This window comes from Stenotrophomonas sp. NPDC077420, assembly GCF_044543385.1.
In the GTDB taxonomy this organism is placed as follows: Bacteria; Pseudomonadota; Gammaproteobacteria; order Xanthomonadales; family Xanthomonadaceae; genus Stenotrophomonas.
The window spans coordinates 55,958-112,415 of the sequence record NZ_JBITVZ010000014.1 but is presented as its reverse complement, the minus strand read 5'-3'; the positions used below and the strand labels follow the sequence as shown (position 1 = coordinate 112,415).

At 67.9% G+C, this 56,458-nt stretch carries 51 protein-coding genes (1 of these 51 only partly in view); 26 read left to right on the top strand and 25 right to left on the bottom strand.

Annotated elements, in window-relative coordinates; translation table 11 throughout:
• From ACIGII_RS14385 to ACIGII_RS14365, 5 genes are all read left to right on the top strand, one after another.
• Positions 1 to 1,317, top strand: partial view of an MFS transporter gene (locus ACIGII_RS14385; protein ID WP_399639093.1) — the 3' portion only. The gene continues 171 nt to the left of window position 1, outside the view; 1,317 of the gene's 1,488 nt are visible here — the last part of the coding sequence; its start codon lies off the left edge, out of view; it ends in the stop codon at positions 1,315 to 1,317.
• On the top strand, positions 1,317 to 3,038 hold the full coding sequence (locus tag ACIGII_RS14380) for an alpha-amylase family glycosyl hydrolase (protein ID WP_399639091.1): 1,722 nt from the start codon (positions 1,317 to 1,319) through the stop codon (positions 3,036 to 3,038). The genes ACIGII_RS14385 and ACIGII_RS14380 overlap by 1 nt, the downstream gene beginning before the upstream one ends.
• 73 nt (positions 3,039 to 3,111) lie before the next feature.
• Complete coding sequence (locus ACIGII_RS14375; protein ID WP_399639089.1) at positions 3,112 to 3,492, top strand: SseB family protein; 381 nt, start codon at positions 3,112 to 3,114, stop codon at positions 3,490 to 3,492.
• Between the two features lie 144 nt (positions 3,493 to 3,636).
• On the top strand, positions 3,637 to 5,136 hold the full coding sequence (locus tag ACIGII_RS14370; protein WP_399639088.1) for an ATPase domain-containing protein: 1,500 nt from the start codon (positions 3,637 to 3,639) through the stop codon (positions 5,134 to 5,136).
• Positions 5,126 to 7,186 carry an ATP-binding protein gene (locus ACIGII_RS14365; RefSeq protein ID WP_399639086.1) on the top strand — a complete coding sequence of 687 codons (2,061 nt, stop codon included), beginning with the start codon at positions 5,126 to 5,128 and terminating at the stop codon, positions 7,184 to 7,186. Before ACIGII_RS14370 ends, ACIGII_RS14365 begins: the two co-directional genes overlap by 11 nt.
• Positions 7,187 to 7,231: 45 nt before the next feature.
• Here the strand turns inward: ACIGII_RS14365 and ACIGII_RS14360 are convergent, their stop codons facing one another.
• Positions 7,232 to 8,284 carry a LacI family DNA-binding transcriptional regulator gene (locus tag ACIGII_RS14360; protein ID WP_399639084.1) on the bottom strand — a complete coding sequence of 351 codons (1,053 nt, stop codon included), beginning with the start codon at positions 8,282 to 8,284 and terminating at the stop codon, positions 7,232 to 7,234.
• Positions 8,285 to 8,574: 290 nt separating this feature from the next.
• Between ACIGII_RS14360 and ACIGII_RS14355 the strand changes: the two genes are divergently transcribed.
• The 8 genes from ACIGII_RS14355 to ACIGII_RS14320 all read left to right on the top strand — a co-directional run bounded on the left by ACIGII_RS14355 (position 8,575) and on the right by ACIGII_RS14320 (position 15,430).
• Complete coding sequence (locus ACIGII_RS14355; RefSeq protein WP_399639083.1) at positions 8,575 to 9,138, top strand: single-stranded DNA-binding protein; 564 nt, start codon at positions 8,575 to 8,577, stop codon at positions 9,136 to 9,138.
• 233 nt (positions 9,139 to 9,371) lie between these two features.
• Positions 9,372 to 9,608: a hypothetical protein gene (locus tag ACIGII_RS14350; protein WP_399639082.1), complete on the top strand. Its 237-nt coding sequence runs from the start codon at positions 9,372 to 9,374 to the stop codon at positions 9,606 to 9,608.
• Positions 9,609 to 10,263: 655 nt separating this feature from the next.
• Positions 10,264 to 10,893 carry a nucleotidyltransferase domain-containing protein gene (locus tag ACIGII_RS14345; protein ID WP_399639081.1) on the top strand — a complete coding sequence of 210 codons (630 nt, stop codon included), beginning with the start codon at positions 10,264 to 10,266 and terminating at the stop codon, positions 10,891 to 10,893.
• Positions 10,841 to 11,287, top strand: a complete 447-nt coding sequence (locus ACIGII_RS14340; protein ID WP_399639080.1) for a DNA-binding protein — start codon at positions 10,841 to 10,843, stop codon at positions 11,285 to 11,287. Before ACIGII_RS14345 ends, ACIGII_RS14340 begins: the two co-directional genes overlap by 53 nt.
• Positions 11,288 to 11,486: 199 nt before the next feature.
• Positions 11,487 to 12,383 (top strand): hydroxypyruvate isomerase family protein, encoded by an 897-nt coding sequence (locus ACIGII_RS14335; RefSeq protein WP_399639078.1) that lies wholly within the window; start codon positions 11,487 to 11,489, stop codon positions 12,381 to 12,383.
• Between the two features lie 31 nt (positions 12,384 to 12,414).
• Positions 12,415 to 14,100: a GMC oxidoreductase gene (locus ACIGII_RS14330; protein WP_399639076.1), complete on the top strand. Its 1,686-nt coding sequence runs from the start codon at positions 12,415 to 12,417 to the stop codon at positions 14,098 to 14,100.
• Positions 14,100 to 14,675: a gluconate 2-dehydrogenase subunit 3 family protein gene (locus ACIGII_RS14325; protein WP_399639074.1), complete on the top strand. Its 576-nt coding sequence runs from the start codon at positions 14,100 to 14,102 to the stop codon at positions 14,673 to 14,675. The genes ACIGII_RS14330 and ACIGII_RS14325 overlap by 1 nt, the downstream gene beginning before the upstream one ends.
• Before the next feature lie 11 nt (positions 14,676 to 14,686).
• The gene (locus ACIGII_RS14320; RefSeq protein ID WP_399639072.1) at positions 14,687 to 15,430 is read left to right on the top strand and encodes a DUF1080 domain-containing protein; all 744 of its coding nucleotides are present in this window, start codon (positions 14,687 to 14,689) and stop codon (positions 15,428 to 15,430) included.
• Between the two features lie 32 nt (positions 15,431 to 15,462).
• Here ACIGII_RS14320 and ACIGII_RS14315 read toward each other — a convergent pair whose 3' ends face one another.
• Genes ACIGII_RS14315 through ACIGII_RS14295 form a run of 5 tightly spaced genes read right to left on the bottom strand, consistent with a single transcriptional unit; the run spans position 15,463 to position 20,105 of the window.
• Entirely contained in the window at positions 15,463 to 15,771 is a 309-nt protein-coding gene (locus ACIGII_RS14315) for a c-type cytochrome (RefSeq protein ID WP_399639071.1), read from the bottom strand.
• Positions 15,772 to 15,774: 3 nt separating this feature from the next.
• On the bottom strand, positions 15,775 to 16,653 hold the full coding sequence (locus tag ACIGII_RS14310) for a sugar phosphate isomerase/epimerase family protein (protein ID WP_399639069.1): 879 nt from the start codon (positions 16,651 to 16,653) through the stop codon (positions 15,775 to 15,777).
• 19 nt (positions 16,654 to 16,672) lie between these two features.
• A complete protein-coding gene (locus ACIGII_RS14305) occupies positions 16,673 to 17,797 on the bottom strand; it encodes a Gfo/Idh/MocA family protein (protein WP_399639067.1) in 1,125 nt (374 codons plus the stop codon).
• 11 nt (positions 17,798 to 17,808) lie between these two features.
• Positions 17,809 to 19,026, bottom strand: a complete 1,218-nt coding sequence (locus ACIGII_RS14300; protein ID WP_399639065.1) for a nucleoside permease — start codon at positions 19,024 to 19,026, stop codon at positions 17,809 to 17,811.
• Positions 19,027 to 19,052: 26 nt separating this feature from the next.
• Complete coding sequence (locus ACIGII_RS14295) at positions 19,053 to 20,105, bottom strand: sugar phosphate isomerase/epimerase family protein (RefSeq protein WP_399639064.1); 1,053 nt, start codon at positions 20,103 to 20,105, stop codon at positions 19,053 to 19,055.
• A 94-nt stretch (positions 20,106 to 20,199) separates the two neighbouring features.
• Between ACIGII_RS14295 and ACIGII_RS14290 the strand changes: the two genes are divergently transcribed.
• Positions 20,200 to 21,216: a LacI family DNA-binding transcriptional regulator gene (locus ACIGII_RS14290; RefSeq protein ID WP_399639062.1), complete on the top strand. Its 1,017-nt coding sequence runs from the start codon at positions 20,200 to 20,202 to the stop codon at positions 21,214 to 21,216.
• A gap of 4 nt (positions 21,217 to 21,220) precedes the next feature.
• On the opposite strand, the gene ACIGII_RS14285 is transcribed toward ACIGII_RS14290, so the two are convergent.
• From ACIGII_RS14285 to ACIGII_RS14275, 3 genes are all read right to left on the bottom strand, one after another.
• A complete protein-coding gene (locus ACIGII_RS14285; protein ID WP_399639060.1) occupies positions 21,221 to 21,655 on the bottom strand; it encodes a hypothetical protein in 435 nt (144 codons plus the stop codon).
• 86 nt (positions 21,656 to 21,741) lie between these two features.
• The gene (locus ACIGII_RS14280) at positions 21,742 to 23,124 is read right to left on the bottom strand and encodes an aldehyde dehydrogenase family protein (RefSeq protein ID WP_399639058.1); all 1,383 of its coding nucleotides are present in this window, start codon (positions 23,122 to 23,124) and stop codon (positions 21,742 to 21,744) included.
• Positions 23,125 to 23,151: 27 nt separating this feature from the next.
• Entirely contained in the window at positions 23,152 to 24,807 is a 1,656-nt protein-coding gene (locus ACIGII_RS14275) for an acetolactate synthase large subunit (RefSeq protein ID WP_399639057.1), read from the bottom strand.
• A 220-nt stretch (positions 24,808 to 25,027) separates the two neighbouring features.
• Between ACIGII_RS14275 and ACIGII_RS14270 the strand changes: the two genes are divergently transcribed.
• Positions 25,028 to 26,137: an NAD(P)/FAD-dependent oxidoreductase gene (locus ACIGII_RS14270; protein WP_399639055.1), complete on the top strand. Its 1,110-nt coding sequence runs from the start codon at positions 25,028 to 25,030 to the stop codon at positions 26,135 to 26,137.
• 4 nt (positions 26,138 to 26,141) lie between these two features.
• Here ACIGII_RS14270 and ACIGII_RS14265 read toward each other — a convergent pair whose 3' ends face one another.
• The 3 genes from ACIGII_RS14265 to ACIGII_RS14255 all read right to left on the bottom strand — a co-directional run bounded on the left by ACIGII_RS14265 (position 26,142) and on the right by ACIGII_RS14255 (position 29,962).
• Positions 26,142 to 28,148 carry a hypothetical protein gene (locus ACIGII_RS14265; protein ID WP_399639054.1) on the bottom strand — a complete coding sequence of 669 codons (2,007 nt, stop codon included), beginning with the start codon at positions 28,146 to 28,148 and terminating at the stop codon, positions 26,142 to 26,144.
• Between the two features lie 76 nt (positions 28,149 to 28,224).
• Complete coding sequence (locus tag ACIGII_RS14260) at positions 28,225 to 29,340, bottom strand: MBL fold metallo-hydrolase (RefSeq protein ID WP_399639053.1); 1,116 nt, start codon at positions 29,338 to 29,340, stop codon at positions 28,225 to 28,227.
• A 52-nt stretch (positions 29,341 to 29,392) separates the two neighbouring features.
• Positions 29,393 to 29,962: a TetR/AcrR family transcriptional regulator gene (locus ACIGII_RS14255; protein WP_399639051.1), complete on the bottom strand. Its 570-nt coding sequence runs from the start codon at positions 29,960 to 29,962 to the stop codon at positions 29,393 to 29,395.
• A gap of 234 nt (positions 29,963 to 30,196) precedes the next feature.
• Between ACIGII_RS14255 and ACIGII_RS14250 the strand changes: the two genes are divergently transcribed.
• A complete protein-coding gene (locus ACIGII_RS14250) occupies positions 30,197 to 30,679 on the top strand; it encodes a DUF1801 domain-containing protein (protein ID WP_399639050.1) in 483 nt (160 codons plus the stop codon).
• Positions 30,680 to 30,799: 120 nt separating this feature from the next.
• Positions 30,800 to 31,927 carry a metallophosphoesterase gene (locus ACIGII_RS14245; protein WP_399639049.1) on the top strand — a complete coding sequence of 376 codons (1,128 nt, stop codon included), beginning with the start codon at positions 30,800 to 30,802 and terminating at the stop codon, positions 31,925 to 31,927.
• Positions 31,928 to 32,027: 100 nt separating this feature from the next.
• Here the strand turns inward: ACIGII_RS14245 and ACIGII_RS14240 are convergent, their stop codons facing one another.
• On the bottom strand, positions 32,028 to 32,231 hold the full coding sequence (locus ACIGII_RS14240; RefSeq protein ID WP_399639047.1) for a hypothetical protein: 204 nt from the start codon (positions 32,229 to 32,231) through the stop codon (positions 32,028 to 32,030).
• 53 nt (positions 32,232 to 32,284) lie between these two features.
• Between ACIGII_RS14240 and ACIGII_RS14235 the strand changes: the two genes are divergently transcribed.
• From ACIGII_RS14235 to ACIGII_RS14195, 9 genes are all read left to right on the top strand, one after another.
• The gene (locus ACIGII_RS14235; RefSeq protein ID WP_399639046.1) at positions 32,285 to 32,776 is read left to right on the top strand and encodes an RNA polymerase sigma factor; all 492 of its coding nucleotides are present in this window, start codon (positions 32,285 to 32,287) and stop codon (positions 32,774 to 32,776) included.
• Positions 32,773 to 33,831 carry a FecR family protein gene (locus ACIGII_RS14230; protein ID WP_399639044.1) on the top strand — a complete coding sequence of 353 codons (1,059 nt, stop codon included), beginning with the start codon at positions 32,773 to 32,775 and terminating at the stop codon, positions 33,829 to 33,831. Before ACIGII_RS14235 ends, ACIGII_RS14230 begins: the two co-directional genes overlap by 4 nt.
• Positions 33,832 to 33,902: 71 nt before the next feature.
• Positions 33,903 to 36,965 carry a TonB-dependent receptor gene (locus ACIGII_RS14225; protein ID WP_399639043.1) on the top strand — a complete coding sequence of 1,021 codons (3,063 nt, stop codon included), beginning with the start codon at positions 33,903 to 33,905 and terminating at the stop codon, positions 36,963 to 36,965.
• 80 nt (positions 36,966 to 37,045) lie between these two features.
• Positions 37,046 to 38,410 (top strand): hypothetical protein, encoded by a 1,365-nt coding sequence (locus tag ACIGII_RS14220; protein ID WP_399639042.1) that lies wholly within the window; start codon positions 37,046 to 37,048, stop codon positions 38,408 to 38,410.
• Positions 38,411 to 38,504: 94 nt separating this feature from the next.
• The gene (locus ACIGII_RS14215; RefSeq protein ID WP_399639040.1) at positions 38,505 to 38,939 is read left to right on the top strand and encodes a pyridoxamine 5'-phosphate oxidase family protein; all 435 of its coding nucleotides are present in this window, start codon (positions 38,505 to 38,507) and stop codon (positions 38,937 to 38,939) included.
• Between the two features lie 9 nt (positions 38,940 to 38,948).
• Positions 38,949 to 39,677: a DUF72 domain-containing protein gene (locus tag ACIGII_RS14210; protein WP_399639039.1), complete on the top strand. Its 729-nt coding sequence runs from the start codon at positions 38,949 to 38,951 to the stop codon at positions 39,675 to 39,677.
• The gene (locus ACIGII_RS14205) at positions 39,670 to 40,398 is read left to right on the top strand and encodes a DNA-formamidopyrimidine glycosylase family protein (protein ID WP_399639037.1); all 729 of its coding nucleotides are present in this window, start codon (positions 39,670 to 39,672) and stop codon (positions 40,396 to 40,398) included. The genes ACIGII_RS14210 and ACIGII_RS14205 overlap by 8 nt, the downstream gene beginning before the upstream one ends.
• A gap of 175 nt (positions 40,399 to 40,573) precedes the next feature.
• Positions 40,574 to 41,230 (top strand): class I SAM-dependent methyltransferase, encoded by a 657-nt coding sequence (locus tag ACIGII_RS14200; RefSeq protein ID WP_399639035.1) that lies wholly within the window; start codon positions 40,574 to 40,576, stop codon positions 41,228 to 41,230.
• Positions 41,231 to 41,287: 57 nt separating this feature from the next.
• The gene (locus ACIGII_RS14195) at positions 41,288 to 42,550 is read left to right on the top strand and encodes an MFS transporter (RefSeq protein ID WP_399639033.1); all 1,263 of its coding nucleotides are present in this window, start codon (positions 41,288 to 41,290) and stop codon (positions 42,548 to 42,550) included.
• A gap of 11 nt (positions 42,551 to 42,561) precedes the next feature.
• Here ACIGII_RS14195 and ACIGII_RS14190 read toward each other — a convergent pair whose 3' ends face one another.
• The 12 genes from ACIGII_RS14190 to ACIGII_RS14135 all read right to left on the bottom strand — a co-directional run bounded on the left by ACIGII_RS14190 (position 42,562) and on the right by ACIGII_RS14135 (position 56,145).
• Positions 42,562 to 43,281: a GntR family transcriptional regulator gene (locus ACIGII_RS14190; RefSeq protein WP_399639031.1), complete on the bottom strand. Its 720-nt coding sequence runs from the start codon at positions 43,279 to 43,281 to the stop codon at positions 42,562 to 42,564.
• 63 nt (positions 43,282 to 43,344) lie between these two features.
• Positions 43,345 to 44,700, bottom strand: a complete 1,356-nt coding sequence (locus ACIGII_RS14185) for an SLC13 family permease (RefSeq protein WP_399639029.1) — start codon at positions 44,698 to 44,700, stop codon at positions 43,345 to 43,347.
• 85 nt (positions 44,701 to 44,785) lie between these two features.
• The gene (gene mdcH / locus ACIGII_RS14180; protein WP_399639027.1) at positions 44,786 to 45,706 is read right to left on the bottom strand and encodes a malonate decarboxylase subunit epsilon; all 921 of its coding nucleotides are present in this window, start codon (positions 45,704 to 45,706) and stop codon (positions 44,786 to 44,788) included.
• Positions 45,703 to 46,557, bottom strand: coding sequence for a triphosphoribosyl-dephospho-CoA synthase MdcB (mdcB, locus tag ACIGII_RS14175; protein ID WP_399639026.1), 855 nt, complete (start codon positions 46,555 to 46,557; stop codon positions 45,703 to 45,705). Before mdcB ends, mdcH begins: the two co-directional genes overlap by 4 nt.
• Positions 46,554 to 47,192 carry a malonate decarboxylase holo-[acyl-carrier-protein] synthase gene (gene mdcG, locus ACIGII_RS14170; RefSeq protein ID WP_399639024.1) on the bottom strand — a complete coding sequence of 213 codons (639 nt, stop codon included), beginning with the start codon at positions 47,190 to 47,192 and terminating at the stop codon, positions 46,554 to 46,556. Before mdcG ends, mdcB begins: the two co-directional genes overlap by 4 nt.
• Positions 47,185 to 47,895 carry a biotin-independent malonate decarboxylase subunit gamma gene (mdcE, locus tag ACIGII_RS14165; protein WP_399639022.1) on the bottom strand — a complete coding sequence of 237 codons (711 nt, stop codon included), beginning with the start codon at positions 47,893 to 47,895 and terminating at the stop codon, positions 47,185 to 47,187. The genes mdcG and mdcE overlap by 8 nt, the downstream gene beginning before the upstream one ends.
• A complete protein-coding gene (locus ACIGII_RS14160; protein ID WP_399639021.1) occupies positions 47,892 to 48,800 on the bottom strand; it encodes a biotin-independent malonate decarboxylase subunit beta in 909 nt (302 codons plus the stop codon). Before ACIGII_RS14160 ends, mdcE begins: the two co-directional genes overlap by 4 nt.
• A complete protein-coding gene (gene mdcC / locus ACIGII_RS14155) occupies positions 48,797 to 49,117 on the bottom strand; it encodes a malonate decarboxylase acyl carrier protein (protein WP_399639019.1) in 321 nt (106 codons plus the stop codon). The genes ACIGII_RS14160 and mdcC overlap by 4 nt, the downstream gene beginning before the upstream one ends.
• A gap of 11 nt (positions 49,118 to 49,128) precedes the next feature.
• A complete protein-coding gene (gene mdcA, locus ACIGII_RS14150; protein ID WP_399639017.1) occupies positions 49,129 to 50,772 on the bottom strand; it encodes a malonate decarboxylase subunit alpha in 1,644 nt (547 codons plus the stop codon).
• 381 nt (positions 50,773 to 51,153) lie between these two features.
• On the bottom strand, positions 51,154 to 53,346 hold the full coding sequence (locus tag ACIGII_RS14145) for a TonB-dependent siderophore receptor (RefSeq protein WP_399639015.1): 2,193 nt from the start codon (positions 53,344 to 53,346) through the stop codon (positions 51,154 to 51,156).
• Between the two features lie 233 nt (positions 53,347 to 53,579).
• Positions 53,580 to 55,340, bottom strand: coding sequence for a malate dehydrogenase (quinone) (gene mqo, locus ACIGII_RS14140; RefSeq protein WP_399639013.1), 1,761 nt, complete (start codon positions 55,338 to 55,340; stop codon positions 53,580 to 53,582).
• Between the two features lie 217 nt (positions 55,341 to 55,557).
• Positions 55,558 to 56,145, bottom strand: a complete 588-nt coding sequence (locus ACIGII_RS14135; RefSeq protein ID WP_399639011.1) for a hypothetical protein — start codon at positions 56,143 to 56,145, stop codon at positions 55,558 to 55,560.
• Positions 56,146 to 56,458 lie beyond the last annotated feature (313 nt).

Genomic DNA, 56,458 nt, shown 5'->3' with positions numbered 1-56,458 from the left:
CTGACCGGGCTGCTGGTGCAGCCGATCATCGGCTACCTGTCCGACCGCACCTGGACCCGCTGGGGCCGCCGCCGCCCGTACTTCATGGTCGGTGCGGTGTTCACCACGCTGGCCCTGCTGGTGATGCCGAACTCGCCCACGCTGTGGATCGCGGCGGGCACGCTGTGGGTGCTGGATGCCTCGATCAACGTCTCGATGGAGCCGTTCCGCGCGTTCGTCGGCGACAAGCTGGCCCCGCGCCAGCGCCCGACCGGCTATGCCATGCAGAGCTTCTTCATCGGCGTGGGCGCCATCGTGGCCAGCTTCCTGCCGTTCATCCTGGCGCACTTCGGCGTGGCCAATACCGCTGCCGCCGGCGAAGTGCCGCCGACCGTGCGTTATGCGTTCTACTTCGGCGCAGTGGTGCTGCTGGCCTCGATCGCCTGGACGGTGTTCAGCACCCGCGAATACTCCCCAACCGAGCTGGCCAGCTTCGATGATGCCGAGCCGCCGGTCGTGCACCAGTCCGCGCCTGTCGCCGGGCCGCCGCCGATGCTGCAGATCGGCGGCTGGATCGCGCTCGGCCTGGCACTGGCTGCGGCGATTGCCTGGCGCAACGGCGACAAGATGCTCTACGTGCTGGCCGGGCTGTGCATCGCCTACGGCCTGCTGCTTGGCGTGGCGCGGCTGCTGCCGGGCCCGCACATGCTGGCCACCATCGTCGATGACCTGCGCAGCATGCCGCGCACCATGCGCCGCCTGGCGTGGGTGCAGTTCTTCTCGTGGTTCGCGCTCTTCGCGATGTGGATCTATACCACTGCTGCGGTGGCCGGTACCCATTTCGGTTCTACCGATCCGGCGTCGGCCGCCTACAACGAGGGCGCCAACTGGGTGGGCGTGCTGTTCGGCGCGTACAACGGCTTTGCCGCACTCGCCGCGCTGTTGATTCCGCTGATGGTGCGGCTGATGGGCCTGCGCCTGAGCCACCTGGTGAACCTGTGGCTGGGCGGCCTCGGGTTGATCTCGCTGATGCTGATCGACGACCCGAAGTGGCTGCTGCTGTCGATGGTCGGGGTCGGCTTTGCCTGGGCCTCGATCCTGTCGCTGCCGTATGCACTGCTGTCCGACAGCGTGCCGGCGGCCAAGATGGGCGTGTACATGGGCCTGTTCAATTTCTTCATCGTCATCCCGCAGCTGGTCGCGGCCAGCGCGCTGGGCTTCATGCTGCGCCTGTGGCTGGGCGGCAACCCGATGCACGTGCTGGCGCTGGGTGGCGTCAGCCTGTTGATCGCCGGGTTGTGCGTGCTGCGGGTGCCGTCCCACCAGGAGGTTGTCTGATGCTGTCCCGTTCGCGTTTGTCGCTGGGCCTTTCGTTCGCGCTGCTGGCCGGCACTGCCGTTGCCGCTCCGCGCCCCGAGTACGTGGGCACGCTGGAGCCGTTCGCCAGCGATGCGGTGTACTTCGTGGTCACCGACCGCTTCGTCAACGGTGACCCGTCCAACGACCACCGCGACCAGGGCGGCAGGCACCGCACCTTCGACATCCCGGTGCCGTGCCCGGACAAGGTCGACGGCAACATCGGCTATCTCGGCGGCGACTTCAAGGGCGTGCTCGACAATGCCGACTACATCCGCAACCTCGGTTTCGGTGCGGTGTGGATCACCCCGATCATCGACAACCCGGATGAGGCCTTCACCGGCAGCAAGCCGATCAGCTGCACCAGCACCCTGACCGACCGCGGCAAGACCGGGTACCACGGCTACTGGGGCATCAACTTCTACACGCTCGACGAGCACCTGCCGAGCGCCGACCTGGATTTCGCCGGGCTCACCCGTGGCCTGCACGACGCCAAGCTGAAGGTCGTGCTGGACATCGTCGGCAACCACGGTTCGCCGGCCTGGACCATGCCGGTGAAGCAGCCGCAGTTCGGCCAGATCTTCGACAAGGACGGCACGCTCATCGCCGACCACCAGAACCTGCCGCCGCAGCAGCTGGACCCGAAGCACAACCCGCTGCACGCGTTCTACAACACCATCGGCCCGGTCGACGCGGACAAGGGCTCGATCTTCGACGGCAACCTGGCCGAGCTGGGCGACTTCAACCAGGACAACCCGGCAGTGATGGACTACCTGGTGGGCGCCTACCTGCAGTGGACCGCACAGGGCGTGGATGCGCTGCGCATCGATACCATCGGCTGGCTGCCGCATCCGTGGTGGCATGAGTTCGTCAACCGGATCCGCGCCAGGCATCCGGACATGTTCATGTTCGGGGAGGCGTTCGACTATGACGCCAGCAAAATCGCCGAGCACACCTGGCCGACCAACGCCAACGTGAGCGTGCTGGACTTCCCGCTGCGTGGCGCGATGTCCAGCGTGTTCGGCAAGGAGCAGAAAGGCTTCGAAGCGCTGGCCGAGCCGCTGCACCTGGTGGGGGGGCCGTACGCCAACCCGTACGAGCTGATGAGCTTCTACGACAACCACGACATGGCGCGGCTGGATGCCACCGACAACGGCTTCATCGACGCGCACAACTGGCTGTTCACCGCGCGCGGCATTCCGGTGCTGTACTACGGCTCGGAAACCGGCTTCATGCGCAGCCGCGCCGAACACGCCGGCAACCGCGCCTACTTCGGGCAGGCGCGCGTGGACGCCGCCCCGCAGAGCCCGATCTTCGGGCCCCTGCAGCGGATCGCCAAGCTGCGCGAGGCCACCCCGGCCCTGCAGCGCGGACTGCAGGTCAACGAACGCCTGCAGGGCGATGAGGCGGTGTTCTTCCGCGTGCTGCAGCACGGTGACACCGCGCAGACCGCGCTGGTGCTGCTCAACAAGGGCGATACCGCGCGCCGCATCGAGGTCAGCCGCTACCTGCAGCCCGGTACCTGGCGCGATGCGCTGGGCGGCGGCCGCCAAGCCGTCACGCGCAGCCTGACGGCCGAGGTACCCGCGCACGGGGTGAAGGTGTACCTGCTGGACGCGCCGGTGAACCAGAAGGAACTGCAGGCCGAGCTGGCCAGGGCGGTGGCCGACCAGCAGGAAAGGACTCAGCGCCTCTCGAGGTAGGTACCCACCGTTGGTGGGTACGCCGTGGCCACCGACCAACGGTCGGTGGCTACCGACCGGGTAGAATCGCCCCATGACCGATCTCACCCCACTGACCCCGATCGAAGCCCTTCTGCAATCCGCCATGGACGGGAAGACCACGATCGGTGCCTTCATGAAGGCCTTCGTCGCCTCCGACGTGGTGCTGCTCACCGGCAGCCTGGTCACCGCCGACGGCAGCGGCTTCGACCCGCTGCTGTTCGACAAGCAGGGCACCCTGCACGTGGCGGTGTTCACCGACATGGCCCGCGTGGGTGTCCACAGCCAGCAGGCCCCGCACACGATCCGCATGAGGATGATCGAGGTGCTCAAGCGCGTGCCCGGTGGCTATGGCGTGGTGGTGAATCCGGGCACGTCGCTGGGCCTTGAGCTGTCCCCGGCTGGCATCGGTGAAATCCTCAAGGACTTCGCCTGACCTGGGTGTACTGCCGCCCAATGCAGACGTAATCGTGATGTGGATGAACGCGACTTCAGCGTGACATCGCGTAGAGATGCCGATCACACAATTCCTACACAGAACCGGTTGCTAGACTCGTCCCCGTCAAAACGGCGGACCTCTATGCAGACACAGTCTTCCCGCGTCACCACCGGTGTGCAGGGCCTGGACACCATCCTCAGCGGCGGCCTGCCGCAGGGACGGCTGTACCTGCTGGAGGGGCCCCCCGGCTCCGGCAAGACCACGCTGTCGCTGCAGTTCCTGCTGCAGGGACTGAAGCAGGGCGAGCGCTGCCTGTATGTCACGCTCTCGGAAACCGCCGAAGAGCTGCGCGAGGTGGCCGCGGCCCATGGCTGGTCGCTGGACGGCCTGCACCTGTTCGAACTGGGCTCGGCCGAGGACGCGCTGGGCAACGGCCGCCTGCAGTCGGTGCTGCACTCGTGGGAAGTGGAGCTGGATGAAACGGTCAACCTGATCCTGGGCGAAGTCGACCGCATCCGCCCCAACCGGGTGGTGTTCGATTCGCTGTCCGAGCTGCGCCTGCTGGCGCAGGACTCGCTGCGCTACCGCCGACAGATCCTCGCGCTCAAGCAGTACTTCGCCCCGCAGAGCGCCACCGTGATCCTGGTGGACGATCTGACCTCCGGTGCCGACGACCGCGATGGCCAGCTGCACAGCCTGTGCCACGGGGTCATCTCGCTGGAACGCCTCACCCTGGATTTCGGCCCGGCCCGCCGCCGCCTGCAGGTGCAGAAGCTGCGCGGCGTCAACTTCGTCGCCGGCTACCACGACATGGTGATCCGCGCGGGCGGCCTGGACGTGTTCCCACGCCTGATCGCCTCCGAACACCACGAGCAGTTCGGCGAGGACATGATCGGCAGCGGCGTGCCGGAAATCGACAACCTGCTCGGTGGTGGCCCGTTGCGCGGCACCAGCACGCTGTTGACCGGCCCGGCCGGCAGCGGCAAGACCAACGTGGCCCTGCAGTACGTGTGGGCGGCCTGCGAGCGCGGCGAAAAATGCTGCATCTTCGAGTTCGACGAGCGCGTGGGCACTCTGTTGACCCGGGCCAAGGCGCTGGACATCGATCTGGAGTCGCACATCGCGGCCGGGCGCCTTGAAATCATGCAGATCGATCCGGCCGAGATATCGCCCGGCGAGTTCTCCTGGAACGTGCAGCAGGCGGTGGAGGAGCGCGGCTGCAGCGTGCTGGTGATCGACAGCCTGAACGGCTACGTGGCCGCGATGCCGCAGGAAAAGCAGCTGATGCTGCAGCTGCATGAAATGCTGTCCTACCTCAACCACAAGGGGGTCGCCACGTTCCTGGTGAACCCGCAGCATGGCCTGGTGGGCACCATGTCGACCGGCAACCTCAACGTGTCCTACATCGCCGATGCGGTGATCCTGTTCCGCTTCTTCGAAGCGCAGGGGCGCATCCGCAAGGCGATCTCGGTGATCAAGAACCGCGGCGGGGCGCATGAGGACACCATCCGCGAGCTCAAGATCAATGGCAAGGGCCTGGCCCTGAGCGGACCGCTGAAAGAGTTCAAGGGCATCCTCACCGGCACGCCGGAGTTCGTGGGCGACTCGGCATCGCTGCTGAGCCACCCCTATGCAGGATGACCGCAGCGGCGGCGTGGTCCATGTCGTGGCGCCGTTCGGCCGCGACGCGGCGAGCATGGCCGCGGTCCTCACCAGCGCAGGACTGAGTACCCGCATTGCGCCCGACCTGGCCGAACTGGCCGCCGCGCTGGACGACCAGGCAGGCGTGGTGCTGATCACCGAGGAAGCCATCGCCACCGGCACCGAGCTGCTGCTGGCCGCGTTGTCCGGGCAGGCGACCTGGTCGGACCTGCCGGTGATCCTGCTGCGCTCGCCGCGCGCGCATCGTCGTTCCCCGTTCGAAAGCCTGCTGCCGCGCACGGTGAACGTGGTGGAACTGGACCGCCCGCTGGGCAGCATCTCGCTGCTGAGTTCGGTGCAGGGCGCATTGCGTGCGAGAGAGAAGCAGTTCCTGGTGCGCGACCAGATGCGTGCCCTGGCCGACAGCCGCAGCGCGCTGGAGCGCAGCGAATCGGAGCTGCGGCTGATCGCCGACGCAATGCCGGTATTGATCGCCTTCGTCGATCGCAGCATGCACTACCGCTTCGCCAACAAGGCCTATGAAGCGTGGTTCGACCTGCCGGTGGGCGAGGTGATCGGTCGGCATATCCGCGACGTGGTGGGCACCCGGGTGTGGGAAGAGCGGTTGCCGATCATGCAGGACGTGCTGGCCGGGCAGGAGCATGTATTCGAGGTCAGCTGGCCGACCCGTGACGGGCGCCGGCGCGACTGCGAAGTGCGCTACTCCCCGCGCCGCAGTGCCGGCGGCGCGGTGGACGGTTTCCATGTGTTCGTCACCGACATCACCGTCGCAAGGCAGGCGCTGGAAGCCAGCCGCCAGCATGCGCAGGAACTGGAAACAGTGGTGGCCGAGCGCACCCTGGAGCTGCAGGCGCAGATGGCCGCGCGCGAAGCCAGCGAGGCCGCGCTGCGCCAGTCGCAGAAGATGGAAGCCATTGGCCAGCTCACCGGCGGCATCGCCCACGACTTCAACAACATGCTCACCGGCATCCTGTCGGCGCTGGACATCGTGCGCCTGCGCCTGGAGATGGGCCGCTTCGACGACCTTGAGCGCTTCCTTGATGCCGCCACGGCCTCCAGCCAGCGCGCGGCCGCGCTCACCCAGCGCCTGCTGGCGTTCTCGCGGCGGCAGTCGCTGGATGCGCGCGCGGTGGAGCTCAACGCGCTGGTGGGCTCCATGCAGCACCTGCTGCGCAGCACGCTAGGCGAAAGCGTACGCATCCGCACCGAGGTCGCCGAGCAGCCGCTGCACGCCGCGCTGGACACCAACCAGTTCGAAAGTGCGCTGCTCAATCTGGCCATCAACGCCCGCGACGCGATGCCCAACGGTGGCGAGCTGGCACTGCGCGCGTTTCCGGTGCACCTGGCCGACGGCGAACGCGCCGACGTGCCGGCCGGCCAGTACGCCGTGGTGGCGGTGTCCGATACCGGCAGCGGCATGCCGCCGGAAGTCGTGGAGCGCGCCTTCGAGCCGTTCTTCACCACCAAACCGATCGGCAAGGGCACCGGCCTGGGCATGTCGATGGTGTACGGCTTCATGCAGCAGTCCGGTGGCCATATCGCGATCGACTCCGAACCGGGGCAGGGCACCACGGTGTCGCTGTTCATTCCGCGGGTGGAGGCGGGGACCGAGCCCGAACCACTGCAGGCCCCGTCGCCGGTCGCACTGGGCGACGGCCAGTCCATCCTGGTGGTGGAAGACGACCCGCAGGTCCGCATGCTGGTGACGGTGGTGCTGGAAGACCTGGGCTATGCGGTGGAGGTCGTGGACGACGCAGATGGCGCGATTCCCATCCTCGCCTCGTCGCGCCGTATCGACCTGCTGGTGACCGACGTCGGCCTGCCGGGTCTCAACGGCCGCCAACTGGCCGAGATCGCGCGGCAATCGCGCCCGGGACTGCCGGTGCTGTTCATGACCGGCTATGCGGAAAAGGCCCAGGAACGCTCGGCGTTCCTGGAATCGGGCATGAGCATGATCGCCAAGCCGTTCCTGCTGGATGCCTTCAGCGACGCGGTCCGCGGCGCGATGGCCGAATCCGCGCCGCCCTGAAGCAGCCCGGTAGCGCCGGCCGTTGGCCGGCCCAGGCGACATCAATCAACGCGGGCTCTGCCCGGCTGCCGCGGCCTGCGACGACTCCCGCAGCACCAGCCTCACCGGAATGGTCTGGCTTTCCACCGCCTCACCCTGGATCAGCGCCAGCAGCCGTTCCACCAGCAGCTGGCCCGCCTGCTTGGTGTCCTGCTGCACCGTGGACAGGGTCGGCGAGACCGACGCCGCCAGCGGAATGTCATCGAACCCGGCCAATGCCACGTCCTGCGGAATGCGCAGGCTGTGTTCGCGCAGCGCACGCATCGCGCCGATGGCGATCAGGTCGCTGGCCGCGAAGACGGCATCGATGACCTGACCGTCAGCGAGCAGGGCCTGGCAGGCGTCATAGCCGGACTGCTCGGTGGTGATCGCGTCGAACTGCAGCGCCGGGTCCACCGGAACCCCGCGCCCGGCCATCGCCGCCACATAGCCACGGTACCGCTCTTCAAACTCCGGGTAATGACTGGACGCATGGCCCACGAAGGCGATCCGCCGGCAGCCCTGGTCCAGCAGGTGGGCGGTGATGTCGAAACCGCCCTGGAAGTTGTCGCAGCCGATCGAGACCCCGGGCTGGTCCGGCAGCGCCGCGCCCCAGCGCACGAAGTGCGTGCCTTGCTCCACCAGCCGCTGCAGCCGCTCGCGCGACTCATGGTAATCCCCATAGCCCAGCAGGATGATCCCGTCGGCCTTGTTGCTGTCTTCGTAATCGGCCTGCCAATCGGTAGACAACTGCTGGAACGACACCAGCAGGTCGTACCCGCGCAGCGCGCAGGCCCGGGTGATCGAGCCCAGCATGGCATGGAAGAACGGGTTGATCAGCGAATCGTCGTTGGTCGGGTCTTCGAAGAACAGCAGCGCCAGCGTGCCGGCGTTGCGCAGGCGCAGGCTGGAGGCGTTCTTGTCGACCTTGTAGTTCAGCTCGCGGGCGATCTTCAGGATCCGCTCGCGGGTTTCCGGGTTGACCATCGGGCTGCCGCGCAGCGCCCGCGACACCGTCGGCTGGGAAACCCCGGCCAGGTGGGCGATATCCAGGGAGGTGGCTTTGCCGCGGATGGTCATGGAGGGCAGGGCTGGGACGACGGGACAATGATGCCATGCCGGCCGGGACCGCCGCCCGGCGACGACGGCCAGGGCATCGGGTACGAGCCGCCAGAGCCAATCCCCACAAGGCTTTGGCGGAAATCCGAGCGCAATCCAAGGCATCCCCGACAGGGGCTGGCGGGGCGGGGATGATAGAATAGGCCGTTCTGTCATCCCACCCAGATCTCCCGCAGGGCAGCCCCCGTATCGGCACCGAACAGAGTGTGATATCTGTCGGGCCTGCCCTCGGACAACGGAAGAGCAACCCTATGGCGCGCGGCATCAATAAAGTCATCCTGGTCGGCAACCTCGGCAACGACCCGGACGTGAAGTACACCCAAGGCGGCATGGCGATCACCCGCATCAGCCTGGCCACCACCAGCGTCCGCAAGGACAAGGACGGCAACCAGCAGGAGCGCACCGAATGGCACCGCGTGGTGTTCTTCGGCAAGCTTGGCGAAATTGCCGGCGAATACCTGCGCAAGGGCAGCTCGGTCTACGTCGAAGGCAGCCTTCGCTACGACAAGTACACCGGCCAGGACGGCGTGGAGAAGTACTCCACCGACATCATCGCCGACGAAATGCAGATGCTGGGCGGCCGCGGTGAAGGCGGCGGCGGTGGCGGCGGTGGCGGTGGTGGTGGCAACTACGGCGGCGGCGAACGTCCGCAGCGCCAGCAGGCCCCGCGCCAGGAATACGGCGGTGGTGGTGGCGGCGGCGGTCAGCGCGGCGGTGGCGGCGGTGGCTACGGCCAGCAGCAGCGCCCGCAGCAGCAGCCGCAGCAGTCGGCTCCGCCGATGGACGACTTCGCGGACGACGATATTCCGTTCTAAGCGCAGGTTGTTTCCTGGACGACCAAAAGGCCCGCCGATAGCGGGCCTTTTGCTTTCCCCGCCACTACGTAGTGACACGCCACACGTGTCATGCGTCCCCTTAATGTCACGCATCCGCCAGCCGACACTACCAGCGGCGGGCAGCATGATTGACAAGGTTCCAGGATGGGACCAGGAGCAGGTACTCACGCAGAGTACGACAAGATCGACGCCGCCAAGGTGGACCAATCCTGATGAACATTCGACCTCTCCATTCCGAGCGCGACTATCACGAGGCCAAGCAGAAGCGTGCCGCCTGGTTCGATGCCCTGCCTGAGCCGGATACCGGGCAAGGTGATCTGTTTGAAGTCCTGCTGATCCTGGTCGCCAACTACGAAAGCACCCATTTCCGCCTCGAGGCCCCCGATCAGATTGAGGCCATCAAGTTCCGGATGGCTCGGGAAGGGCTGGATGTTTTGATCGGTCACTGAAGGCATGAGTTATCACTGGGCTTCGTGCATTTCGGGCCGGAAGTGATGACGTTCTTTCAGAAGCGATGGGCGCGGTCGTGCAGCCGACGAATGCCTGTTTGTTGAACCTGTTCGTCTCCGAACAACGCTCTATCGAGTAGTGCGAATCCTGCTTGAAAATGCGTATTCTCGTAATGTAATCATTGAAGAAACACCGTCGGTTGAACTCGATCAGCTCGGTCCCCTTGCGCCCACCGGGAGGTGTGATGTCGGTGATGACCACCCGTCCATCCGCACCGCATTCTCCTGTTTCCTGCGGTGGCAACACCACGACTGAAACGCTTGGCCCGCCTTTGCACCGGAACGTCTGCCTGCCTGTTCGCGCGCGCTGATAGCCGTCTTTGTCAGGTCCGGATGCGGACGTGGAGAAATCGGCTGTCGCTGCAATGATGGTCATGCTTCCTCCGCTCCCACACTTGTAGGCGGCACTTACCGGTGAGCTCGTCTGCCAGGCCTCCGAAGCGTGGGAAAAAGCGGCCGTTGTCAGGAGAGTCAGCGCCAACAGATAGGTTCCGAGAGTCATGCGCTTACTTTCCCACAGTCCAGCGGGCTCGAAGACGGCGTGAGAATGGTCCCACTTGCAATGTGTTGCCAAATGAGCAACATTTGTCGCCTGATGAGCAACACGTCGCCGCCGATGGACACCCTGTTCCCAGCCACCCGCCAACGGGTGCTGGCAACGCTGCTGCTGCAGCCGGATGCCAGTTTCCACCTCCGCGAGCTGGCCAGGATCACCGGCACCCACGCCGGCACCCTTGCACGCGAACTGGACAAGCTCACCGGATCCGGACTATTGCTGCGAAGCGAACAGGGTAATCAGGTCCACTACCGGGCAAATCGCGCGTGTGTGCTGTTCGATGACCTGGCTGCGATGTTCCGCAAGACCCATGGCGTGGTGCCTGTCCTGCGCAATGCCCTGGTGTCAGTGGCCGATCACGTCTCGTTGGCGTGGGTCTTCGGTTCGGTGGCGAAGGGCACCGAGGTCGACGGAAGCGACGTGGATCTGCTGGTTCTGGGCGATCTGGGGTTCGCTGACCTGGTGCGTGCCATCCACCCCGCGCAGGAAGTGTTGCGCCGGGAGATCAATCCTGTGCTGTACTCACTGAAAGAGTTCATGCGGCGCGTGCAGAACGGTGATGCGTTTGCCAGCGAACTATTGGCAACGCCCAAGCTGCTGGTAACAGGAGACAAGGATGACCTTGGAAAACTTACTGGCGATCCGGCAGCTACAAGCGCACGACGCTGAACCGATTTCGCTGCGCAAGCTGCTCGACGCCGCGCGGCGGAATCTGGCCGACGCGCGATTCGATCAAATCAGCTCCGACAATCGATTCGACGCGGGTTACAAGTGTGTCATGCAGTGCGCAATGATCGGCCTTTGGGCGAGCGGCTATCGCACATCCACGAGTCAGCCCGGTCATCACCAGACCGCGATTCAGTGCCTCACTCACACGATGGGAGTCCCCAAGGACGACATCATCGTGCTGGATGCGTTGCGCCGCCAGCGCAACCTCACTGACTACGAGGGTGATCCGGTGTCCGATGCAACGCTGAGGGCTTGCATTGATCACGCTGAAGAACTGCTGCTTTATACAGAGCACTGGCTGCGTGAGCGCCATCCGGAAGTGCTCACGCAGTAGCTTGCGGCTGCAGGATTCACTCGGCGGCATACGACACCGGCAGAGTGCCATCAGTTGCCCGCATTGGTTTCATTGTGCCTTGCAGCATCCATTTTCGTGCAGTGCGTCTTGCAAAAAAACGAACTACTCCTCTATGGTGCAATCGATTGCATTGCAGTGAATAGTTGCGTTTGATACCGGTTGGGAGGCCGGAAAGCGGATGCCCGACCATTCGATTGGATCGATCCAAGGCGCGCGCCTTACGCGGCGCGATGCGCTGCGCATTGCGGTCGCCGGAAGCATTGGCCTGGCAACCGCAGGCGTGACGCCCGCGATGGCCGACACCGCGCCGCTCAAGGGCAACCTGAAGCATTCGGTCGCCCGCTGGACCTTCCCCCAGTTGTCGGTGGCCCAGCTCTGCCAGACGGTAAAGGGCATCGGGTTCGCCGCCATCGACCTGGTGGGGCCGGAAGACTGGCCCACACTGAAGGCGCATGGTGTCTACAGCTCGATGTGCAACGGCGCGGAGCTGGGCCTGACCAAGGGCTTCGCCGGCCGCCAGTTCCACGACCCGCTGGTGGAGCGCTACACCCGGCACATCGACCTGGTCGCCGATGCCGGCTACCGAAACCTCATCTGTTTTTCCGGCAACCGCAACGGCATGGACCCGCAGGAAGGAATGGCCAACGCCGAAGCCGGGCTCAAGCGCATCCTCAGCCACGCCGAGAAGCGGGGCGTGGTGCTGGTGATGGAGCTGCTGAACTCCCGGGTCGATCATCCCGACTACCTTTGCGACCGCTCCGCATGGGGCGTGGAACTGTGCCAGCGGCTGGGCTCGGCCCACTTCGGCCTGCTCTACGACATCTACCACATGCAGATCATGGAGGGCGACATCATCGCCACCATCGGCCGGCATCACGCGCACTTCAAGCACTACCACACCGCCGGCGTGCCGGGCCGGCACGAGATCGGCGACCAGCAGGAACTGAACTATCCCGCCATCTGTCGCGCGATCCGCGACACCGGTTTCGATGGGTACCTGGCGCAGGAGTTCATGCCTGCTGCGCCGGATCCCGTCGGCTCGCTCCGCGAGGCAATCCGCCTCTGCGACGTCTGAAATTGATATCCACCCAGGTGAAGTAGAACCCATGGCAGACAATCATTACGACGCAATCGTCGTCGGCTCCGGCATCAGTGGCGGCTGGGCGGCGAAGGAACTGACCGAGAAAGGCCTCAAGGTCCTCATGCTGGAACGCGGACGCAACATCGAACACGTGAAGGACTACGTCAATGCGATGAAGGAACCGTGGGACTTCCCGCACCGCAACCGGCCCACCCAGGCGATGAAAGCTGCGTTCCCGGTGCTCATGCGCGACTACGCGCTGGCCGAGAACCTTGAAGGAATGTGGGCCGACGAACAGGATTCGCCCTACATCGAGACCAAGCGGTTCGACTGGTTCCGTGGCTATCACGTGGGCGGCCGCTCGTTGATGTGGGGGCGACAGAGCTATCGTCTGTCGGACCTGGATTTCCAGGCCAACCTCAAGGACGGCATCGCCACCGACTGGCCGATCCGGTACGCCGATATCGCACCGTGGTATGACCACGTGGAGAAGTTCGCCGGCATCGCCGGTACCCGCGAGGGGCTGGACGTATTGCCGGACGGCGAATTCCTGCCGCCGATACCGCTGAACATCGTCGAGAAGGACGTGGCCGCGCGGATCAAGAAGGCCTTTGGCGGCACGCGGCATATGATCCATTCGCGCACCGCTAATATCACCCAGCCCAAGCCCGAGCAGGGCCGCGTCAACTGCCAGTACCGCAACAAGTGCATCCTCGGCTGTCCGTTCGGCGCCTACTTCTCCACGCAGGCGGCGACGCTGCCGGCGGCGATGAAAACCGGCAACCTGACCCTGCGGCCGTTCTCCATCGTCAAGGAAGTGCTCTACGACAAGGACCGCAAGCGGGCGCGCGGCGTGGAGGTGATCGATGCCGAAACCGGCCAGACCTACACGTATACGGCCAAGGTGATCTTCCTCAATGCGTCCTCGTTCAACTCCACCTGGCTGCTGATGAACTCGGCCACCGACGTCTGGGAAGGCGGGCTGGGTTCGTCGTCCGGGGAGCTGGGGCACAACGTCATGGACCACCACTTCGGCGCCGGCGCCTCCGGCCGGGTCGAGGGCTACGACGACAAGTACTATTTCGGCCGCCGTCCCTGCGGCTTCTATATTCCCCGTTTCCGCAACGTCGGCGACGACCGGCGCGGCTACACGCGCGGGTTCGGCTACCAGGGCGGCGCCAGCCGCAACGGGTGGTCGCGCGAGATCGCCGAACTGAACATTGGTGCCGACCTGAAGGAAGCACTGACCGTGCCCGGCGACTGGCGCATCGGCATGACCGGCTTCGGCGAAATGCTGCCCCACCACGACAACACCATCCGCCTGGACAAGGAGCGCAGGGACAAATGGGGCTTGCCGGTGTTGGCCATGGACGTGTCCATGCGCGACAACGAGAAGGCCATGCGCAAGGACATGGCCGCCGATGCCGCCGAGATGCTGGAGGCCGCCGGGGTCAAGGACGTGGAGATGCACGACAACGACTATGCACCGGGCAAGGGCATCCACGAGATGGGAACCGCGCGCATGGGGCGTGACCGGAAGCATTCCGTGCTGAACCAGCACAACCAGGTCTGGGACGCGCCCAATGTCTATGTGACCGACGGCGCCTGCATGACCTCCAGCGCGTGCGTGAATCCCTCGCTGACCTACATGGCGCTCACCGCACGCGCGGCCGACCATGCGGTGCGCGAACTGAAAGCGGGGAACCTGTGATGGAACGTCGCGACCTGTTGAAGATGATCGTCGCCGCCACCGGCGCCGCCATGATCGGCCTGCCCGTGCTCGCACAGGCACAGGCACCGACCGCAGCGGCGAAGCACGCCTTCTCCGCTGGCGATGTGGCCACGCTGGATGAGATCGCCGAGACCATCCTGCCAAAGACCCGCACGGCGGGCGCGAAGGACGCCGCCACAGGGGCGTTCATGGCGACATTCGTCACCGACTGCTACACCGACCAGCAGCAGGCCACGTTCCGCGCTGGCCTGGCTGACATCGACAAACGCGCCGGCGGCCGCTTCGTGTCGCTCACGCCGCAGGCCCGCACCGCGTTGCTGCAGACGCTGGATGCGGAGGCCAGGAAACGCGCTGTCGAGGTGGGCGACACCGGCACCGCCGACGGCACGCGGGCGATGCCGCACTACTTCACGATGATCAAGCAGCTGGCCATCTTCGGTTTCTTCACCTCGAAGGTGGGCGCAACCGAGGTGCTGCAGTACGTCGCCGTGCCGGGTCGCTACGACGGCGACCTCGCCTATGTCCCGGGCACGCCCGCGTGGGGCACCAGCTGATGAGGACCCCCATGATCAGACCCTTGCTGACGGCGGCCTGCCTGCTGGCCACGGCGCCCGCCTTCGCGCAGGCCAGCGGCGACGCCGCCCGCGATCCGGCGCAGACCGAGGTGTGGACGCCCGTGCCCGCGCTCGTGGCCACGCCCGCGAATGCCGCGCCGTCAGATGCGATCGTGCTGTTCAGTGGCAAGGACGTCTCGGCGTGGGAGTCGGAGCAGGGCGGATCCGTGCCCTGGACCGTTGCCGACGGCGCCCTGACCGTGGTGCCCGGCAGCAAGGGCATCCGCACCCGGCAGCGGTTCTGCGACATCCAGTTGCATGTCGAGTGGCGCTCGCCCACCGAAACCCGCGGTTTCGATGGCCAGAACCGTGGCAACAGCGGCATCTTCCTGCAGGAGCTGTATGAGCTGCAGGTGCTGGACAGTTACCACAACCCGACCTACGCCAATGGCCAGGCCGGCTCGATGTACAAGCAGGCCATTCCGCTGGTGAACGCCTCGCGTGCGCCGGGCCAGTGGCAGGCGTACGACATCATCTGGAAGGCGCCGCGCTTTTCGCCGAGCGGCGGGCTGGTATCGCCGGCACGCATCACCGTGCTGCACAACGGCGTTCTCGTGCAGGAGGACACCGTGCTTTCGGGCAAGACCGAGTACATCGGCGCGCCTTCGTACGCGCCGCACGCGTGCGCCCCGATATATCTGCAGGAACACGACTCCAGGGTCAGCTACCGCAACATCTGGGTGCGGGAGCTGTAACGCCGGCCCGCACCGGGCCGGCGCCAGGGAACTTACTTCGCCAGGTAGCTGGCGAGGTTGTCGATGTCCTGTTCGGACAGCTGGGCGAAGGGCGGCATCAGGCCGCCCCCCTTTTTGATCTTTTCCTTGATCTGTGCCGGCTGCAGCCGCTTGGCGACGTCGGTGAGCGCGGGGAACGTCGGCGGAACACCGGCGCGGTTGGCGCCATGGCAGGCCGTGCAATGGGTGGCGTAGAGGGTCGCGCCGGCCTCGGGGTCGTCCTTGGCCCACGCAGCAGGCGCGAGCAGCGCGCTCGCGAGCAGGGCGGCCAGGGTCGGGATCCATCTGGAACGGGTATTCAAGCATTACTCCTTCGCTGGCTGGCGCGGTGCGCTGGCGGGCAGGCGGGCGGTGAGGTGGTGGCGCAGATAGTCCGCGCCGGTCTTGATGACGTTGGCCGGATCACGCGGCTGGTCGTGCTCGACGATGTACCACTGCACGCCGGCCGCCGCAGCGGCAGGCAGGATCGCGTTCCAGTCGAGCACGCCCTGGCCGACGGCGGCGAAGCCGCCCTCATCAAGGGCCTGGCCGTTGGGCGCGTTGTCCTTGGCGTGCACCGCGAACACGTGGCCACGGAATTTTCCCAGCATCAGCACCGGGTCATGGCCCGCACGGGCCACCCAGGCCAGGTCAAGCTCGGTCTGCAGGTCGGGGCCGGCTGCGGCGAACAGGAGTTCCAGGCCGGTCTTGCCGTCGAAGTCGACCAGCTCGAAATCATGGTTGTGGTAGGCCAGGTGCATGCCCTTGGCTTTCGTCGCCGCCGCGATCCGGCCCAGCTCCCGGCCCAGCGCGGTCCACCCTGCGGCATCGGTCGGTCGATCCTTCTCCGCCAGGTAGGGCACCACCAACGTCGTGTTGCCGATCGCGCGGTTGAAGGCCACCACCCCGTCCAGGTCGTTGCGCAGGTCGGCCAGCTGCACGTGGGAGGAGATGGCCTTGATGGCATAGCGGTCCAGCAGCTGCTTGAGTTCGGCGGCGCTGACGTTCTGGGTGCCGACCGTTTCCACCGCGCTTACCCCTGCGTCGTGCACGATCTTCAGCTGCTGGTCGAGCGAGCCGACGTTGCGCAGCGTGTACATCTGCACCGCGATGGGCGGCTGCGGGGCGGTGGCGTCGCCGGCGAAGGCGGGCAGGGCGGCGAGCAGCAGCAGGGCGAGGGTGGTTCTGCGTGCAGCAGTCTTCATCAGGTCAGCCTCCGGGGATTCAAGCGATGGGGGTCCAGGCGCGCGACCTGGCCGATGCGATGACGCGGTCGACGATCAGCGCCGAACGCATGCCGTCCTCGAAGGTGGGCAGGCCCTGCGGCTGCTCGCTGTCGATGGCGCGATAGGTGTCGGCGACGAACGCTTCGAAGCACTGGCTGTAACCCTGCGCATGGCCGGGCGGCAACACCGACAGCCGGCGCTGTTCGGCACTGCCGGCGCCCGGCCCGCGCACGAAGGTTTCCTCGCGCTGGTCGGGCCGTCCGATCCACAGCCGTTCGGCGTCTTCCTGGTTGAACGCCACGCTGGCCGTGGCGCCGTCGATCTCGAACCAGAGGCGGTTGTGGCGTCCTGCCGAGACCTGGCTGACCGTCAGGGAGGCCAGCGTACCGGCGCCGGTCCTGAACATCGCCGCGGCGACGTCTTCGCTGGCGACGGCCTGCATCGCGCCGCCCGCCGCCGGCGTGGTGAAGCTCTGCCCGGCCACCGCGCCGCGTTCGGCGATGACCGTCGCGAACGCGGCGCTGACGTCGACGAAGCGCTCGCCGCTGACCCATTCCACCAGATCGCACCAGTGCGAGCCGATGTCGGCGAACACGCGCGAGGCACCGCCCAGTGCCGGGTCCACGCGCCAGTTGTTGCTGGCCGGGTCCAGCAACCAGTCCTGCAGGTAACTGCCGTGGATCAGGTGCAGGGGCCCCAGCTCGCCCTGCGCGATGCGGGCGCGCGCCTCGCGCACCACCGGGTGGTAGCGGTAGACGAACGGCACCGTGGCCACCCGCCCGGTGGAGGCCGCCAATGCGGCCAGGACCTGGGCGTCTTCCAGCGAGGTGGCCAGCGGCTTCTCGCAGATCACATGCTTGCCCGCTTCCAGCGCCGCCTGCGCCATGGCGCGGTGCAGGTGGTTGGGGGTGCACACGTGCACGACCTGGACCTGCGGATCGGCGATCACCTCGTCGATGTCACGATAGCCGCGCGGAACATTCCATGACCTTGCCACCTCCTCCGCGCGTTGCGGCGAAGAGGCGACGACGCCGCGCACCTCGGCGCCGGCCAACAGTGCCGCGCGACGGTGCACGGCGCCGATCATTCCGGTGCCCACGATGGCGATTCCAAGCTTGCGCATCGGTCGGTTCCTCAGGGCGTGGAAGGGGCGGCCGCGGTGGCCGGGCGGTCACGGAACAGCAGCAGGAACGCCACCAGCACGACCAGCGCCACGCCCGCCGGGAACAGCCAGATCTGCTGCCAGTCCGGACCTGCCGCCGTGGTGTAGTGCTCCACCACCGCGCCGGACAGGAAGGTGCCGATCAACATGCCCACCCCGTACGTGGCCAGGGTGATGAACCCCTGCGCGCTGCTGCGCGCGGCCGGGCCGGCATGTGCGTCGGTGTAGATCTGGCCGGTGACGAAGAAGAAGTCATAGCAGATGCCGTGCAGCACGATGCCGATCACCAGCAGCGAGAAGCCGCCGCCTGCGTCGCCGAAGGCGAACATCACATAGCGCACCACCCACGCCGCCATGCCCACCGCCAGCATGGTCTTGACCCCCAGCCGCACGAACAGGAACGGCATGGCCAGCATCAGCAGCACTTCGGACACCTGGCCCAGCGACTGCAGGCCGGCTGCGCCACGCACGCCGAGGTCGTTGAGATACGGGTTGGTGAAGTTGTAATAGAACGCCAGCGGTATGCAGATGGCGATGGAGGCCAGGAAGAACACCAGGTAGGAGCGCGACTTCAGCAGCCGCAGCGAGTCCAGCCCCAGCACCTTTCCCAGCCCGGCGTCGCGCTGCTGCGCCAGCGGCGGCGTATGCGGCAGGGTGAAGGCATACAGGCCGAGGGCCAGCGAGGCCATCGCCGCCATCCGGAAGGTCAACTCGAGCGTATGTGCCTGCTCCCACCCCAGCCAGCCGATCAGCACGCCCGCCACGATCCAGCCCACGCTGCCGGCAACGCGCACCGGCGGGAACTGCTTTTCAGGCGCGTGCATGTGCCGCATCGCCACGCTGTTGGCCAGGGCCAGGGTCGGCATGAACAGCAGCATGTAACCCATGACGCAGGCAAAGAAGGTGTTGAAGTCGGTCGCGGTGGACGCGAGCCACATCAGCGCCGCGCCGGCCAGGTGCAGCACGCCGAGGATGCGCTGCGCCGCGAAGTAGCGGTCGGCGATCAGCCCGACCAGGAACGGCGCCACGATGGCGCCGATGGACTGGCTGAGGAAGGCGGTGGCCACCTGGCTGGCGCTGGCCCGCAGCGGACCCTGGACCAGGTACGTGCCGAGGGTGACGAACCACGCCCCCCAGATGAAGAACTGCAGGAACATCATCGCGCCCAAGCGCGACATGGCGTACCTCATAACGTGCCCTCCCAGGCGGTCATGGCTCAGATTCCCAGCATGCGGCGCAGTGCGTCCGGATCCGTGCCGCTGTCGGCAAAGTCGTCGAAGGCACGTTCGGTGACGCGGATGATGTGGTCGCGGATGAACGCTGCGCCCTCGCGGGCGCCGTCTTCCGGGTGCTTCAGGCAGCACTCCCATTCCAGCACCGCCCAGCCCGGGAAATCGTATTGCGCGAACTTCGAGAAGATCGCCTTGAAGTCGACCTGGCCGTCGCCCGGCGAACGGAACCGCCCCGGTCGATCGATCCAGTCCTGGTAGCCCGCATACACGCCGCTGCGTGCACTGGGGCGGAACTCCGCGTCCTTGACGTGGAAGATGCCGATGCGCGCGTGGTACCGGTCGATGAAGCCGAGATAGTCCATCTGCTGCAGCAGCAGGTGGCTGGGGTCGTACAGGATCCTGGCGCGCGGGTGGTGGTCCACCACGTCCAGGAAGCGCTCGAAGGTGGCGCCATCGTGCAGGTCTTCGCCGGGGTGGATCTCGAAACACAGGTCCACGCCGCACGCATCGAAGGCATCGAGAATGGGACGCCAGCGTCGGCCCAGTTCGGCGAAGGCTTCGTCGACCAGTCCCGGCGGGCGTTGTGGCCAGGGATAGAAGTACGGCCAGGCCAGCGCGCCGGAGAACGTGGCATGCGCGGTCAGCCCCAGGCGCTGGCTGGCCTTTGCGGCAAGCAGCAGCTGTTGCACCGCCCAGGCCTGGCGGGCGGCCGGATCATTGCGCTTGTCCGGTGGCGCGAAGCCGTCGAACAGGCTGTCATAAGCAGGATGGACCGCCACCAGCTGGCCCTGAAGGTGGGTGGACAGCTCGGTGATCTGCACGCCATGCCCGGCCAGCATGCCGGCGATGTCGTCGCAGTACGCCTGGCTGCGCGCCGCCTCGGCCAGATCGAACAGATGGGGCGTGCTGGTCGGTACCTGCACGCCGGCATAGCCCAGGCCTGCGGCCCACCCGGCCAGCGTGTCGAGCCGGTCAAATGGTGCGGTGTCACTGATGAACTGCGCCAGGAAAAGTGCTGGACCCTTGAGCGTCTTCAAACGGATTCGCCCTCGATGCAATCGATTGCATTATCCTAGCAGCGACTTCTGCAAGAGCTGTTGTGCACTGCACAGCGAACCTTGGGCTGGAACCATGGCGACCATCTACGACATTGCAAAGCATGTTGGCGTTTCCGCCGGCACGGTATCGCGGGCGCTGTCGCGCCCGGAAAAGGTGCTGCCTGCCACGCGCGCGCGCATCGAGCAGGCCGCTGCCGCCCTGGGATATGTGCCCAACACGATTGCACGCACGCTCAAGACCCAGCGCAGCGGCAAGCTGCTGGTCACGGTCCCGGACATTGCCAACCCCTTCTTCGCCCAGATCCTGCAGGGCGCGGAGGACGCGGCGCAGGCGCGGGGTTACGCCGTGCTGCTCGGCGATACCCAGCATCAACCCGACCGCGAAGAGCGCTACGCGCAGATGCTCCGGCGCAACGAGGCCGACGGGCTGATCGTGCTGGGGCATCGGCTGCCGCCGACCGCCCGCGAGATCATCCAGCAGCTGGGTGCCGCCGCGCCGGTGATCAACGGCTGCGAGTTCGATCCGGCGCTGGGCATTCCCAGCGTCCACATCGACAACGCGGCCGCCGCACGCGCCGTCATGGCGCATCTGTATGGGCTGGGCCATGATCGTATCGCCGTGATCGGCGGACCGCCCGACAATCCGCTTCACCAGCAACGACTGGAAGGGGTGCGCGCGATCGGCAGGGCGCGCGGACGCCTGCGCAGCCTGAGCGTGGCACCGGGCGATTTCTCGGTGGAATCCGGTCATGCGGCGGCCACCGCACTGTTGACCGGCGACCCCGCGCCTACCGCGATCTTCTGCTTCAGCGACCAGATGGCGTTGGGAACGCTGGCCGCCTGCCGCGAGCGGGGCGTCCGCGTCCCGGAAGACCTGTCCATCGTCGGCTTCGACGACCTGGCGTCCTCGCGCTATCTCACCCCCCCCCTGACCACCATCCGGCAGCCGATGCGCGAGATCGGTGAGCGCTCGGTGCACCTGCTGCTCGCCATCATCGAACGCGTCGATGTGCCGCTCCAGCAGACCCTGGACTTCAGCCTGATGCTGCGCGGCTCCACCGCAGCCCCGGGAGCGTTTCCGTCCCGCTGAGACGCTACGGGAACGGGTAGGCCTTGCCGCAGGCCAATACGTGGTTGTAGTCGCTGGACATGCACTGGTAGAAGGCGCGCTTGTTGCCTTCGGCAGCCTCGCAGTCGGCCTGGGTCAGGTTCGGCAGCAACGCCCGCAGCGGCGTGGCCGCGGCGTTGAACTGTGCGGCGTCCATGTAGCCGCCCCTGACGTTCTTCTCGCCCACTTCAAGCATGGTCTCCACGCCGTAACGTGCGTTCTCCACGGCCTTGGGGCAGTCGAGCGCGGCGCTGTGCTGGCGCACTTCCAGCAGCGCCTGCGCGACCTCGCCGGCGTCGGCAATGGCCTGGGCGCGGGGGTCGGCAACGGGCACGTCGTCTGCGGCGGCAGCAGCCAACGGCACTGCGGCCAGCATCGCCAGCACGAGCGAAAGGCGGGGAACAGACAGAATCAACGGCACGCGGTCACTCCTTGAAGCGGGCGGTGGAGGCTCGACGGCACTCCGGGGTGGCCGATGATAACCGGCTCCGCCGCCGCCCGTGGGCATCACGGCCGGCGCATCAGGATCATCTTTTCCTGGGACATGTCGCGCATGGTGTAGGGAATGCCGCCGGTGCCGTAGCCCGATTCCCTGCGCCCGGCAAAGGGCATCCAGTCGGTGCGGAACGCGGTAGGGTCGTTGATCATCACCGCCGAGGCATCGAGGCGGTTGGCCGCGCGCAGGGCGACGTCGATGTCCTGGGCGAAGATGCTGGCCTGGAACGCGGTGGGCAGTGCGTTGGCACGAGCAATGGCCTCGTCGAGGTCGGCGTAGCCGTACACCGCGACCACCGGCCCGAACACTTCCTGGGTGGAGATGCGCGCATCGGCGGGAGGCTCGACCAGCACCGTGGGTTGATAGGTGGTCTCGGAGAGGCGCTCGCCGCCGATGGCCAGCCTGGCCCCGCCGGCGACCGCCTCGTCCACCCATTCCGCCACCCGCTCGACTTCGCGCGGCTGGATCAGCGGACCCACTTCGGTGTCCTTGAGCGTGGGATCGGCGGTGCGCAGCGTGCGGACGCGTTCGACCAGCCGTTCGGTGAGGTCATCGACGATCGCGTCGTGGACGAAGATGCGCTGGGTCGAAACGCACACCTGGCCGGCATGGTAGTACCCGCCTTTGACCAGCGGTTCGATGATCTTGTCCAGGTCGGCGCTGCGGTCGACGATGGCCGGTGCCACGCCGCCGTGCTCCAGCGCGGCGCGTGCGCCATGGGCCAGCTTGGCATGCAGCGACCAGCCAACCCGGGCCGAGCCGATGAAGCTCAGGAACGCGACGCGCGGGTCGGTCGCCAGCGCCTCGGCCAGTTCGTTGCCCTCCGGAAGGAACGCCTGGCACCACGGTTCGGGCAGGCCCGCCTCATGCGCCATCGCCACGAACTCCAGGCACGACAGCGGCGTGGCGCTGGCCGGCTTGATGATGACCGGGCAGCCCACCGCAATGGCCGGGGCGACCTGGTGCACGATCAGGTTCAACGGATGGTTGAACGCGGAGATCGCGGCCACGATCCCGATCGGCTCGCGCGTGGTGAAGGCCCAGCGGTTGTCTGCCGCAGCCGAAAGACCCATCGGGATTTCGCGGCCGGCGAAGTTGCGCAGCTCGTCGGCGGCGTTGTGCACGCCGTCGATGGCGCGCGTGGTTTCCACGATCGCGTCTGGCAGCGGCTTGCCGCCCTCGCGCGCGATCTGCAGGGCCAGATGCTCGCGGCGGCTTTCCATCAACGCGGCCAGGCGGCGCAGGATGGCCATGCGCTGGTGCGGCGCCAGCCAACCGTTGCGGTCCTTGAACACGGACGCGGCCGCCTGCAGCTTGCGCTCCAGCGCGGCGGCGTCGTCGCTCTGCAGCGCTGCGATGGGCGCGCGATCAAAGGCCTGGACGATGTGCAGCATGATGGGGTTTCCTCGTTGCAGAAGGGCTCAGCCGCACTCCACGTCGGGCGTGCGGTTGCGCAGCTCGTCGACCAGGACGCGGGTATTCTCGGAATAGTCGATGGGCACATCGACCAGATGGACGCCGCCACCGGCGAAGGCGGCCTCGAGCGTGGGGACCAGATCGTCGACCGCGGTCACCCGCGATCCCTTCGCGCCATAGGCCTCGGCGTAGCGGACGAAATCCGGGTTGCCGAAGCGCATGCCGAAATCCTCGAAGCCGTCCACGGCCTGCTTCCAGCGGATCATGCCGTAGGCGCTGTCGTTGAGGATCACCACCACCAGGTCCAGTCCCAGCCGCACGGCGGTTTCCAGTTCCTGCGAGTTCATCATGAAGCCGCCGTCGCCGCACACCGCCATCACCCGGCGCTGCGGGTACAGCATGGCCGCCATCATCGCCGAGGGCAGGCCCGCGCCCATGGTCGCCAGCGCATTGTCCAGCAGCAGCGTGTTGGCCACGTGGGTGCGGTAGTTGCGGGCGAACCAGATCTTGTACATGCCGTTGTCGAGACAGACGATGCCGTCGTCGGGCATCACCCCGCGCACGTCGTGGACCAGGCGCTGCGGGGTGACCGGGAATCGATCTTCCTCGGCGCGATCATTGATCCGCGCCAGAATCTTCTGGCGCAGCGCGATCATGCCGTCATCGCCCGCCAGCTGGCCTTCCAGTCGCCCGGCCAGCGCCTGCACCGCGCTGCCGATGTCGCCGATCACCTCGATGTCGGGGTGGTAGACCTGTTCGACGGTGGCCGACTGGAAACTCACATGGATGACCTTGGGACCGCCGGCGTCCTTCATCAGGAACGGCGGCTTCTCGACCGTGTCGTGACCGATGGCGACGATCAGGTCGGCACGTGCCACCGCCTCATGCACGTAGTCGCCTTCGGAGAGTGCCGCGGTGCCCATGTAGAGGTTGGACCCTCCGGTCACCGCGCCCTTGCCCATCTGCGTGTTGAAGAACGGCAGCCGCGTGCGCGAGATGAAGTCGGACAGTGCGTCGGCCAGCTGCGGGCGGTTGCACGCCGCGCCAATCATGACCAGCGGGCGCGCGGCGGCCTGGATCGCAGCGGCCGCGCGCTCGAGCGCGGCAGGGTGGGCAAGCGGCCGTTCCAGCGCGTGCACCGGGATGGGGGCGAGTGCCTCGACCGCTTCGCCGGCGATGTCTTCGGGCAGCTCCAGGTGCACCGGGCCGGGCCGCTCCTCCATGGCCACGCGGAAGGCGTCGCGGACGAGGGCCGGAATCGCGGCGGGACTGACGATCTGGCGGGTCATCTTGGTCAGCGGCTTCATCGACGCGACGATGTCGACGATCTGGAAGCGCGCCTGGCGTGCGCTCATCACCGCCTTCTGGCCGGTGATGAGGATCATCGGCATGGCGCCGAGGTGGGCATACGCCGCGCCGGTGGAGAAATTCAGCGCACCGGGACCCAGCGTGGCCAGGCACACCCCGGGCCGACCGGTCAGGCGACCGTGGGTGGCGGCCATGAAGGCCGCCGCCTGCTCATGCCGGGTCAGCACCAGTTCGATCCGCGAGGTTCGCAGGGCTTCCAGGAAATCCAGGTTCTCTTCGCCGGGCACGCCGAAGATTCGATCAACGCCCTCGTTCTCGAGCGCTTCAACCAGCAGGGCGGCACCGTTGCGCATCGTTCGGATCCTCATGGGGGGTGAGTCGGACGGATGGATCAGGGCGGACAGCGTAAGAACCTCAGGATGCTATCAGCCCGGCAGCGTTGCTGCCGTGACGAGGCCCGCCTGCGGCAATGCAGAACACGTGCGCCGCTTCATACCCGCTTCACGCTCGTTTCATGGCCCGCCCGCGGCTGCGCGCCACGCTGCAGGCCTCCTTCGCAGCGGCAGTTCCAGAATGAAAACCACTTCTCCCCCTGATTGGGACCTGGTCGTGGTCGGCGCCAGTTTCGCCGGCGCGGCGTGCGCGCTGGCGGCCGCCCAGTACGGGTTGCGCGTGTGCGTGCTGGAGCGCAAGCACGATCCGGGTGCGCGGCTGCACACCACCGGGATACTGGTCAAGGAAGTGGTCGAGCAGACCTGGCTCGGGCGCATCCCCGCCACGCTGCTGCAGCGCGTGGAGCAGGTGCGGCTGTATGCGCCCAACCTGCGCAGCATCTGCCTGGCCGCGCCCGGCTATTACTTCATGTCCACCGACACGCCCAACGTGCTGCGCTGGCTCGCCGGCGAACTGCGCACCCATGGCGTCGACCTGCGCCTGGGCCAGTCCTTCACCCAGGCCCATCGCCACGGCGATGGGTGGGACGTGGCCGGCGCAGGGCGCACCCGCTACCTGGTGGGCGCGGACGGGGCAGGTTCGCGCGTGGCACAGCGCACCGGCCTGGGCAGCGTGCAGGCGTTCCTTTACGGGGTGGAGCAGGAATTCGCCGGTGTCCGGCTTCCCGAAGGGCAGGCGCTGCATTGCTTCGCCAGCCGACGCTACGCCCCGGGCTACATCGGCTGGGCGGCGCAGAATCCGACCGGCGTGCAGGTCGGGCTGGCCGTGCGGCACGACCCGGCGCGCGCGCGGCAGCCGGACATGGACGGCTTCCTGGCGCACGTGCGCGACATGATCGGCCTTCCCGCAGCGCTGAAGCCGGATGCCACGCGGGCCGGATTGATTCCGTGCGGCCCGGTGAAAGGCGCATTGACCGCGCCCGGGGTGATCCTCACCGGCGATGCGGCCGGCATCGTTTCACCGTTGTCGGCTGGCGGCATCCATGCGTCCTGGCGGCACGGCTGGACGGTGGGCGACGCGGTCGGGCTGCACCTGCGCGGCCGCGGACCGGCGGTGGAGGCGGTAGCCGCGCAGGCGGTGCCGCGCTTCCGGGGGAAGCGCATGCTGCGCTGGGCGATGGACCACCTGCAGCTGGACTGGCCGATGGACCTGATGCTGCAGTCGGGAATGATGAGGCGGGCGGCCGAGCAGATCTACTTCCATCGACGCGGGTTGCGCATGGATCGATGAGCGGTCAGGACCGCATCCAGGCCTGCCGTCCCGGCGCTGCTGCCTTGCTGCGGCGCAGGTCGATCTGCCGGTCCTGGTAACGCTGCATGCTGGCCTTCAGCTCGTCCAGCGCGTCCTCCGGCAGCCACAGCCGACGCGTGCCACGCGTCATCGCGGTATACGCGGCGCGTACCGGGTTGTGCGCGAACTGCCGCGCAAACCCGGTGCGGAAGCAACAGCGCGACATCGCCACCGTGGCGAACTCGGCATTCTTGGCGTGTTCGACCAGCATCAACGGCAGCGCGGCACCGTGGAAGGGCAGCAGGCGTTCGCTCAGTTCTACGAAGCGGTCGCGGTTGTACCCGCGCATGAACATGCGCGGGATCTGGGCCAACCCCTGTTCGGCACATTCGGCCAGCAGGTCTTCCCAGCGTTGGCTGCTGCCGCCGTGCGCGGTGAGTTCGCGATAGGCTTCGGCGCCGCGCGTGACCTCGCGGCCCAGCGTGGCCAGCGAGTCGGGATGGATCGCGAACGCGGCGCCGGCCGCGGCCAGGCGCTGGGCTTCTTCCAGCAGCCGCCACGGACTGCCATAGATGCGCGCACCGTCGTTGGGTACCTCGCTCCATTCGCGGTAGGTGCCGGGCAGCGTGGGCAGGTCGGCGGCACCGCTGAACGGCGCGTCGAAGCGGCTGCCGATGTCCAGCGCCAGGGTGTCGTTGATCAGCGTTTCCACCAGCCGACCCTGGCGGACCGACTGGTCGATCTCCAGCGTCATGCCGGTGGCGAAGCGCGGGGCATGGCCTACCAGGCGCTGGTTGGGGTCGCCAAGGCTGATCACCGCCCCCTCGTAACTGGACAGCAGTGCCTTCCACGCCGGGCTCAGGTCGTGGCCCTCATCGATCAGCAGCGTGCCCCAGGTGGCGGGCACGCTGACCTGGTGCTGGGCCAGCCACTTGCCGATGTGGTCCACGTTGACGCTGAGCAGGCCGTGGCGCTGCAGCTGCGGGTCGAACATGCTGCGCCACACGTGCTCGGCCGCCGCCATCAGCGCGCTGCTGTCGATCATCGCCCACGGCACGGCGCGCGCGAAGTGGCGCGGCGCCAGCTGCAGGCTGCTCGAGCGGCACCATGCCGCGATGCCTTCCAGGGCGATGCGCAGCACGCGGGCCGGCGCATGCGCGCCGATCGGCTGCAGGTCGAGGCGCGCGGCGATGTCGCGCAGCGACAGCTTGCTGATCTGGAAGGCCGGCCGCCAGGTCGTGCGCAGCAGGCCGCGCCGGAACGCGTCGCCGGCGACGTGGTTGGCGAAGGCGATCTGCGAGATGACCTGCACCGGCAACGCGGCGCTGAGGCGTTGCCGGAAGGCCTGCACCTGGCCGGCGCGCGGTGCGATGTAGGTATACCGGCGCGCGGCGCTGTCCAGCAGCTGCAGGATGAGATGGGTCTTGCCGGCGCCGGCGTAGGCGTCCAGGTCGATGTGCTCGTCATCGTTGGCGATGATCGCGCGCAGGGCCCGTGCCTGCTCCGGGGTGTAGGCCTGGGTGCGTTCGACATAACGCGGTGCGGCGGCGACGTCATCGAAGGCGCCATCGTCGTCGATAAGGGCGCGCTCGGTCGGAAAACGCAGGGTGTGCGCTTCCAGCGTCACCTGGCTGTCGGCCTGGAAGGCATCGGCCAGATACGCCTCCGGTGATGCGGCGGCGTAGCGCGCCACCACCGCTTCGGGCCCCAGCACCACGCCCTGTGCGGCGAGTGCATGCAGCCACGCATCGGGCAGGGCGGGCAGTGCGGTGCGCAGTGCGGCGAACTGGCCCGCGGCCGCCTCCGGTTGGGCCAGGAACAGTGCGCAGGCCGCATCGATCAGCCGGGTCAGGGCGGCCGGGTGGTGCGGTCGCTGCTGGCACAACGCGGCGGCGAACAGCCCGGCGCGTTCCAGTGCGGTGGGGGGCAGGGTGCCGGCGGCCAGGAACGCGCCCAAGGCGGTTTCGGTCAGCGGCAGCGCGTAGGCAGCGGGGGAAGAAAGGGCAGGCATTCCAGCAGCATGGTACCGCGCGGCGCCACGCAGCCGGTTGCTGCGCGCGCCGCGCCGCTGAACGCAACCGGCGGGGTCAGGGCGTGCTGGCCGCCGCGCCGTTGGCGATGTCACCGACCGGTGCGGTCAGTGCCCGCCACCATGGCGTGCCGGCATGCGGCGCGGCCAGGTCCAGGCGTTCGCCCATCACCGGGGTGGACAGCGCGATGCCGCGCTGCGCCGCCAGCGCGCTGACCCGCTCGAACGGTTCTTCCCAGCGATGCATGGCCAGGTCGAAGGTGCCGTTGTGGATCGGCACCAGCCAGCGGCCACGCAGGTCCTGGTGGGCCTGCACGGTCTGCTCCGGCTGCATGTGCACGAACGGCCACTTGGCGTCATACGCGCCGGTTTCCACGAACGCCACGTCGAACGGCCCGTAGCGCTCGCCGATGCGCTTGAACCCGTTGAAGTAGCCGGTGTCGCCGCTGAAGAACACGCGCAGCTCCGCGTCCATGATCACCCACGACGCCCACAGCGTGCGGTTGCCATCGCGCAGGCCGCGGCCGGAGAAGTGCTGGGCCGGGGTGGCGGCGAAGCGCACGCCGTCCACGTCGGTTTCGTCCCACCAGTCCAGCTGGCGCACGCGGTCGCTCGGCACGCCCCAGTTGATCAGGCGGTCGCCGACCCCCAGCGGTGCCAGGAACACATCCACCCGCTCCGCCAGGTACTTGATGGTCGCCTTGTCCAGGTGGTCGTAGTGGTCATGCGAAAGCAGCACGCCGCGAATGGGCGGCAGGTCGCGCAGGGCGATCGGCGGCGCATGGAAACGCTTGGGCCCCATCCACTGCACCGGCGAGGCGCGCTCGGAGAACACCGGGTCGGTCAGCCACCAGCCGCCGCGCAGCTTGATCAGCAGGGTGGAATGGCCGAGGCGGTACACGCTGCGGTCCGGGGCCTCGGCGAGCGCCTGCGCGCTGAGTGCGTGCACGGGCGGGGCCTGGTCCGGCGTGGTGCCGGGCGGCCGGTTGAAGAAGAAGTCCCAGAACAGCTTGAGCGTGGTGCCGAGCGATTCGCGCGGCTTGGGCGCGACGTTGGTGAACTGGTCGTCGGCGCGTTGCGGCGAGTTTTCGTAGGAGGCAATAGGCACGGTAAGGGTCATCCCGATGATTACGGTGAGGGAGAAGCCGACAACAAGGACGGGGAGGATGCGCATGCGTCGTCTCATGGGTGAGTGCGCAGGCACTCATTTATCAGGGACATCAACATCAGCGCTGGATGCCTTTCCAGAACAGGTCGAAGCCTGCCTGTTGCAGCATCTGGCGTTGTTCGGGCTGGGCGGCCATGGCCTCCAGGGTGGTTTCGAGCAGGCTGATCATTACGCGCCCGATGTAGAAGGAAACGCGTTCGGGGTCGGCATGCTCGGCGATGCGCGCTTCCAGGTCGTGCAGCATGGTGCCGAACAATCCCGCGCACTGGGTGCGGGTGCATGCGGTGATGCGCTCGGACACTTTGAGCTGGCGCAGCGCCATGCGGTCCACCGGCGACTGCGCGCCCCAGACCAGCAGCGCGTTCCAGACATGCAGCAGTTGCTCGCGCACCTCGGCGTCGGCCGGGAAACTGCCGCCGATGGCCAGGGCCAGGCGTTCTTCAAGGCGCACGAACAGCGCATTGAGCAGCGCGTCCTTGGTCTCGAAGTAGGTGAACACGGTGCCCTCGGCAACCTTGGCCGCCTTGGCGATCTGCGCGGTCGACGCACCCACGCCCCGTGCGGCCACCTGTTCGGCGGCGGCAATCAGGATCGCGGTGCGTTTTGCGTCGCTCAGCGGGCGGGCCATGGTGAGAGGGTTAAATGAGTGATTGCTCATTTAAAGCCCAACGCTGCGCCAGCGCAAGGCCCGCCTGCCCTGTGATGTCGGCGGTTCAGGTGGGGATGATGCGGCCGCGCGCGCTGCACGACGTTGAATCGGGCGCCGCCGGGGTCTATAACGCGGTTCTGGCCCCCCGCAACCGGATGCGTAATGGCGACCCCCGGAAAAACGCGGCACCGCGCTTCCTGCCAGGACACGACCATGCCCACGGCCAGCACCCACAGCAAACCCCTTGCCAGCGACAAGGCCGTGGCCGCCGATGCCGCCCGGCAGATCGATGCGAAGATCGCCGCACTTGGCGATTGGCGCGGCGACACCCTGGCGCGGGTCCGCGGGATAATCCACAAGGCGCTGCCGGACGTGGTGGAAACGGTGAAGTGGCATGGCGTGCCGGTATGGGAGCACAACGGCATCCTGTGCACGGGGGAGACCTACAAGGCGGCGGTGAAGATGACCTTTGCCCACGGCGCCCGCCTGGACGATCCGAAAGGCCTGTTCAACGCCAGCCTGGACGGCGGTACGCGGCGCGCGATTGATCTGCATGAAGGCGATACGGTCAACGAAGCGGCGTTGAAGGCATTGATCCGCGCGGCGGCGGCGTTCAACGCCGACAAGGCCAAGGGCAGAGCGACGCCGGCCAGCAAGGCCGCCAAGGGCGATACCGGGAAGACCACGGCGCGCTGAGCGCCTGCAACCCACCATTCCATGTTGCTGCGGTAGCGCCTGCCCCCGGTTTCGGCAAAGATGGTGCGCTGCACGATCGCCACGCGCGCGTGCAGTCCCCCACCGAAACTGGAAGAGCCTGTGCTGAGTGTTGTTGGAGTAGTGCTTGCGTTGTACGTGGTGTGGCGGCTGATCTGGCCGCTGAAGATGCCGGTGTCGGTGCGCGGTCCGCTGGGCCTGCTGATCCTGGCGCTGGCCCTGCACCACCGGATCGTGGCGCGCTTTGCCGGCACCATGGCCTCACCGGAGATCCCCAAGGCAGCGATCGTCCTGCTGGCTTCCGGTTTCACCGCGCTGCTGCTGGTGGCGGTGTTCCTGCTGGTGCTGGACGCGCTGCTGCTGGGCGCACGGGTGCTGCGCCTGAAGCGCGCAGCCGATGCATTGCGGCGCGGTTGGTTGCGACCGGCGGCAGGCGTGATCGCGCTGGTGCTGGGCGTCGTTGGCGTGCAGCAGGGCATCGCCGTGCCGCAGACGCGGCAGATCGATGTCGCCATCGAAGGCCTGCCGGCCGCGTTCGACGGCTACCGGGTGCTGCAGCTCACCGACATCCACGCCAGCCGCCTGCTCACCGCTGACTGGGTGGCCAAGGTCGTGGCCGAAAGCAACGCACTCACGCCGGACCTGGTGGTGATCACCGGCGACCTGGTGGACGGCAGCGTCGCCGCCCGCGCCAACGATGTACGCGCGCTGGGCCAGCTCCGCGCACCGGACGGGGTGATCGCGATCACCGGCAATCACGAGTATTACGGCCAGTATGCGCAGTGGATGCCGGCCTTCCGCGCGCTGGGCATGCAGGTGCTGGAGAACAGCCACACCCGGGTCACGCGCGATGGCGCGGTGCTGACCATTGCCGGCGTCACGGACCCGGTCGCGGCCCGTTACGGGCTGCCGATGCCGGACCTGAAGGCAGCACTGGCGGGCGCCGATCCCGAGGTGCCGGTGATCCTGCTCGACCATCGCCCGGGGGAAGCGCGCGCCAACGCGGCGCAGGGCGTAAAGCTGCAGCTGTCCGGACACACCCACGGTGGCCACATCGTCGGCATGGACCAGCTGGTGAAGCGGGCCAACGGCGGGTACGTTTCCGGACGCTACGACGTGGACGGCATGACCCTGTACGTCAGCAATGGCGCCGGCCTGTGGCCGGGCTTCGCCGCACGCCTGGGCATGCCCTCGGAAATCACGCTGGTGACGCTGCGGCGCAGGCCCTAGCCCATGATCGCCGCCAACGAGGCCGTTCGGCATCGGTCAACGAGGACGCACGCATGCTGGTTCTGTTCCTTGTAGCGGGGCTGCTGGTGCGCAGTGACGCTTAACCAACCAACGCGGTCTGTGTCGGCACGGTTGCCTGGACAAGCTCCGGGGCCAGCGCGTGGGCTACAGCCATGCGCAGCATGGCGGGGCTGATGTGGCGGCGGTGCACGTGGTCGATGGCCGCCATGTAGAGGCGACCGAAGCGGTTGTGGGTGCGCACCGTCACCACCCCGTAATACGCAGCGCTTACCTTGCGCCGCACTTCAGGGGTGGGGCGGCAAAGTGGCCGAGCAGGCAAGAGGGCGGCTGGCGCGGATGTTCGAGGAACATGCGCCGGTACTTCGGGGGTTCTTCGTGCGCCGGGGGGCGCGACAGGACGCCGAAGACCTGGTGCAGGAGACGTACCTGCGTCTGCTGCGTGCGCATGCGGGGCCGGGCGACACCATCGCCAACCCCGAGGCGTATCTGTTCACGGTCGCGCTGAACCTGGCGCGTGAGCAGGCCAGCCGCAGGCGCTGGGCGACCCTGCCGATCGACGACATCGAACAGCTGGGCCAGGGCCTGGCCAGCGGGGAATGCGTGGAAGACGCGGCCGAACGTGAACAACGCCGCCAGCGCCTGCAGGCGCTGCTGGCCACGCTGCCCGAACACACCCGGGCGGTGCTGGTGATGCAATACCGCGATGGGCTGAGCTACAGGCAGATCGCCGAACGCCTGGGCGTGTCCTCGCACATGGTCAAGAAGCACGTGGTCCGCGGCCTGTCGGTGTGCCGCCGGGCGATGGGCGATGCGGGAGCGGTTCGATGAAGCAGCCTACTCTGCACCCGTCCGCGCTGACCCAGGCCGCTGCCCATTGGCATGCATTGCAGCGCCAGGGCGAGGTATCGGCTGCGCAGCAGCGCGCCTTCCTGGACTGGCTGCTGGTCTCGCCCGAGCACCTGCGCGAGTACCTGGCCATCAGCGAGACCGCCGGCGCCCTGGCCGAAGCGCTGCGCGCGATGCCCGACGACCTGGCGGTCCTGCTGGCCGCGCCCGCGCCGCGCCGCGCGGACGACAACGTAGTGCCGCTGCCGCTGCGCAGCGCAGCGCGGGCACCGGGGGCGCCACGCCGCCGGCGCCTGCCCGGGTTTGCGGCCGCCGCGGCGTTGCTGCTGTCGATCGGTATCGGCGCGCCGCTGGCGTGGCCCCGCACCACCCACTACGTTGCCGCGCATGGCCAACCGCACCAGATCCGGCTGGCCGACGACAGCGTGGTCCATCTCGACGCGGACAGTGAACTGTCGGTGCGGATGAGCCTGTTCGTTCGGCGGGTCGAACTGGAACGTGGCCAGGCCAGCTTCGTGGTGGCACCGGACCGGCGCCCATTCGCAGTACATGCCGGTGGCCTGGAGGTCAGCGACATCGGCACCACCTTCGATGTCTCGCTGCTGCGCGAGCAGGCCCGCATCGCGGTCAGCGAAGGCCGCGTGCAGGTGCGTGGCGACGGTGGGCGTGGACGCCTGCTCGCGGACCTCTGGGCAGGCAAGGTCGCGCAGGTGGACTACCGCGACCAGCGCGTGCAGATCCGAGACGAGGACGCGGCCAGCATGACCGCCTGGTGGCATGGCCGCGTGGTGTTCCGCGACGAACCGCTGCGCGACGTGGCCGACCGCTTCAACCGGCACAACGCGCAGCGCCTGCGGGTCAGCGACGACGCCGGCGTCCTGCGCCTTACCGGCAATCTGCGCGCGGACGACCTGGCCTCGTTGCGCGCCTTCCTGGAGCAGCAGCCGACGCTGGCGATCGAGCAGCGTGCCGATGGCATCCACGTGCGTCAGCGCGGGGCAGGGCAGGGCGCTGTCAAAAAAAATTCATCGAAATAGCGGTGCCCGACCTGCGCGCTGCGCACTCGTAGTTGGGGAACGCCACCGCCATTCCCTCACTGGATCCCACGATGCGCCGCACTCTGTTCCTTTCCATCGCCCTTGCATTGCAGGGCACCGCCACGGCCTCCGCTGCCGAACCCACCCGTGTCGCCGCCGAGGCCATTGCGTCGCAGCCGCTGGACCAGGCGCTCAACGCGCTCTCGCGCCAGACCGGGCTGCAGTTCGTCTACAGCGCGCAGGCCGCGGGCAACCCGCGCACGCCGGCGGTCCCCGCCGGCCTGTCGGCCGAGGCCGCGCTGGGCCGCCTGCTCGCTGGTACCGGGCTGCGCTACCGCTACCTCAACGCGAGCACGGTCACCATCGAGTCCGACAGCGCCGCAGGCGTCCCGACCAGCGCCCAGATCGCGCCGGGCACCGGCAATGAGCGCGCCGAAGCGTCGCTGCCGGCGGCAACGGTGGACGCCTCGGCAGGCGTGACCGCGCAGAACCTGGAAACCATCCAGGTCAGCGGCAGCTACAGCCGCAGCCTGGAACAGGCGGTGGACATCAAGCGCAGCACGGTGGGTTTTTCCGATTCGATCGTCGCCACCGACGTGGCCGACTTTCCCGAACAGAACCTGGCCGAAGCCCTGCAGCGCGTTCCGGGCGTGACCATCGAACGCAGCAAGGGCCTGGGGACCAAGGTCAACGTGCGCGGCCTGCCGTCGGAATACACGTACGTGTCGATCAACGACCTGGCCACCGCATCGGGCAGTGGCGGGCGTGACGTGGAGTTCGACATGTTCGCCTCGGAGATCATCCAGCAGGTGACCGTGCAGAAATCGCCGACCGCCGCGGACGAAGAGGGCGGCATCGCCGGCTCGGTGAAGATCAGCACCGCGCGCCCGTTCGACTACCAGGGCCGCAAGCTGGTGCTGTCGGCCGAAGGCGCGCACAACAGCATTTCCGAAGAAGTAGATCCGCGCTTTGCCTTCCTCGCGGCCGATACCTGGGGCGACTGGGGCGGCCTGGTCTCATACTCGCAGTCCAAGCGCACCAACCGCACCGACTCCACCTCGGGCATCAACTTCCGGCCGATGTCGCGCTTTCTCGGCGCGTCGGGCACCCGTGGCACGCAGGCGCAGGCGGTGCTGGCCCGCGATGCCGGGGTGAACATCACCAACCGCAACGACACCGACCAGACCAACCTGGTGGTGTTCCAGGACAAGGTGGGCGACCGCGTCTACCTCAACGAACAGGACAAGTGGGGCGCCACCGCGTCGCTGCAGTACAAGCCCAGCAGCAGCTTCAGCCTGACCTTCGATGCCATGCTGGGCGGCTACGACTCCACCGAGGACGAGTACGACGCCGCGGCCTATTCGGCGTCCAGCCGCAGCACCCTGGACACGATCCACGCCTACGACGCCAACACCCTGTCCGAATACGGCATGGTGGTGCTGCGCGATGTCTCCTACACCGCCACCCAGCACGAAATGCTGAGCAAGGAACGGATCAACAAGACCGACTACAGCCAGTACAGCTTGGCCATGGACTGGAAGGGCCAGGACTGGTACGTGGATGCGATGGTCGGCTACTCCGGTGCGGAAAAGACCTCGGACTACTCCAACCTCAAGCATGTCGCCTATGCGCCCTCGCGCACCCGCTGGACCGGGCGTAGTGGTGAAACCCTTCCCAGCACGCCGGGCGGTTTTGACATGTACAACGCCTCGGACAGGTATCTGTTCGAAGCCTACGAGACCACGCTGGAGAAGGTCGACGACGACAAGTATGCCGGCCAGGTCAACGTCACCCGCATGCTCGACCTGGCGTTCCTGCCCGCGCTGCGCGATGTGAAGTTCGGCGCCCGCCATACCGACCGTTCCAAGCAGCGCCAGTACGGTGAGCTGAAGATCACCGGCCCTGCCGCCGGCAGCAGCGCCTGGGTGAACACCCGCACCCTGGCCGACAGCCCGTTGCAGTCCATCGGCGACATCGTTCCCGGTGGCGGCTACACCCTCAAGGACCTGGACTGGCAGCAGGTGCCCAATGCGTATGCGCGCAACGCGTTCCGCTACGACGGCTTCTACACGCCTTTCGATCCGGGCCAGTTCTACCAGGTGGATGAGAAGGTCACCAGTCTCTACGCGATGGCGGATTTCGCCTTCGACATCGGCCGGGTGCCGGTGAACATCAACGCCGGCGCGCGCTACGTGGACACCCACGTGACCTCGTCGGGCTTCCATCCGATCCAGCGCCCGGATGGCACCACCGGCTACACCGATACGCCGGTGTCCAAGGATGGCAGCTACGACGACCTGCTGCCCAGCTTCAACATGACCGCCGAACTGGCGCAGGGTCTGCTGCTGCGCGCGGCAGCCGCCAAGACCATGATGCGTCCGTCGCTGACCGACATCGCCTACAAGCGTACCGCCAGCTGGAGTTCCTACCGCTTCACCGATGGCAACCCGGAACTGAAGCCGACCTACGCCAGGCAATGGGAAGTGGGCCTGGAAAAGTACCTGGACAACGGTGCCCTGTTTGCGGCGTCCTACTTCCGCAAGAACATCGATGGCGTGGTGATCAACTCCTTCACCGGGGTGGTGCCGGACGTGGCGGTGTACAACGCCAACGGCACGCTCAACGGCATCTTCGACTTCGACGTGTACCAGCCGGTCAATGCCGCGGGCTCCTACCAGGTGGACGGGGTGGAACTGGTCGCCCAGCTGCCGCTGGGCATGTTCACCCCGGTGCTGGAAGGCTTCGGCGTGAATGCCAACTACACCGTGCTGGACAGCTCGCTGGCCGGTGAATCCGACCTGGGCATCCGCACCCCGATGCCGGGCCTGTCCGAGAAGACCTGGAACGTCACCGCCTACTACGAGAATGATCGCTTCGACGCGCGCGTGTCCTACAACCACAAGGACGAGTACGTGGAATCGATCGGCTACGACATGTACCCGATCTGGCGCGACGCCTACGGCCAGATGGACGTATCGATCGGCTACCGGATCACCGACACCGTCAAGGTCAGCCTGAAGGGCATCAACCTGACCAACGAGATCACCAGCGGCTACACCATGGACCCGTCGTTCCCGACCATGTACGAAGCGTCGGGCCGCCGCATCAGCCTGGGCCTGCGCGCCGACTTCTGATCCCGCCGGCGGGTGCGCCCGCTGCTTCACCCGTCCGCCTGCCGCCTGCGCGGCAGGCGGACGGCATGCAAGGACTCCTTATGCACAGATTTTTCCTGATGGCGCTGCTGGCAGCGCCCGCTGCCGCGTCGGCTGCCGACGCTGACCAGGGCCGCGACTGGCTGCCCGGCGACCACCACGTGCACAGCGAATGGAGCGTGGACTGGGACCGAAGTACGACCCCGCCGACCCCGATCCGCGGCGGCGATTCGTCCTATACCCGCAGCCATAATGCAACGCGTGCGCGCCATTACGGCCTGCGCTGGATGGTGCACACCGACCATGGCGGTCCCGGCCACTCGGCGGTGACCCGCGACCACGCTTACCCGGCGTTGCTCAAGGCGCGCACTGATGTGCCCGACCTGATCCAGTTCAACGGCATGGAGTTCGACGTGCCGGCCGGCGAGCATGCGTCGCTGATCATCGCTCCGGGACCGCAGGAACGCGGCCAGCTGGTCACCCTCGAACGTGAGTACAGCCGCAGCGAGCCGCTGCAGGGCAGCCGCGACACCCACCAGCAGATGCTGGACGCGCTCGCCCACATGCGCACGCTGGCGCCGCTGCCGGTGCTGCTGATCAACCATCCCTCGCGCACGGCGACCGGGGCCGGGCAGTGGGGCGCGGTGACCCCGGACGAGTTGACCGCCTGGCACGCGGCGGCGCCGCAGGTGCTGGTCGGGATGGAGGGCGCGCCGGGCCACCAGGCCACGCGCAGCGAGCGCGGGCTGTACCGCAATGCCGCAGCGCCCACCCGCGGCGGTTTCGACCAGATGACCACCGAGGTCGGCGGCGTGTGGGACCGGATGCTGGCCGCCGGCACCCGCTTCTGGATCACCGCCAGCTCCGATTCGCACGTGAACGTGCGCGATGGCGGCAGCGATTTCGACCCGGGTGAATACAGCAAAACCTATGTATGGGCGCGACCGGAGGCGGGAGACATCCTGGCCGGGGTGCGCGGCGGGCGCATGTTCGCGGTGACCGGCGACCTGATCGACCGGCTCGAGCTGACCGTGCAGGCCGTCGACGGCAGCGGCAGCGTGGGGCGGATGGGCGAGGCGGTGCAGCTGGCGCCCGGTACGCCGATGCGCGTGCAGCTGCGCGTGCGCCAGCCGTCTGCGGCCAATGCCGCCGGCCAGCACCCGCGGTTGCAGCAGCTGCAGCTGATCGTCGGCAGCGGCGCTGCGCAGGCGCCGCAGATGCAGACCCGCCGCTTTACCGCCGCCGACTGGACGCAGGACGGCGCCTGGTACCAGGCGGCGTGGGAACTGCCGGCACCGGCCAACGGCGGTTTCGTGCGCGCGCGGGGAAGCAGCACGGACGAGCCGACGCCATTGGAAGACCTCAAGGGAGAAGATCCCTGGCAGGACCTGTGGTTCCATTCCAACCCGGTGTTCATCACGCGCTGAGGTGCCCGCCGTGAATGGCGCGCCAGCACGCCTGCACGGCCCGGTCACGGGCGCTTGCCGACTCTGCTGGCAGACCCCTGCCACCGGAGCCGCGATGACCACCCTGACCCTGCACGATCTGGCCAAGAAGATGGCCGGCATCGACTTCACCATGCTGCAGACCTTCGCCGACAACGGCGAGATCGCCGGTCGACCGATGAGCAACAACGGCGATGTCGACTACGACGGCGACAGCTGGTTCTTTTCGCTGGACAGCACCGACATGGTGCGCGAGCTGCAGGCCGAGCCGAAGGTGGCGCTCAGCTTCACCGGCAGCAAGGGCCTGCTCGGCAAGCCGCCGCTGTTCGTGTTCGTGCAGGGCAAGGCGCGCATCCTCCGCGACAAGGAGACGATGCGCGAACACTGGCAGAAGAGCCTGGAACGCTGGTTCGAGCAGGGCGTGGACACGCCCGGGCTGGTCCTCATCCACGTCCATGCCCACCGCATCCATTACTGGGACGGCGAAGACCAGGGCGAAATCCAGGTCTGACCCCGCGCCATGCCTGCCGCCCGCCTCCCACGGATCGGTTGTGCGGGTTGGTCCATTCCAACCCGCCATGCCGACCTGTTCGGTCCGGGCGACAGCATGCTGGCGCGGTACGCCACCCGCTTTTCGGTGGTGGAGATCAATTCCTCCTTCTACCGGCCGCACAAGCCGGTCACGTATGAGCGGTGGGCGGCCAGCGTGCCCGCCGGCTTCCGGTTCTCGGTGAAGATCCCGCGGGCGATCTCCCATGATTCGGGGCTGTTCGGCGCAGGGCCCTTGCTGGACCGCTTCCTTGGCGATGCCGGCGCGCTTGGGGTCAAGCTTGGCGGATTGCTGCTGCAGTTGCCGCCGTCGCTGGCACTGGATGCCCGGCGAGCCGCCGGCTTTTTTCGCGCCCTGCGCAGGCGCAGCGACGTGCCGCTGGTGTGCGAGCTACGCCATGCGAGCTGGTTCACCGACGCGGCGGAGGCTCTGTTCCAGCGATACGGTGTTTCGCGGGCGGGCGCCGATCCGGCGCGGGCTGCCGACGCCGCGCACCCCGGTGGGGCGCCGTCATGGCACTACTGGCGCTGGCACGGTTCCCCGCGCATCTACTACAGCGACTACGACGACGCCGCATTGAACGCGCTCGCCGCGCAGGTGCGGCAGCGGCGCGGTCCGCGATGGGTCATCTTCGACAATACCGCGCATGGCTTCGCCGTTGCCAATGCCGCGCGCCTGCAGGAGCTGCTGCGTGCCTGAAGGTCCCTCCATCGTCATCCTGCGCGAAGCGGCTGCGAAGTTCCGCGGCAAAACCGTGCGGCGCGCGACCGGCAACAGCAGCCTGGACCTGACCCGGATGGAAGGCCGGCGGGTGAAGGCGCTGCGCAGCTGGGGCAAGCATTTCCTGCTCGAATTCAGCGGCTTCAGCCTGCGCGTGCACATGCTGATGTTCGGCAGCTACCGCATCGACGAGCGCAAGCCGTCACCGGCGCGCGTCTCACTGCAGTTCGACAACGGCGAACTCAACATCTACGCCTCGTCGGTCAAGTACATCGAAGGCGCGCTGGTCGACACCTACGATTGGCGTACCGACGTGATGAACGATGCCTGGGACCCGCGCCTGGCCCGGCGCCGGCTGAAGCAGCAGCCGGACACGCTGGTGTGCGACGCGTTGCTGGACCAGGAGCTGTTCGCCGGGGTGGGCAACATCATCAAGAACGAAGTGCTGTTCCGCCAGCGGGTGCACCCCGAATCCAAGGTGGGCGACCTGCCGCCGCGCGTGCTGGGCAAGGTGATTGCCGACGCCCGCGCGTACAGCTTCCTGTTCCTGGTGTGGAAGCGCGCGTTCGAGCTGCGCAAGCACTGGCAGGTCCATACCCGGCGCACCTGTCCGACCTGTGGTGGCCCGGTCTCCAAGACCTACCCGGGCAAAACCCGCCGACGCACGTTTTTCTGCCCGAACTGCCAGGTCCGTTACTGAGTGCAGGCGTGGGACTGTGCGCAGGTGAAGGTCGCACGGTGCCGGTCCTGTACGATGGTGGCGTTCCACGCCATTTCGCGCGTCCTGCGCGGCCTATTGCGGTCGCCCGCTTCGCTCCCTTTTCGAGTCGTCCGCCGTCCTGGCGGACAGGCTTTCCGTGTTTCATGGAGCGCACATGCCGGGCTATACCACCCGCATCCTCACCATTCCCGTCAACGGCCACGACTTCCGGATCCGCGCGCTCAGCGACCTCCAGCAGTTCGCCGATCCGACCGGCCGCGCCGAGCGCGCCGGGATCCATTCCTCGCTGTGGAGCCTGTTCGGCCAGGTCTGGCCGGCCGGGCGGGTGCTGGCCGAGACCATGAGCCGCTATGAAGTGGCCGGCAAGCGCATCCTGGAACTGGGCTGCGGGCTGGGCCTGTCCAGCCTGGTGCTGGCCCATCGCGGCGCCAACGTGGTGGCCAGTGATCATCACCCGCTGGCCGAGTCGTTCCTGGCCTACAACGCCGGCCTCAACGATCTGCCCTCGGTCCACTATCGCGACCTGCCGTGGGAGATGCCGGATACCACGCTGGGTCGCTTCGATCTGATCATCGGCAGCGATGTGCTGTATGAGCGCGGCCACGGCGTGCAGATCGCGGCGATGATGGAGCGCCATGCCAATCCCAGCGCGGAACTGCTGCTGACCGACCCGGGGCGCGGCAACCTGGGTGCCTTCTCGCGCGCCATGGCCCGGCAGGGGTACGCGGCCACCGAGGAAGGGGGGTTCGGTGCGGATGAAAGCAATGCCCCCGGTCGGGGCCGGCTCATGCGCTATGCGCGTACCGCGTAGGCCGACGCCGCGCGCAACGACATCGTCTGCAGGCCGAATGTCGTAGGCTTCGGGCCCATGACCCATCCAGCCCCTGCCGCACCCACCCGCTCGATGATCGTTGCCGGCCTGTCCACGGTGGTGGAGTGGTACGACTTCACGCTCTACCTGTACCTGGCCACGGTGCTGTCGCGGGTATTCTTCGGCGGTGGCGACAACGCCATGCTCGCCACGCTGGCCGGGTTCGCCGTGAGCTACCTGATGCGTCCGCTGGGCGCGCTGTGCTTCGGGCACCTGGGCGACCGCTTCGGTCGCCGCTACATGCTGCTGGCGTCGATGGCGCTGATGACCGTGGCGATGCTGGCCACGGCGATGCTGCCCACCTTCGAGAGCATCGGCGCCAGCGCGGGCGTGCTGTTGCTGCTGCTGCGCTGCGTGATGGCGTTTTCGGTGGGCGGCGAATATACCGGCGTGGTGGCGTACCTGCTGGAAAGTGCGCCCCTGCACCGGCGCGGGCTGGTGACCTCGCTGGCGTCGGCGGCGAGCGAAGTAGGGGCACTGCTGGCGGTGGCGCTGTCGGCGCTGACCGTGGCGCTGTTGAGCAGCGCGCAGCTGGATGGGTGGGGCTGGCGCATTCCGTTCTTCATCGGCGCCGCACTGGCCGGTGGCATCCTGCTGGCGCGCTCGACCATGCATGAATCGCCGGAGTTCGAACGGCAGCTGGCCGCAGGCACCGTGCCCACCTCGCCGATCCGCGACACCTGGTGCTTCCATCGCGGTGCGGTGGCACGCACCTTCGCCATCTCCGCACTCGGCTCGATCACCTATTACGTGGGCATCACCTACGTGCCCGCGTTCCTGGGTTCGGCGAGCGAGGTGGGCGAATCGAAGGCGTTGTGGCTGTCCACCGTTGCCGCCGTCGCGGTGATCGGGGTCACGCCATTGGCCGGTGCGTTGTCGGACAGGATCGGACGTCGACCGGTGCTGATCGGGCTGGCGCTGCTGTCGGCCCTGCTGCCGTTGACGATGTTCGGGCTGATGGCCACCGGCAGTGCGGTGCAGATCGCGCTGGCCGCCGTGGTGCTGGCCTGCCTGGCCGGTGGCGTCAGCGCGGTGGCGGCTCCGGCCACGGCCGAACAGTTCCCCGGCGAAGGCCGCCTGAGCGGGCTGGCGCTGGGGGTGACCATGGCCACGGCGTTCTTCGGTGGCGCCACGCCGCTGCTGGCCGAACTGCTGGTGCGCCACACCGGCTGGGCCGCCGCGCCCGGTGCGATGATCGCCGCGGTGGCGTTGCTGGTCCTGCCGGTGCTGTGGGGCCTGCGCGAAACCCGTCCGACCTGATCCCTGCGCGGTTACAGGCCGCCTTCGGTCGGCAGCGGGGCCGGCACGTTCAACAACCCGCCCGCCGCCACGTACGCGGCCAGCGCCTGGCCCTGGCTGAGCAGGTGCTGCTCCATGGTGCGCTCGGCGCCCTCCGCGTCGCGGCGTCGGAAGCAGTCCATCAACGCGCGGTGTTCGGCCAGCGATTGCGCGGTGCGTCCCGGGGTGAGCAGCTGCCGCCCGCGGTGCATCTTCAGGATGCGGTGCAGGTCGTGGGTGATGCGGATCAACCACGGGTTGCCGGCGTAATGCTGCACGGTTTCATGGATCAGGTAGTTGTTGCGGTAGTAGTCGGCGATGTTGCCGTCCGCCGCCGCCGCTTCCATCGCCGCGTGCAGCGCTTCGAGCCGGGCGATGCCGGCATCGTCGATATGGGTCACCGCCTCGTGCGCGCAGCGGCCCTCCAGCATCGCCATCACCGGGAACAGCTGGTTCAGGTCTTCCAGGGTCAGCCGGGTGACGCGGGCACCGCGCCCGGCGTCGATCTGCACCAGGCCCTCGGCGGCCAGCAGCTTGAGCGCTTCGCGCAGTGGCGTGCGGCTGATCCCCAGCTCCTCGCACAGCGCCGGTTCGTCGATCCACTCGCCCGGCGGCAGCCGGTAATCGTAGATCTGCCCGCGCACGCGTTCGGCCACCTCTTCGTACAGAGGGGCGCGCTTTTTCGGCGGACGCGGGGCAGGGGCAATGGCCATGAGCGGATTGTAGACGGTCGTCACCGGTCGCGCCGGCCAGTGGCCGGCACCCCGGTCATCCCATTACATCCAGCCCGGCACGACGAACAGCAGCCAGGCCAGCAGCGGGCCGAACACGACGACCAGCCCGCTGTACACCAGGAAGCGGCGGAACAACGATTCGCGCTCTTCCTTCGCCGCCGACGCCACCACCAGCGCGCCGTTGGTCGAGAACGGGCTGACGTCGACGATGGTGGAGGACACGGCCAACGCACAGATCACCCCGGCCGCACCCAGGTGCCCCTGCAGCAGGAACGGCACCGCCAGCGGAATGGTGGCGCCCAGCACCGCCGCCGACGAGGCGAAGGCCGAGACGATGCCGCCCACGTAGCACACCAGCAGCGCGCCCAGCAGCGGAATGCCGATGTTGGACACGCCGTTGCCGATGAAGTCCACCGAGCCGGCCTTCTCCAGCACGCCCACGTAAGTGACCACGCCGCAGATCAGCAGCACGGTGGACCAGCTGATGCCATCCACCGCACCCTTCTGGCTCTTCGGCGACAGCAGTGCCAGCGCCACCGCCACGGTGATCGAGACCAGGCCCACGTTGAGGTTGTAGATCAGCGCGGCGATCCCCAGCCCGAGCAGCCCGACCAGGGTGAACAGACGCTCGCGGGTGACGCCGACCGCCTCCAGCGCATCGGGATCGTTGGACAGCGTGCCGCCGCCAGCCGAGACCAGCGCGCCGTGGCCTTCGATCGCGAACTGCCGCGACGAGGCCTGCGGGCCGCCGGCCAGGGCAGCGGTGCCGCCGCCCATGGTCACTGCACCACGGCGCATCAGGGCGATGCCCCCGAAGGCGAAGAAGCAGATCGTCGCCATCATGAAGTTGAAGCCCAGGCTGGTCAGGAACACCGCCATTTCGGTGACTTCAAGCCCGGCCTTCTGCACCACGCCGTTGGTGATGCTGCCGTACACGCTGATCGGCGAGAACCCGCCGGCCTGCGCGCCGTGGATCACCAGCAGGCCCATCATCAAGGGATTGATGTTGTACTGCTTGGCGAAACGCAGCGCGACCGGGCCGATGATCGCCACGGCTGCAGGGCCCAGTGCACCGAACGCGGTGAGCACCGCGGTGACCACGAACATCACCCACGGAATGGCCACGATGCGCCCGCGCACCGCGCGTACCGCCCAGTGCACCAGCAGGTCGATGGTGCCGTTCTTCTGGGCGATGGCGAACAGATAGGTGATGCCGACCAGGGTCAGGAACAGGTCGCCGGGGAACCCGCCGAGCACTTCCTTGCCTTCCATGCCGACGAAGATGCCGCCGATGATGAAGGCCAGCGCGAAGGCCACCGCGCCCATGTTGATGGGCAGCGCGGTGGCGATGATGAACATGATCACCAGACCGATGATCGTTGCAATTTGTGGACTCATGCGCCCTCCCAGACACGTGATGCAGCGATTGCACGGATGGAAACCCGCCATCCCCGGGCTGACGCTTGCAGGTGGAGCCAACCGCTCATCGCACGCGGTCCAGGGCGCGGTGCACCCAGTCCGCCGCACCGTCCAGGTGCTGGAATTCTTCGACCGCGCGGACCTGGCAGCACGGGTAGTCGGCCGCGACCATGCGCGCCAGCGCCGTGCCGGGCCCCAGCTGCAGGAACACGCGCGCGCCGCGCTCGAACAGCTGGCGCATCACCTGGGCCCACTCGATGGTCTGCGCCAGCTGCGCCGACAGCGTGTGCACCACGGCGGCCGGATCGCGCACCGGGCGTGCATCGATCCCGGCCAGCACCGGAAGGCGCGGCGCCTGCAGCGGCGCCTGCGCCAGCACCCGTGCAAAGCTTTCCGCCGCGCTGGCCAGCAGCGGCGTATGCGCGGGCACCTGCACCGGCAGCGGGCGCACCTCTGCGCGCAGGGCACGCGCGGCCCCGGCCACTGCCTGCAGCCGTTCCCCACTACCGCCGACGAGGAAATGGTCCGCGCCGTTGGCGATGGCGATGTACACGCCATGGGCCTGGCACAACGCCTGCAGCGGTGCGCGCTGCAGCCCGAGGATGGCCTGCAGGCCGGCGTCGCGGGGGCTGGCGTTGTCCATGCGCTGCGCCCGCTGTGCGGCCAGGTCCAGGCAGGCGGCCGGCCCCATGCTGCCGGCCACGCAGTGCGCGGCGAGTTCGCCGATGCTGTAGCCGGCGACCAGCGTCGGCGGGGGCAGCCGGTCGCGCAGTGCCAGCCAATGGCCCACGCTGGCCGCGCACAGCAACGGCTGCGCCTGCGCGTTGTCGAAGCGATCATCCGCGGCAGCGGCGTCGACCGGATCGCGATCCAGCGCGTGCCGACACGCCTCCAGCACCTCGCGCGCGGCCGGCGCCTCGCGCAGCCGGTCGAACATCGCCGGGTGCTGCGCGCCTTGCCCGGGGCAGAGCAGGGCCAGGCTCATATCGCCTCCTGCCGCAACAGGAACCAGCTGCAGGCCAGCAGGTCGGCGCTGCCGCCCGGGCTGAGCCGACGGGCGACGAAGGCGTCGCCCAGCCGCTGCAGGTGCGTGCGCCAGTCCGGTGCGAAGGCACCGCCGTGGGCCATGAAGACGGCCGCCTGGGCGCGCGCCCAGCGCAGGCCGTCGGCGCCACCCCGGTGCAGCAGGTTCACATCCTCCAGCGCGGCCACCAGCGTCATCAGCGTGTGGCACAGCGCTGCCTCGCGCGGCAATCCGGCCGCAAGCGCAGCGCGCAGCGCAGGCAGCGCGTGCGTGCGCAGCACCGGGTAGCCGGCAGCGGCGAGCTCGCGCACGCCGGCAATGCCATGCTGCGCGCGTGCGCGCTGCCCCGGACTGGTGGGGTCGAGCGGTGCGGCCTGCAGCGCATCCGCCCAGCCCTGCACGGCCACGCAGACCTGCTCGCCGCTGGGCGCCGCCTCCACCCGCCGGCAGGCGGCCGCGGCGGCGACCAGCAGGCCGAGATTGAAGATCGCACCGCGATGGGTATTGATGCCGCCGGTCGCACGCAGCATGGCGGCTTCGGCGTCGATGCCGAGCCCACGCAGCCGCGCGAACGGCGCCGCCGCCGCGCCGGCCTGGGCGATGTGGCGATAGTAATGGCGCAGCGCGAACAGGCTGCGCAGGAACGTGCCGGCGTCCATGTCCGCATGGCTGCCGGGATCGAACGGCGTCACCAGCCCCGGCTTGGGCGACAGCGCCAGTTCCGCATGCAGGCTGGCCATGGCCAGGCGCCCCAAGCGGGTGACCGTCGCACCCGACACCGGCACAGCGTGTGCCTGCAGCACCGCGCTCATGCAGGCGCTCCGGCGAACAACCGATCGCGCGCCTCGAGCATCGCGCCATCCACCCGCTTCACCAGTACCTCGCGCGCGGCACCGGCATATTCGCGCCAGTTCACCGCCGCGCCGTCGGGCAGGCACAGCTCGCCGTCCACGCGCCGTCCGAACGTGCGTTCCCACGCCTGCAGCCGCGCCACCAGGTGTGCGGCAGCGTCGGCGTCATCGACCTCCCACAGCAGGTCCACATCCGAGCGTGCGTGGACATAAGCCAGTCCGGTCAGGGCCTGCCAGGCGAACGCGCCGAACACCCTGGCCGGGGCGATGGCGGACATTGCCTGCAAGGGCAGCCGCCATGCCGGCGGCAGGTCCGCCCGTTCCACCAGCCCGGCCAGTGCCGGCGGCGGCGCCTGCCGCGCGATGTCGTGCAGCGGCACCCGCAGCGCCAGCCGTTGCTTGCCCTCGGCGGGGGGGAGGGGAACGCCGAGGCGCACGCGCGGGTCCGGATCATCGGCGGCGCGGCGCGCCACCACGGCCGGCCAGCCACGGGCGAACCAGTCCGCCAGGCGGCTGTCGTGCGCGGCCACGTCGGCCCGCCAGTCGGCGTGCGCCGACAGCCAGGCCAGCGTGTGGCGGGCGGGCCGGTCAGGCATCGCCGGCGGCGACCTGGGCGGCCACGCGTGCGGCCAGGGTGCGGCCACCGCGCTCGGCACCGCGCTGTGCACGTTGGTCGCCGTCGGCGGGCGCGCGCAGCGCCTGCAGCAGGTGGGCGGCAAGGTCGCCGTCCCACACCGACGCCACCGCGCCCATGGCGACGTAGTTCTCCACCCCCGGTGCGAACACCGGCGAGCTCTGGCTGAGCGCCTGCAGTTTCTCCAGCGGCTGCTTGGTCACCCGCGCCATCGCGCGCAGGTCCATCACCCGCACCTGCGCATCGGGCAGGGCATGGATGTGGTCGGCCATCAGTCCGAACGAGAGGAAGCCACCGCTCACCGACTCGCCGTACACCAGCGTGACCAGGCGCGCGCCGCGCCGGCGCGCCAGGTCCAATGACTGGGCGAGGTGGGCGAAGTACCCGTTGATGCCAAGCAGCTCGTCGCGACGTGCCAGGCGCTGCCCGGCCGTGTCGACCAGCATCACGATGGGGCGGTGCGGGGTGGCCGCGGTACTGGCCAGCACGGTGTCGGCGAGCACCAGCGCGTGGTCCACGCCTACCTCGAGCTTGTCGGCGGTGCCGATCACGGTGACGTCGCCGTCGTCGGTGCGGGCCGTGCCGGTCAGCACGGAGTCGGACACGGTGATGGCGTGGCCCTGCGGGAACAGGGCGTCGAGCAGGTCGCTCAGGGGCGCGGTCATGGCAGGCTCCGTTGCGCGGTGGCGGCGAGGAAATCAGCGGTGTCCAGCAACGGCAGCCGCTGCGGCTCGCCAATACCCATCTGCGCCCAGATGTCCAGCCCGTCGCGGCACCCGCTCCACGCCTGGGCGCGGGCCTTCAGCGCTGCGTGGCGGGCCTGCAGGGCGGCCAGTGCGCGCCCGGTGTCGTCGCTGTCGGTGTCCGGGTGCAGCGCGTCGAACGCGGCCTGGGCGAAGGCGTCGATCGCATCCGGTACCAGCACCTGCGCCTGGTCGATCAGGTAGCGGTGCTTTCCACCGGTGACCCGCCACACCAGTGCGCGGTCGCGCGCGTCGAACTCTTCCACCCCGCGCACGGTTTCGATCACCTCCGGGCCGGACAGCGACAACCGACCTTCCTCTGACATGATCACGGTGGTGCAGCAGCGCGCGACGATGCCCATGCCGCCGAATGCGCCGTTGCCACTGCCGATCAGCGCCAGCACCGGCACCCCGGCAGCACGCACCGCCAGGGTGGCGCGCATGATTTCGGAAATGGCGATCAGTCCGGCGTTGGCTTCGTGCAGGCGCACGCCGCCGGTGTCGAGCAACAGCAGCACGCCGTCGGCGCCGGTGCGGACGGCACGCTGCAGCAGGCCGGTCAGCTTGGCGCCGTGCACTTCACCCACGCCGCCGCCCATGAACTGCCCCTGCTGTGCGGCCACCAGCACGCGTTTGCCGCGCAGGCGACCTTCGCCGACGACAATGCCATCGTCGAACGCGGCCGGCTGGTCCAGCTGCGCCAGGTGGGGGCTGATCGCGCGCTGTGCAGGACCCAGCAGTTCGCGGAAGCTGCCGGCGTCCAGCAGCCCGGCGATGCGCTCGCGGGCGTCGGCTTCGTAATAGCTGTGGCGGCGGGCGCGGCTCATGCGCTGCCTCCGGCACGCAGGCTTTCCACCGCCTGGTCCAGGCGCAGGCTGACCACGGCCGGGGTGGCGCCGGCGTCGTTGATCGACACCTGCACGTCGCACAGCGGGTGGCGGCGGGCGAAATCGCCGATCACCGCTTCCCAGATCGTGCCGAATCCGCGCGCGGCGGTGATGACGCGCACCGCCATGGCGCCGTCCAGTGCGGCCGGTTCCATCAGGATTTCCAGGTTGCCGGAGGCCAGCACGCCGACCAGTACCGCGTCGGTGGGGAAGTGGACGTGTTCGGTGCCGCTGAATCGATAGTCGAGGGTTTCCATGTCCGGTTCCCTTACCAGTTGCGGAAGCGCTTGGGCGGGTCATACAGGCCGCCGGACCAGCGCACGAGGTCTTTCACCGACCGCGCGGCGAGCAGGTCGCGGGTGGCGTCGCGCATGTGGATGCCGAGGTCGTCGGGACGCTGGATCACGCCACGGTCGCGCAGGTTCTCGACCATGGCGCGGTCGCGTCCCAGGCCGACGGCGGTGTAGCCGGCCACGCCGCGGATCGCCTGTTCGCGCTCCTCCGGGCTGCGGCACAGCAGCAGGTTGGCGATGCCTTCCTCGGTGAGTACGTGGCTGACGTCGTCGCCGTAGATCATCACCGGCGGCAGCGGCATGGCGGCGCGCTCGGCCAGCGCCCAGGCATCCAGGCGGTCGACGAAGGCGGGAGCCATGTGTTCGCGGAAGGTTTCCACCATCTGCACCACCAGCTTGCGTCCGCGCGGCATCTCGCCGGGGCGTGCGGCCTGCTGGCCGGCCTTGAGCCAGGCCGGGCTGGCGTGGCGGCGGCCGCGCGCGTCCGAGCCCATGTTCGGGGCGCCGCCGAAGCCGGCGATGCGGTCGCGGGTGGCGGTGGAGCTGTTGCCCTGCAGGTCGATCTGCAGGGTGGAGCCGATGAACATGTCGCAGGCGTACAGACCGGCGGTCTGGGAGTAGGCGCGGTTGGACCGCATCGAGCCGTCGGCGCCGGTGAAGAACACATCGCTGCGTGCGGCGATGTACTGCTCCATGCCCAGCTCGGAGCCGAACGAGTGCACCGAGGTGACGAAGCCCGATTCGATCGCCGGAATCAGCGCCGGATGCGGGTTGAGCGCCCAGTGCTGGCCGATCTTGCCTTTCAGGCCCAGTGATTCGGCGTAGGTGGGAAGCAGCAGTTCAATGGCCGCGGTGTCGAAGCCGATGCCGTGGTTGAGCCGGTTGACCCCGTACTCGGCGTAGATGCCTTTGATGGCCATCATCGCCATCAGCACCTGGATCTCGGAGATCTGCGCCGGGTCGCGGGTGAACAGCGGTTCGATATGGTTCGGGCGCGGGGCCTGCACCACGAAGTTGACCCAGTCGGCGGGAATGTCGACACGGGGTAGGGTGTCGACGATCTCGTTGACCTGGGCGATGACGATGCCGCCACCGAAGGCCGTGGCTTCGACGATCACCGGGGTGTCTTCGGTGTTGGGGCCGGTGTAGAGGTTGCCGTGGCGGTCGGCGGCCTGCGCGGCCACCAGCGCCACCTGCGGGGTGAGGTCGATGAAGTAGCGGCCGAACAGTTCCAGGTAGGTATGGATCGCGCCGATCTGGATGCGCCCTTCGGCGACCAGGTTGGCCAGCCGCACCGATTGGGGGCCGGAGAAGGAGAAGTCCAGCGTCGAGGCGATGCCGCGTTCGAACACGTCCAGGTGCGCGGGCAGCGAGAGCACGGACTGCACCATGTGCAGGTCGTGGACGCGGGCGGGGTCGAGCTCGGCCAGGCACTGGGCGAGGAAGTCGGCCTGTTTCTGGTTGTTGCCTTCCAGGCAGACCTTGTCGCCGGGTTCGAGCAGCGCGTGCAGGAGGTGGCTGACGTCCCCGGCGGCGACGGCGCGGCCGCGCGCGAAGGGGGCGGCCCGTTCAAGCCGGGCGTGGCGACCACGTTGCCGGGTGTCCCAGGTGGGGGTCATGGCGGGGTTCCGAAGGGCGTTTCGGTAATTACGCCATAATTACGAAGACGGGTGCAACCCGCACCGCAACAAAAAAGGCAGGGCCCGCCGTACGGCGGGCCCTGCCTCGTGCATTACCGGCTCTCGTCACGGCGTGCCGTCAGACGCTGCCTAACAGGGGTAGCGCCGACTGTCAGTCGGCTCGGCGGTTAGCGCGGTCTGCCAGACCCCGCCAACCGCCGCCGACCAACGGTCGGCGCTACCGTGCCGGACGTTTCCGGACGTTTCCGAACGTTTTCGAACGTTTTCGAACGTTTCCGAATGTTCCGGACGTGCCGGACGTGCCGGACGTTCCGGATATTCCGAATGTTTCCAAACGCTTCCGAACCTTCCCCTCTGCGCTCAGAACGTCCAGCGCAGGCTGGCCGAAACAAACCGCGGCTCGCCGTAGTTGTTGTAATCCAGGTTCGCCCAGTACGTCTTGTCCAGCGCGTTGCGCACGTTCAGCGAGGCGGTCCAGCTGTCGTTGATGGCGTAGTTGGCGTGCAGGTTGACCAGCATGTAGGCCGGCTGCTTCACGGTGCGGGCGCCGCCCAGCGGGTAGGGGATGTTGTAGCCCTCCACGTCGCTCTGCCAGGAGAAGCCGCCGCCGACGGTCAGCCTGTCGAGCACGCCGGGCAGGCGCACGCTGGTGTTGAGCTGCAGCAGGTCTTCCGGCGGGTTGGCGTAGAGCATGTCGGTGGGCGCGCGGGTCACCTTGACGTGGGTGAAGCCGGCATTGACGGTCCAGCCCGGCATCACTTCGCCATTGATGTCCATTTCCCAGCCACGCGCCTTGGTGCCGTTGACGCCGATGTAGGCGGAGCTGCCGTCGCTGAGCGAGCCGTCGGGCAGGCTCATGTCGCGCACGGCGTAGTTGTCCTGCTTGGCTTCGAACAGGGCGGCGTTGGCGGTCAGGCGGCCGTCGAACCACTGGGTCTTCAAACCGGCTTCCAGGTTGGAGCCCTGCACCGGCGCCAGCAGGTTTTCGTTGCGGTCCTTGTAGTTCTGCGGGTTGAAGATTTCGGTGTAGCTGGCGTAGGCGGAGACGTTCGGGGTGATGTCGTAGACCAGGCCGACATAGGGGGTGACTTCGTCGCTGACCTTGTAGGCGCCGCTGGTGGCGGTATAGGCGCCGGCGGCGTTGTAGGCGCGGGTCAGGGTTTCCCAGCGGCTGAGGCGCGCGCCGGCGATCAGCGACAACGGGTCGGCCAGGCGCAGGCGGGCGGCGAGGTAGACGCCGCTCTGGGTGGTGTGGGCGACGCGGCGGGCGCCGGTGCGGGTGTAGGTGACTTCGGAGATGTCGCCGTTCCAGCTGTAGACGTTGGGGATGTAGTAGCAGCGCTCGGCGCCGCAGCGTGCCCAGTCGGTGGGGTAGCGCAGGGCGATGGTATGGGTGGTGCTTTCCAGGTCGGCCCACTGTGCGCCGACGGTGAGGTCGTGGTCGCGGCCGAACAGGGGGAAGGCGCCGCTGAGGTAGGCGTCGACATTGCGGCGGGTGTCTTCGGAGTCGCCGGCGGCGGCGCGCAGGAAGATGCCGGCGCCGGTGACGGGGTCGGGGTTGCCGGTGCCGTAGAGGCGCACGTTCTGGACGTTGCCGCGGGTGTACGCGGTGTTGATCTTGAGCAGCCAGTTTTCGCCGAAGCGCTGTTCGAGGTTGGCGAAGGCGGTGCTGGTTTCGCGCTGCCAGTAGCTCCACTTGGGCGAGAGATTGGTTTCGCGCGGGAGGTGGACAAAATTGCCCTGGCTGTCGAAGAACGGGACGGTGCCCCAGGTGGAGCCGACCGGGTTGTTGTCCTGGGTCTGGTAGCCGACGCTCAGGGTGGTGCTGTCGGTGAGGTCGCCTTCGAGGACGGCCATGCCGGCCATCTTGTCTTCCTTGTAGCGGTCGTAATACAGCTCGCGGTCGGTGTAGGCGGCGACGACGCGGCTGCGGAAGCGGCCGTCGGCGGTCAGCGGGGCGTTGACGTCGGCTTCCATGCGGCGGAAGTCCCAGCTGCCGGCGCTGACGGCGAAGGAGGCGTCGAAGTCCTTGCCGGGGCGCTTGCGCAGCAGGTTGACGGTGGCGGAGGGAATGCCGGCGCCGCTGAGCAGGCCGTTGGCGCCGCGGATGACTTCGATGCGGTCGTAGAAGGCGGTGTCGTATTCCTGGTTGGTGGAGCCGCTGTAGGTGGGGATGCCGTCGACCTGGAAGTCGGTGATGGCGAAGCCGCGCGCGTAGTACAGGGGGCGCTGGGTGTCGTAGAAGGAGACGCTGACGCCGGTGACGTTGCGCAGGACGTCGTTGATGCTGAACAGCGCTTCGTTCTGCAGGCGGTCCAGGCCGAGCACGGTGGAGGACTGCGGGGTTTCCTGCAGGCTGATCGGCAACCGGGTGGTGCTGGACGGGGCGCGCTGGGTGCTGACTACGTTGACCTTGTCCAGGGTCTTGGCGTCGCCGGCGGCGTCCAGGCTGTCGGCAAACGCCAAGGGCGAGGCCAGCGACAGCGCGGCAAGCAGGGCCAGGCCCAGCGGGGCACGGCGGACGGAAGCGGGGGGCAAGGAACGGAAGGACATACGCGGTCTCAGCGGCAGGAGGGGGTGCACAACGGGACGCAAATGTAAATCGTTCGCATTCTAATTACAATAATTTAACGCGGGTGGTGTGTGGCGTCTCTTTGCTATCGGCTCCCGCCCCGCGCCCCCGACACACTCCGATGGCGATCGGGAAAGCAAAAAAAAACCGGCCGAAGCCGGTTTTTGTAGAGCGGGGCTCCGCCCCGCTGCTGTTGCTGCTCTTCGCTGCACGCTTACAACGCCTGCAGTTCCTCATCCTTGTTGCGCTTTTCCACCGGCGCTGCCGGCGGCGGGGTCATCATCACCGCCGGGCTGGTTTCGGCCGGCACGTCCAGGAACGGCAGGCGCAGGGTGTCGCTGGTCTGGCGGCGGATCTCGTTGGTCAGCGCGGCGCTGTCATTGAGCTTGCGGCCATAGGACGGCACGATCTCCTTCAGGCGCGCTTCCCAGCCGGCGGCCATCTGCCCGGGGAAGGCCTTCTTGAGCAGGTCGAGCATGATCGGCGGGGAGGTCGAGGCGCCCGGGGAGGCGCCGAGCAGGGCGGCCAGGGTGTGGTCCTGGTCGGTGACGATCTCGGTGCCGAACTGCAGCACCGCGCCCTTTTCCGGGTCGCGCTTGATGATCTGCACGCGCTGGCCGGCGGTGACCAGGGTCCAGTCTTCGCGCTTGGCGGTGGGGAAGTACTTGACCAGTTCGGCCTGGCGGTCGTCGTCGTTGAGGCGGGCCTGGCCCATCAGGTACTTCACCAGGTCCAGGTTTTCCAGGCCCACGTCGAGCATGCCGGCGACGTTGTCGTGGTTCACCGAGGAGTACAGGTCGAACCACGAGCCGTGCTTGAGGAACTTGGTGCTGTACAGCGCGAACGGTCCGAACAGGACCACGGGCTTGCCGTCGAGCTTGCGCGCGTCCAGGTGCGGCACGGACATCGGCGGGGAGCCGGTTTCGGCCATGCCGTAGGCCTTGACGCCGTGGCGGGTGGCGATGGCGGGGTCCTTGAAGGCAAGGAACTGGCCACCGACCGGGAAGCCGGCGTAGTGCTTCGATTCGGGAATGCCCGAGAGTTGCAGCAGCTTGAGTGCGGCACCACCGGCGCCAATGAAGACGAAGCGGGATTTGACGGTGGATTCGGTGCCGGCGTTGAGGTCCTTGACGGTAACGTTCCAGGTCTTGTCATCGTTCTGGCGCAGGGCGCGGACTTCGTGTTCCAGGTGCAGGCTGAAGTTCGGGTTGCGCTGCAGGCCGGCGGTGAGCTGGCGGGTGATCACGCCGAAGTTGACGTCGGTGCCGAGCGGCATCCAGGTGGCGGCGACCTTCTGGTTCGGGTCGCGGCCTTCCATCAGCAGCGGCGCCCAGGCCTTGATCTGCGCGGGGTCTTCGGAGTACTGCATGCCGTAGAACAGCGGGTTCCGGACCAGGGCCTGCTGGCGCTTGTGCAGGTAGGCGATGTTGTCATCGCCCCAGACGAAGCTCATGTGCGGGGTGGGATTGATGAAGTCCGACGGTTGGCTGAGACGGCCTTCCCTGACCTGGTGCGACCAGAACTGGCGCGAGATCTCGAACTGCTCGGCAATGCCGACCGCGCGCTTGGTCTCGATGCTGCCGTCGGGCAGTTCCGGGGTGTAGTTCAGTTCGGCGAAGGCCGAATGCCCGGTGCCGGCGTTGTTCCAGCCGTCCGAACTTTCCAGGGCGACGCCGTCGAGACGTTCGTACACCTGGATGTTCCAGTCCGGCTGCAGTTCCTGCAGGAAGGTGGCCAGGGTGATGCTCATGATGCCGCCGCCGACCAGCACGACGTCGACCGGCTTGTTGTTGGCGGCCGCCGGTACCGCGCGCTGGTGCAGCGGCCAGTACAGGAACAGGGCCGCTGCGATCAGCAGCAGGGCGAACAGGGCAAGGAGGGTCTTGGCTACGGTTCGGCGTCGGCGCGGCTTGGCCGGGCCCGTTGCGGAACGCTGCGCGGCGACGTCCGCGGTCTTTCCAGACGCTGTCGTCATGGGAATTCTCTTCTTGGGTGAGATGGGGGCAGGATGACGACGCTTCAGGGATGAAACGTGAAGAAACAAGCGCTTGGCGCATCCAGGGCTCGATTTTAGTCCTTTCCGGTCCTGATTTGGTGCAACGCAGCATTCCCGCCAGCGGTCAGCGCCACCACGTCTCCGTGCCCGACGCGGGCGTGCCGGCGTAGCGCCACGCCCTGCGTGGCTGGCCCCGTCAATCCGCGCCCATGGTGAAATATTCCGCCAGGAAGTACCCGCACTGGTACACGAGCGCCACCACCGCCAACCCCAGATGCACCTGTCGCGATCGGCTGGCGATGCCCACTCCGGCGATCACCAGCATCACCGCGGTATGCACCGGATAGGCCTCGCCGAGCATCTGCCAGCGGCTGTGGCCCTTGATCGCGGTGTCGCCGAGGTCGAGCAGCGTCACCAGCGCCAGCATCCCGAAGAAGCCGGCGCGCCGCTGCAGCAGGTACTGTTCGTAGCTGCCGTACTCGCGCAGGTCGTCGGGGAACAGCAGCACGCACAGCATGTACCAGCTGGCGCAGTAGCCGATCACGAACAGGTACAGGCCGAAGGTCCATTGCCGCACCTCGGCCAGGCGGAATTCCCACCACCAGAAGGTCACCACCGACACCAGCGTCCACAGCACCCAGCACAGGTGGATGCCGGACCAGCCGCCACGCCGGGCCGGGTGCTCGATGATCGACGCCAGGCCCTTGACCAGGGTGGTGATGCTCAGGCCCAGGATGATGCTGAGCACCACGCGGATGTGCAGGTAGACCGGATCCGATTCCATAACCAGGCCCAACAGGCGGGGAGATCCCATCCTGCAATGGCAACGGGGGGCCTGTCATGCCGGCCGGTGTGAAAGCCGGCGCGTTGCGCCGCCGCCCGACCAACGGTCGGGCGCTACCGGCAGAGGGTCCGCGGCGGCCACGCGCGCAGCCGCCCGCCCAACGGCCGGGCGCAACCGGCGGATGGCCCGCGGCGGCCACGCGCGCGCAGCCGAGGTAGTGCCGACCGTTGGTCGGCACCTGCGCCGCCGTGGCGGCGCTACCGCTTGCTGCGCCGCCGCCCGACCAACCGTCGGCGCAACCGGCGGATGGTCC

Coding starts and splice junctions, on each gene's coding strand:
- ACIGII_RS14380 (WP_399639091.1), top strand. CDS start 1,317: ATGCTGTCCCGTTCGCGTTTGTCGCTGGGCCTTTCGTTCGCGCTGCTG.
- ACIGII_RS14375 (WP_399639089.1), top strand. CDS start 3,112: ATGACCGATCTCACCCCACTGACCCCGATCGAAGCCCTTCTGCAATCC.
- ACIGII_RS14370 (WP_399639088.1), top strand. CDS start 3,637: ATGCAGACACAGTCTTCCCGCGTCACCACCGGTGTGCAGGGCCTGGAC.
- ACIGII_RS14365 (WP_399639086.1), top strand. CDS start 5,126: ATGCAGGATGACCGCAGCGGCGGCGTGGTCCATGTCGTGGCGCCGTTC.
- ACIGII_RS14360 (WP_399639084.1), bottom strand. CDS start 8,284: ATGACCATCCGCGGCAAAGCCACCTCCCTGGATATCGCCCACCTGGCC.
- ACIGII_RS14355 (WP_399639083.1), top strand. CDS start 8,575: ATGGCGCGCGGCATCAATAAAGTCATCCTGGTCGGCAACCTCGGCAAC.
- ACIGII_RS14350 (WP_399639082.1), top strand. CDS start 9,372: ATGAACATTCGACCTCTCCATTCCGAGCGCGACTATCACGAGGCCAAG.
- ACIGII_RS14345 (WP_399639081.1), top strand. CDS start 10,264: ATGAGCAACACGTCGCCGCCGATGGACACCCTGTTCCCAGCCACCCGC.
- ACIGII_RS14340 (WP_399639080.1), top strand. CDS start 10,841: ATGACCTTGGAAAACTTACTGGCGATCCGGCAGCTACAAGCGCACGAC.
- ACIGII_RS14335 (WP_399639078.1), top strand. CDS start 11,487: ATGCCCGACCATTCGATTGGATCGATCCAAGGCGCGCGCCTTACGCGG.
- ACIGII_RS14330 (WP_399639076.1), top strand. CDS start 12,415: ATGGCAGACAATCATTACGACGCAATCGTCGTCGGCTCCGGCATCAGT.
- ACIGII_RS14325 (WP_399639074.1), top strand. CDS start 14,100: ATGGAACGTCGCGACCTGTTGAAGATGATCGTCGCCGCCACCGGCGCC.
- ACIGII_RS14320 (WP_399639072.1), top strand. CDS start 14,687: ATGATCAGACCCTTGCTGACGGCGGCCTGCCTGCTGGCCACGGCGCCC.
- ACIGII_RS14310 (WP_399639069.1), bottom strand. CDS start 16,653: ATGAAGACTGCTGCACGCAGAACCACCCTCGCCCTGCTGCTGCTCGCC.
- ACIGII_RS14305 (WP_399639067.1), bottom strand. CDS start 17,797: ATGCGCAAGCTTGGAATCGCCATCGTGGGCACCGGAATGATCGGCGCC.
- ACIGII_RS14300 (WP_399639065.1), bottom strand. CDS start 19,026: ATGAGGTACGCCATGTCGCGCTTGGGCGCGATGATGTTCCTGCAGTTC.
- ACIGII_RS14290 (WP_399639062.1), top strand. CDS start 20,200: ATGGCGACCATCTACGACATTGCAAAGCATGTTGGCGTTTCCGCCGGC.
- ACIGII_RS14280 (WP_399639058.1), bottom strand. CDS start 23,124: ATGCTGCACATCGTCCAGGCCTTTGATCGCGCGCCCATCGCAGCGCTG.
- ACIGII_RS14275 (WP_399639057.1), bottom strand. CDS start 24,807: ATGCGCAACGGTGCCGCCCTGCTGGTTGAAGCGCTCGAGAACGAGGGC.
- ACIGII_RS14270 (WP_399639055.1), top strand. CDS start 25,028: ATGAAAACCACTTCTCCCCCTGATTGGGACCTGGTCGTGGTCGGCGCC.
- ACIGII_RS14265 (WP_399639054.1), bottom strand. CDS start 28,148: ATGCCTGCCCTTTCTTCCCCCGCTGCCTACGCGCTGCCGCTGACCGAA.
- ACIGII_RS14260 (WP_399639053.1), bottom strand. CDS start 29,340: ATGCGCATCCTCCCCGTCCTTGTTGTCGGCTTCTCCCTCACCGTAATC.
- ACIGII_RS14255 (WP_399639051.1), bottom strand. CDS start 29,962: ATGGCCCGCCCGCTGAGCGACGCAAAACGCACCGCGATCCTGATTGCC.
- ACIGII_RS14250 (WP_399639050.1), top strand. CDS start 30,197: ATGCCCACGGCCAGCACCCACAGCAAACCCCTTGCCAGCGACAAGGCC.
- ACIGII_RS14235 (WP_399639046.1), top strand. CDS start 32,285: ATGTTCGAGGAACATGCGCCGGTACTTCGGGGGTTCTTCGTGCGCCGG.
- ACIGII_RS14230 (WP_399639044.1), top strand. CDS start 32,773: ATGAAGCAGCCTACTCTGCACCCGTCCGCGCTGACCCAGGCCGCTGCC.
- ACIGII_RS14225 (WP_399639043.1), top strand. CDS start 33,903: ATGCGCCGCACTCTGTTCCTTTCCATCGCCCTTGCATTGCAGGGCACC.
- ACIGII_RS14220 (WP_399639042.1), top strand. CDS start 37,046: ATGCACAGATTTTTCCTGATGGCGCTGCTGGCAGCGCCCGCTGCCGCG.
- ACIGII_RS14215 (WP_399639040.1), top strand. CDS start 38,505: ATGACCACCCTGACCCTGCACGATCTGGCCAAGAAGATGGCCGGCATC.
- ACIGII_RS14210 (WP_399639039.1), top strand. CDS start 38,949: ATGCCTGCCGCCCGCCTCCCACGGATCGGTTGTGCGGGTTGGTCCATT.
- ACIGII_RS14200 (WP_399639035.1), top strand. CDS start 40,574: ATGCCGGGCTATACCACCCGCATCCTCACCATTCCCGTCAACGGCCAC.
- ACIGII_RS14195 (WP_399639033.1), top strand. CDS start 41,288: ATGACCCATCCAGCCCCTGCCGCACCCACCCGCTCGATGATCGTTGCC.
- ACIGII_RS14190 (WP_399639031.1), bottom strand. CDS start 43,281: ATGGCCATTGCCCCTGCCCCGCGTCCGCCGAAAAAGCGCGCCCCTCTG.
- ACIGII_RS14185 (WP_399639029.1), bottom strand. CDS start 44,700: ATGAGTCCACAAATTGCAACGATCATCGGTCTGGTGATCATGTTCATC.
- mdcH (WP_399639027.1), bottom strand. CDS start 45,706: ATGAGCCTGGCCCTGCTCTGCCCCGGGCAAGGCGCGCAGCACCCGGCG.
- mdcB (WP_399639026.1), bottom strand. CDS start 46,557: ATGAGCGCGGTGCTGCAGGCACACGCTGTGCCGGTGTCGGGTGCGACG.
- mdcG (WP_399639024.1), bottom strand. CDS start 47,192: ATGCCTGACCGGCCCGCCCGCCACACGCTGGCCTGGCTGTCGGCGCAC.
- mdcE (WP_399639022.1), bottom strand. CDS start 47,895: ATGACCGCGCCCCTGAGCGACCTGCTCGACGCCCTGTTCCCGCAGGGC.
- ACIGII_RS14160 (WP_399639021.1), bottom strand. CDS start 48,800: ATGAGCCGCGCCCGCCGCCACAGCTATTACGAAGCCGACGCCCGCGAG.
- mdcC (WP_399639019.1), bottom strand. CDS start 49,117: ATGGAAACCCTCGACTATCGATTCAGCGGCACCGAACACGTCCACTTC.
- mdcA (WP_399639017.1), bottom strand. CDS start 50,772: ATGACCCCCACCTGGGACACCCGGCAACGTGGTCGCCACGCCCGGCTT.
- ACIGII_RS14145 (WP_399639015.1), bottom strand. CDS start 53,346: ATGTCCTTCCGTTCCTTGCCCCCCGCTTCCGTCCGCCGTGCCCCGCTG.
- mqo (WP_399639013.1), bottom strand. CDS start 55,340: ATGACGACAGCGTCTGGAAAGACCGCGGACGTCGCCGCGCAGCGTTCC.
- ACIGII_RS14135 (WP_399639011.1), bottom strand. CDS start 56,145: ATGGAATCGGATCCGGTCTACCTGCACATCCGCGTGGTGCTCAGCATC.